This is a genomic window from Segatella copri (assembly GCF_019249795.2).
Taxonomy (GTDB): Bacteria; Bacteroidota; Bacteroidia; order Bacteroidales; family Bacteroidaceae; genus Prevotella; species Prevotella copri_B.
The window spans coordinates 2,933,015-2,990,685 of the sequence record NZ_CP156891.1 but is presented as its reverse complement, the minus strand read 5'-3'; the positions used below and the strand labels follow the sequence as shown (position 1 = coordinate 2,990,685).

General features: G+C 48.0%; 47 protein-coding genes and 1 tRNA gene (2 of these 48 running past the window's edge). 16 read left to right on the top strand and 32 right to left on the bottom strand.

Features of this window, described 5'->3' with window-relative positions; all coding sequences use genetic code 11:
• The 4 genes from KUA48_RS12375 to KUA48_RS12360 all read right to left on the bottom strand — a co-directional run.
• Positions 1–2,100 carry the 5' portion of a type IA DNA topoisomerase gene (locus KUA48_RS12375; protein ID WP_217755913.1) on the bottom strand. 57 nt of this gene lie to the left of the window's left edge, so 2,100 of the gene's 2,157 nt are visible here — the first part of the coding sequence; the start codon lies at positions 2,098–2,100; its stop codon lies beyond the left edge, outside the window.
• 98 nt (positions 2,101–2,198) lie between these two features.
• On the bottom strand, positions 2,199–3,722 hold the full coding sequence (locus KUA48_RS12370) for a DUF4099 domain-containing protein (protein WP_217755912.1): 1,524 nt from the start codon (positions 3,720–3,722) through the stop codon (positions 2,199–2,201).
• A gap of 31 nt (positions 3,723–3,753) precedes the next feature.
• Positions 3,754–4,107, bottom strand: a complete 354-nt coding sequence (locus KUA48_RS12365) for a helix-turn-helix domain-containing protein (RefSeq protein WP_371833698.1) — start codon at positions 4,105–4,107, stop codon at positions 3,754–3,756.
• A 2-nt stretch (positions 4,108–4,109) separates the two neighbouring features.
• Positions 4,110–4,409, bottom strand: coding sequence for a helix-turn-helix domain-containing protein (locus tag KUA48_RS12360; RefSeq protein WP_072542294.1), 300 nt, complete (start codon positions 4,407–4,409; stop codon positions 4,110–4,112).
• A 241-nt stretch (positions 4,410–4,650) separates the two neighbouring features.
• Here KUA48_RS12360 and KUA48_RS12355 point away from each other — a divergent pair, with 241 nt between their 5' ends.
• Both KUA48_RS12355 and KUA48_RS12350 read left to right on the top strand, forming a co-directional pair.
• The gene (locus KUA48_RS12355; protein WP_218432315.1) at positions 4,651–4,938 is read left to right on the top strand and encodes a helix-turn-helix domain-containing protein; all 288 of its coding nucleotides are present in this window, start codon (positions 4,651–4,653) and stop codon (positions 4,936–4,938) included.
• A gap of 162 nt (positions 4,939–5,100) precedes the next feature.
• A complete protein-coding gene (locus KUA48_RS12350; RefSeq protein ID WP_218432316.1) occupies positions 5,101–5,415 on the top strand; it encodes a helix-turn-helix domain-containing protein in 315 nt (104 codons plus the stop codon).
• A 720-nt stretch (positions 5,416–6,135) separates the two neighbouring features.
• On the opposite strand, the gene KUA48_RS12345 is transcribed toward KUA48_RS12350, so the two are convergent.
• The 5 genes from KUA48_RS12345 to KUA48_RS12325 all read right to left on the bottom strand — a co-directional run bounded on the left by KUA48_RS12345 (position 6,136) and on the right by KUA48_RS12325 (position 11,471).
• The gene (locus KUA48_RS12345; RefSeq protein ID WP_153072768.1) at positions 6,136–6,522 is read right to left on the bottom strand and encodes a hypothetical protein; all 387 of its coding nucleotides are present in this window, start codon (positions 6,520–6,522) and stop codon (positions 6,136–6,138) included.
• A complete protein-coding gene (locus tag KUA48_RS12340; RefSeq protein ID WP_153088252.1) occupies positions 6,519–7,805 on the bottom strand; it encodes a site-specific integrase in 1,287 nt (428 codons plus the stop codon). Before KUA48_RS12340 ends, KUA48_RS12345 begins: the two co-directional genes overlap by 4 nt.
• A 532-nt stretch (positions 7,806–8,337) precedes the next feature.
• Complete coding sequence (gene xseB / locus KUA48_RS12335; protein WP_006847759.1) at positions 8,338–8,532, bottom strand: exodeoxyribonuclease VII small subunit; 195 nt, start codon at positions 8,530–8,532, stop codon at positions 8,338–8,340.
• An 89-nt stretch (positions 8,533–8,621) separates the two neighbouring features.
• Positions 8,622–9,923, bottom strand: a complete 1,302-nt coding sequence (gene xseA, locus KUA48_RS12330) for an exodeoxyribonuclease VII large subunit (protein ID WP_218432317.1) — start codon at positions 9,921–9,923, stop codon at positions 8,622–8,624.
• Positions 9,924–10,016: 93 nt separating this feature from the next.
• The gene (locus KUA48_RS12325; RefSeq protein WP_228112646.1) at positions 10,017–11,471 is read right to left on the bottom strand and encodes a S8 family serine peptidase; all 1,455 of its coding nucleotides are present in this window, start codon (positions 11,469–11,471) and stop codon (positions 10,017–10,019) included.
• Between the two features lie 270 nt (positions 11,472–11,741).
• On the opposite strand from KUA48_RS12325, the gene KUA48_RS12320 reads away from it, so the two are divergent.
• From KUA48_RS12320 to KUA48_RS12300, 5 genes are all read left to right on the top strand, one after another.
• Positions 11,742–13,115, top strand: coding sequence for an MATE family efflux transporter (locus KUA48_RS12320; protein ID WP_215651724.1), 1,374 nt, complete (start codon positions 11,742–11,744; stop codon positions 13,113–13,115).
• A gap of 72 nt (positions 13,116–13,187) precedes the next feature.
• Positions 13,188–13,811 (top strand): AAA family ATPase, encoded by a 624-nt coding sequence (locus tag KUA48_RS12315; RefSeq protein WP_022121486.1) that lies wholly within the window; start codon positions 13,188–13,190, stop codon positions 13,809–13,811.
• A 54-nt stretch (positions 13,812–13,865) separates the two neighbouring features.
• Complete coding sequence (gene purT / locus KUA48_RS12310) at positions 13,866–15,047, top strand: formate-dependent phosphoribosylglycinamide formyltransferase (protein WP_006847765.1); 1,182 nt, start codon at positions 13,866–13,868, stop codon at positions 15,045–15,047.
• A gap of 2 nt (positions 15,048–15,049) precedes the next feature.
• Positions 15,050–15,490: an FdtA/QdtA family cupin domain-containing protein gene (locus KUA48_RS12305; protein ID WP_118254179.1), complete on the top strand. Its 441-nt coding sequence runs from the start codon at positions 15,050–15,052 to the stop codon at positions 15,488–15,490.
• An 11-nt stretch (positions 15,491–15,501) separates the two neighbouring features.
• Positions 15,502–16,443 carry a GNAT family N-acetyltransferase gene (locus tag KUA48_RS12300; RefSeq protein WP_119227056.1) on the top strand — a complete coding sequence of 314 codons (942 nt, stop codon included), beginning with the start codon at positions 15,502–15,504 and terminating at the stop codon, positions 16,441–16,443.
• Between the two features lie 49 nt (positions 16,444–16,492).
• Here KUA48_RS12300 and KUA48_RS12295 read toward each other — a convergent pair whose 3' ends face one another.
• The 3 genes from KUA48_RS12295 to KUA48_RS12285 are packed head-to-tail and all read right to left on the bottom strand — an operon-like array spanning position 16,493 to position 19,175.
• Positions 16,493–17,071: an LUD domain-containing protein gene (locus KUA48_RS12295; RefSeq protein WP_119227057.1), complete on the bottom strand. Its 579-nt coding sequence runs from the start codon at positions 17,069–17,071 to the stop codon at positions 16,493–16,495.
• A complete protein-coding gene (locus KUA48_RS12290; protein ID WP_218432319.1) occupies positions 17,068–18,441 on the bottom strand; it encodes a lactate utilization protein B in 1,374 nt (457 codons plus the stop codon). The genes KUA48_RS12295 and KUA48_RS12290 overlap by 4 nt, the downstream gene beginning before the upstream one ends.
• Positions 18,438–19,175: a (Fe-S)-binding protein gene (locus KUA48_RS12285; protein ID WP_118254250.1), complete on the bottom strand. Its 738-nt coding sequence runs from the start codon at positions 19,173–19,175 to the stop codon at positions 18,438–18,440. Before KUA48_RS12285 ends, KUA48_RS12290 begins: the two co-directional genes overlap by 4 nt.
• Before the next feature lie 295 nt (positions 19,176–19,470).
• Here KUA48_RS12285 and carB point away from each other — a divergent pair, with 295 nt between their 5' ends.
• From carB to KUA48_RS12270, 3 genes are all read left to right on the top strand, one after another.
• The gene (gene carB, locus KUA48_RS12280) at positions 19,471–22,701 is read left to right on the top strand and encodes a carbamoyl-phosphate synthase (glutamine-hydrolyzing) large subunit (RefSeq protein WP_153073270.1); all 3,231 of its coding nucleotides are present in this window, start codon (positions 19,471–19,473) and stop codon (positions 22,699–22,701) included.
• Between the two features lie 208 nt (positions 22,702–22,909).
• Positions 22,910–25,069: a DNA topoisomerase 3 gene (locus KUA48_RS12275; RefSeq protein ID WP_153094138.1), complete on the top strand. Its 2,160-nt coding sequence runs from the start codon at positions 22,910–22,912 to the stop codon at positions 25,067–25,069.
• A 6-nt stretch (positions 25,070–25,075) separates the two neighbouring features.
• Entirely contained in the window at positions 25,076–27,058 is a 1,983-nt protein-coding gene (locus KUA48_RS12270; protein WP_218432321.1) for an OmpA family protein, read from the top strand.
• 286 nt (positions 27,059–27,344) lie between these two features.
• On the opposite strand, the gene KUA48_RS12265 is transcribed toward KUA48_RS12270, so the two are convergent.
• From KUA48_RS12265 to KUA48_RS12255, 3 genes are read right to left on the bottom strand one after another with little or no spacing between them, the layout of a single operon-like run.
• Positions 27,345–27,797 (bottom strand): DUF5056 domain-containing protein, encoded by a 453-nt coding sequence (locus KUA48_RS12265; RefSeq protein ID WP_218432323.1) that lies wholly within the window; start codon positions 27,795–27,797, stop codon positions 27,345–27,347.
• Positions 27,787–28,326, bottom strand: coding sequence for an RNA polymerase sigma factor (locus tag KUA48_RS12260; protein ID WP_118081245.1), 540 nt, complete (start codon positions 28,324–28,326; stop codon positions 27,787–27,789). The genes KUA48_RS12265 and KUA48_RS12260 overlap by 11 nt, the downstream gene beginning before the upstream one ends.
• A gap of 31 nt (positions 28,327–28,357) precedes the next feature.
• The gene (locus KUA48_RS12255) at positions 28,358–29,092 is read right to left on the bottom strand and encodes a DUF6249 domain-containing protein (protein WP_147347501.1); all 735 of its coding nucleotides are present in this window, start codon (positions 29,090–29,092) and stop codon (positions 28,358–28,360) included.
• 132 nt (positions 29,093–29,224) lie between these two features.
• Here KUA48_RS12255 and KUA48_RS12250 point away from each other — a divergent pair, with 132 nt between their 5' ends.
• Both KUA48_RS12250 and KUA48_RS12245 read left to right on the top strand, forming a co-directional pair.
• Complete coding sequence (locus tag KUA48_RS12250; RefSeq protein ID WP_218432325.1) at positions 29,225–30,640, top strand: RsmB/NOP family class I SAM-dependent RNA methyltransferase; 1,416 nt, start codon at positions 29,225–29,227, stop codon at positions 30,638–30,640.
• Positions 30,641–30,643: 3 nt separating this feature from the next.
• Complete coding sequence (locus KUA48_RS12245) at positions 30,644–31,183, top strand: dihydrofolate reductase (protein ID WP_153080303.1); 540 nt, start codon at positions 30,644–30,646, stop codon at positions 31,181–31,183.
• Between the two features lie 37 nt (positions 31,184–31,220).
• Here the strand turns inward: KUA48_RS12245 and KUA48_RS12240 are convergent, their stop codons facing one another.
• From KUA48_RS12240 to KUA48_RS12195, 10 genes are all read right to left on the bottom strand, one after another.
• Positions 31,221–31,739 carry an Lrp/AsnC family transcriptional regulator gene (locus KUA48_RS12240; RefSeq protein WP_006847783.1) on the bottom strand — a complete coding sequence of 173 codons (519 nt, stop codon included), beginning with the start codon at positions 31,737–31,739 and terminating at the stop codon, positions 31,221–31,223.
• Between the two features lie 81 nt (positions 31,740–31,820).
• Positions 31,821–32,285 (bottom strand): biopolymer transporter ExbD, encoded by a 465-nt coding sequence (locus KUA48_RS12235; protein WP_006847784.1) that lies wholly within the window; start codon positions 32,283–32,285, stop codon positions 31,821–31,823.
• A complete protein-coding gene (locus KUA48_RS12230) occupies positions 32,282–32,896 on the bottom strand; it encodes a biopolymer transporter ExbD (RefSeq protein ID WP_218432333.1) in 615 nt (204 codons plus the stop codon). The genes KUA48_RS12235 and KUA48_RS12230 overlap by 4 nt, the downstream gene beginning before the upstream one ends.
• Before the next feature lie 43 nt (positions 32,897–32,939).
• Positions 32,940–33,452: a hypothetical protein gene (locus KUA48_RS12225; RefSeq protein ID WP_006847786.1), complete on the bottom strand. Its 513-nt coding sequence runs from the start codon at positions 33,450–33,452 to the stop codon at positions 32,940–32,942.
• A gap of 12 nt (positions 33,453–33,464) precedes the next feature.
• Positions 33,465–34,127: a MotA/TolQ/ExbB proton channel family protein gene (locus tag KUA48_RS12220; RefSeq protein WP_118085783.1), complete on the bottom strand. Its 663-nt coding sequence runs from the start codon at positions 34,125–34,127 to the stop codon at positions 33,465–33,467.
• A gap of 74 nt (positions 34,128–34,201) precedes the next feature.
• A tRNA-Ser gene (locus tag KUA48_RS12215) sits at positions 34,202–34,289 on the bottom strand.
• Between the two features lie 138 nt (positions 34,290–34,427).
• Positions 34,428–36,965, bottom strand: a complete 2,538-nt coding sequence (locus KUA48_RS12210; RefSeq protein ID WP_218432344.1) for a beta-N-acetylglucosaminidase domain-containing protein — start codon at positions 36,963–36,965, stop codon at positions 34,428–34,430.
• Positions 36,966–37,150: 185 nt separating this feature from the next.
• Complete coding sequence (locus tag KUA48_RS12205; protein WP_153087038.1) at positions 37,151–37,975, bottom strand: TatD family hydrolase; 825 nt, start codon at positions 37,973–37,975, stop codon at positions 37,151–37,153.
• 12 nt (positions 37,976–37,987) lie between these two features.
• On the bottom strand, positions 37,988–38,962 hold the full coding sequence (locus KUA48_RS12200; protein ID WP_218432346.1) for a polyprenyl synthetase family protein: 975 nt from the start codon (positions 38,960–38,962) through the stop codon (positions 37,988–37,990).
• A gap of 48 nt (positions 38,963–39,010) precedes the next feature.
• On the bottom strand, positions 39,011–39,736 hold the full coding sequence (locus KUA48_RS12195) for an energy transducer TonB (RefSeq protein WP_215651867.1): 726 nt from the start codon (positions 39,734–39,736) through the stop codon (positions 39,011–39,013).
• 102 nt (positions 39,737–39,838) lie between these two features.
• On the opposite strand from KUA48_RS12195, the gene porQ reads away from it, so the two are divergent.
• Together porQ and cmk are read left to right on the top strand one after the other, a co-directional pair.
• Positions 39,839–40,786, top strand: a complete 948-nt coding sequence (gene porQ, locus KUA48_RS12190) for a type IX secretion system protein PorQ (RefSeq protein ID WP_118254204.1) — start codon at positions 39,839–39,841, stop codon at positions 40,784–40,786.
• Positions 40,787–40,813: 27 nt separating this feature from the next.
• Positions 40,814–41,506, top strand: coding sequence for a (d)CMP kinase (cmk, locus tag KUA48_RS12185; RefSeq protein WP_153072842.1), 693 nt, complete (start codon positions 40,814–40,816; stop codon positions 41,504–41,506).
• 411 nt (positions 41,507–41,917) lie between these two features.
• On the opposite strand, the gene KUA48_RS12180 is transcribed toward cmk, so the two are convergent.
• From KUA48_RS12180 to KUA48_RS12170, 3 genes are read right to left on the bottom strand one after another with little or no spacing between them, the layout of a single operon-like run.
• Positions 41,918–42,805 (bottom strand): 4-hydroxy-3-methylbut-2-enyl diphosphate reductase, encoded by an 888-nt coding sequence (locus KUA48_RS12180; RefSeq protein ID WP_218432382.1) that lies wholly within the window; start codon positions 42,803–42,805, stop codon positions 41,918–41,920.
• Between the two features lie 13 nt (positions 42,806–42,818).
• Positions 42,819–43,883 carry a DUF1573 domain-containing protein gene (locus tag KUA48_RS12175; protein ID WP_153072840.1) on the bottom strand — a complete coding sequence of 355 codons (1,065 nt, stop codon included), beginning with the start codon at positions 43,881–43,883 and terminating at the stop codon, positions 42,819–42,821.
• A gap of 41 nt (positions 43,884–43,924) precedes the next feature.
• On the bottom strand, positions 43,925–49,468 hold the full coding sequence (locus KUA48_RS12170) for an alpha-2-macroglobulin (protein ID WP_218432348.1): 5,544 nt from the start codon (positions 49,466–49,468) through the stop codon (positions 43,925–43,927).
• A gap of 158 nt (positions 49,469–49,626) precedes the next feature.
• Between KUA48_RS12170 and KUA48_RS12165 the strand changes: the two genes are divergently transcribed.
• A complete protein-coding gene (locus KUA48_RS12165) occupies positions 49,627–52,122 on the top strand; it encodes a GH36-type glycosyl hydrolase domain-containing protein (RefSeq protein WP_218432349.1) in 2,496 nt (831 codons plus the stop codon).
• A gap of 615 nt (positions 52,123–52,737) precedes the next feature.
• Here the strand turns inward: KUA48_RS12165 and KUA48_RS12160 are convergent.
• A complete protein-coding gene (locus KUA48_RS12160; protein ID WP_218432350.1) occupies positions 52,738–52,893 on the bottom strand; it encodes a hypothetical protein in 156 nt (51 codons plus the stop codon).
• A gap of 125 nt (positions 52,894–53,018) precedes the next feature.
• On the opposite strand from KUA48_RS12160, the gene KUA48_RS12155 reads away from it, so the two are divergent.
• Positions 53,019–53,426 carry a hypothetical protein gene (locus KUA48_RS12155; protein ID WP_218432351.1) on the top strand — a complete coding sequence of 136 codons (408 nt, stop codon included), beginning with the start codon at positions 53,019–53,021 and terminating at the stop codon, positions 53,424–53,426.
• Between the two features lie 129 nt (positions 53,427–53,555).
• Here the strand turns inward: KUA48_RS12155 and uxuA are convergent, their stop codons facing one another.
• From uxuA to KUA48_RS12140, 3 genes are all read right to left on the bottom strand, one after another.
• Positions 53,556–54,827: a mannonate dehydratase gene (gene uxuA / locus KUA48_RS12150; protein ID WP_022121373.1), complete on the bottom strand. Its 1,272-nt coding sequence runs from the start codon at positions 54,825–54,827 to the stop codon at positions 53,556–53,558.
• A gap of 33 nt (positions 54,828–54,860) precedes the next feature.
• A complete protein-coding gene (locus KUA48_RS12145) occupies positions 54,861–56,450 on the bottom strand; it encodes a mannitol dehydrogenase family protein (RefSeq protein ID WP_218432352.1) in 1,590 nt (529 codons plus the stop codon).
• 245 nt (positions 56,451–56,695) lie between these two features.
• A protein-coding gene (locus tag KUA48_RS12140) for a DNA recombination protein RmuC (protein WP_218432353.1) crosses the window boundary here: on the bottom strand, positions 56,696–57,671 show its 3' portion. 341 nt of this gene lie beyond the right edge of the window; 976 of the gene's 1,317 nt are visible here — the last part of the coding sequence; its start codon lies off the right edge, out of view — the gene reads right to left on this strand; it ends in the stop codon at positions 56,696–56,698.

The window sequence follows — 57,671 nt, the reverse complement described above, 5'->3', positions numbered from 1 at the left end:
GACGAATTTCGTGTTGAAATTCTCGTCAAAGGCAATGGCTGCGGAGAACGATTTGCCTTGCTTGCTAGTGAAACCATTGAGCGTTCTGGTCTTGCCCTTGGTGAGCAAGTCGGTGATGTCGGCATCAGTGAGCAATTTTCCTGCTACCTGCTTGAACACTGGCATACCGCACTCCTTGTTGCTGCATCTTACTACCTTTCCGAAGAACTGCATGGTACCTTGCTTGCATTTAGGACACTGGCAGCCGGAATCCTTGTGGCTGAAAAGTCTGTCACAACCTAACAATTCCGCAGTGATTTCACGGGTATAGCCTTCGATACTATGGGTGAACCCGTCTGCACTTGCTTCACCTCGTTCAATCTTGGCAAGTTCCGCCTCCCATTTGCCCGTCATCTCCACATTGGCAATCGCCATGTTCTTCACCACGGAATGCAGGGCGAGTCCTTTTTCCGTCGGCACAAGTTTCTTCTGCTGGCGCACCATATACTCTCGTTTGAGCAGGGTTTCGATGATGGCGGCACGTGTGGCAGGTGTGCCAATACCGCAGTCCTTCATTGCCTGGCGCATCGTATCATCTTCTATCTCTTTGCCTGCGGTCTCCATTGCTGCAAGCAATGTGGATTCCGTATGCAATGGCTTTGGTTTGGTCTTGCCCTCCGTGATGGTGCAGCCAGAAAGAGTGATATGCTGTCCTTCTTGCCAGTTGGGAATGACTTGATCCTTGACCTCATTGTCTGTTGCGTCTGCATCCTTGTCCAGCCTGTTGTTCTTTTCCTTGAACAACAACGTTCGCCAACCAGTCTGTCGGATGATGGAGCCACTGATGCCAAACTCAACTTCATGATCCACTTGCGCCGATACTGATGTGATGTCCTTGATGCAGTCTGCCGAGAACGCTTCAATCATCCGGCACAATATCATGTCATAAACAGTTTTCTCGTCCTTGAAAAGACCAATGGCTGCATTTTCTGTGATGAGCAGGGCATGGTGATCGGTCACCTTGACGGCATTCACGCTGTTCTTGCTGTAGTCCTCACTGCCAGGCAAGAGTTTCACTTTCTCTCCATATTCCGAATGATTCTCCAGATTCTTGAAGAGTTTGGGAAGGGTGGCAAATACATCATCCGAGATATAGCGGCTTGATGTTCTTGGATAGGTGATGAACTTTGCCTCGTAGAGTTTCTGGGCGATGGAGAGTGTATGCTCTGCCGTGAAGCCATGCTGGGAGTTGGCTTCTTTCTGCAAGGTGGTAAGGTCGTAAAGGAGCGGTGCCTTCTCCACCTTTCGCTTGGTTACGACCTTTGTGATGATGGCAGAACCGGTATCTTTCACCTTATTATATATATCGGTTGCGGTGGCTTTGTCTGTCCATCGGTTGGCAGATGTGAACTTCAGTATATTGCCACTGTCTGCATCAACCACACCGAAGTGTACCTGCCAGAACGGTTTCGACTCGAAACGCTTGTGTTCCCAATAGCGTTCGCACACCATGCCAAGGGTCGGAGTCTGCACACGACCTACGGAATAGGTGCCACGTCCTGCGGCTATCGTCAGGGCTTGTGTGCCGTTGATGCCGACGAGCCAGTCAGCTTCGCTTCTTGCCTTGGCTGCATGATAGAGATTGTCATACTCCTTGCCGTCCCTGAGGTTCAGAAGTCCCTCACGGATGGCGGTGTCCGTAAGCGAACTGATCCAGAGACGGTCGAAAGGTTTCTGGCAACCGAGATACGCATAGAGGTATCGGAAAATCAACTCTCCCTCACGTCCGGCATCGGTTGCTACGATAATGCGCTCACTGCTGTCAAACAGCTTGCCGATAATTTTAATCTGGGCAAGCACACCTGCATCTGGTTTGTAGCCGTTCTCTGTCTTGACTTGTCGGGGAACAAGAACGAACGGGTCGGGAATCACAGGCAGATTCTCTGCATGGAATCCCTTCATGCCGTAGGTTTCCGGCATGGCAGGCTGCACTAAATGTCCGAATGCCCATGTCACATAATAGCCATTGCCCTGCATATAGCCTTCCTCACGCTTGTCAGCTCCTACAATGTGGGCGATTTCCTTGGCTACGCTTGGTTTCTCTGCGATGATTGTCTTCATTGTCTGTTGTTTTTGTGACATCCGCAACCGTGGGATAGACGGCCGCAGATGTCGGTTGTTATGATGGATGATTAACTCTGTGGATCAAGTGGCGGCAACTACATCTTCACGCTTCTTGCCTTTCTCTTTGGCTTCTGTTCCTCTGCGTTCTGTTCCTTCGCCTGTTTGAGGTCTGGATTGTTGCGGTAGGAACGTGGCTGCATCTTGTCGAAGTCGAACTTCACGTAGGCGGTATAGGTACCGCTGCCGTTCTTGTTCGGCACTTCCTTGATCTCGATGGTCTTGCCTGCCACGTAGTCGTCCTTCTGCTGCTCGGTCAGTTCCTTCTTGAAATAGGTGTTGAGTCGGCGGATGGTCCCATCCTCATTGAGCCAGTGGTTGGGATCTTGCTGCTTCTTCTGACCGCCCGCATCACCTTCTGCCTTCTGCTCCTGCTTGTCAGCGGTTTGCTTCTTGTCTCCATTCTGTTTCTGACCTTGCTCCTGTCTTGTGCTGCCAGGCACGAACTCCACGCCACGCTGTTCCACATTCACCTGCAGCAGCGGTGTAAACTTGCGCCCGTTGGCAAGCTCAATCTCCTTGCGAAGCGGAATACCTGAGTAGAGCACTCTCTTGTCGTCCTTGGTAATAGGTGTCTTGCCGATTGTATCGGGTATGCGCACCTTGTTGGTAGGGATGTCAACAATCTCATTGGTGAGACGGTCGATACTGATAAAATGAGGACGCAGCTCACCTGTATTCTTGTCGGGGAAATCCACAACCTTTCCGAGGTTACCGTTCTGCAACAGGTTCTTCTTGTCCTCTGGAGTGAAGGTATAGCCTTTGTAAGCGACATCGAGTTTAGGCTCGTTGCGCACGAAATGCGGCACGAGTTGCAACTGGTCGTTATCGTCCTTGCGGAATGACAGACGGGCCTGTATCTCTATCTGTTCACCACCGAAGGTCGGCTTCACAATCACAAGCCCCGTCTTGCCGTAGTTGAGCAGGGCTTTCATATCCTTCTCATTCATATTGTTGAAGTCTATGCCATATTTGGCACCAAGTTCCTGCAGGTTCACATCGTCATTACCGATGAGGTTCTGCTTGCTTCCCGCAGCGGTCTGTGCCTGCTGTTCGGTTGCGGTCTGTTCTGGTTTCTGTTCCATATCGTTCTTTTTTTCGTTGGTTTGTTCAGATGATACATTCTCTTTTTCTGTGTTAGCTTGCGTCTTGGACGCATCGTCCGATGATGCGGTTTCTTTCGCCTGACCTTCCGATTGCTTTGCCTCTTTCTCATAATTGGAGGTGTCAACCTTGTGGGCGGAAAGAATCTCCTTGTTAGCCTCCGGATCTTTCAGCAACTCCTTCATCACGCCAAGCAGGTTTTCCACCTGGTCTGCCGCTATGCGGTAGAATCCGAATCGGCTTGGTTCCTTGCACTGGCGGTAGAAGTTTCTGAAGAAACTGTCCATCAAGTCACTGTTGCGGTCAAAACGCAGGAAGTCGGGCGTGTTCTCCGCCTTGGCGGGCGCTCGCTTCGGGGTGCCGTCTCTGCTGAGTCCGGCGACGACGCTGATCTCGCCCGTCTTCTCGTCACGGACTACCAGCACGTCCTGTTCATCACTCTTTTTCTTTTGTACCATAATTGTAAATTTTTAATGGTGAATACTGTTGTTATTTGAATTTCTGATGAATGCGAGTCAAGTAATGCTCCACATTCTCCTGATTGAAATCCTTCACGTTGTTCTTGATAAATTGCTTCACGTCTTCCTCCGTGTAGTAGGTCTTCTGTCCCAGCCGCTTGTAGGGAAGCACTCCTAGACTGCGGTAGCGTTGCAGGGAACGGGGAGAGATTTGAAACAGAAGACAGAGATCCTGATTGTCGAGCAATTTCTCGTTGATGCCAGAGCATCCCTTGTCCTCTCCGCTTCGCTCATGTCTCAACATCAGCATGTCATAGATGCCGTCAATCTTCTTGTGCAGGTCATGCAGATATAATTCCAATCGTCTCAATGTTCCATCTTCCATACTCATGTCTCCTTGGCAATGGTTCGTTCCTCAATCAATTTCTGTACAGCGTTGATGCTGTATCTGCATTGTCCGCGCACCATGAAGTACTCGATACTGTTGGTAGAGCGCAAGCGCTGCAGGGTTCGCTTGCTTATCCCAAGTATTCTTGCAGCATCACTGCTTGTCAGCACAAGTTCCATGCTTCTTCTTTTGGTATTTTCTCGCGCATTGGAATATATGAGAGCTACCAACTTTGCCACGTCGGCAATCTGTTCTGTCAGCATCTTAAAGGCTGAACTTTCCATTGTTATTACTTCCATTTTGATTCCGTTTTAAATGTTACAAACTTTGCTGTTTTGATTTCTCGGTGGCAAAATTAATCATTTGCGAAATACCCGTTTAACAACTCATTAATGACCCACGTATAATTTTCTTGAATTACTTGCCTATCGGTCAGCAAACGACGGAAAAGCACTGCCACAAATCTCCATTTTCATTGTTTTTCCTAATTCGTGTCGTATCTTCGCAGCCGAAAATGTCAAACCCATAAAAATCAAGAACATGGAAGTAGTAACAATGGAAAAGAAGGCATTCGACTTGATGATGGCAAGATACGATGCCTTAGTACAAAAGGTAGAGTTGTTGAAGCACAAGGCAAACGGCAAGCGTCTCAACCAGTGGCTCACAGGATCTGAGGTCTGTCAGCAGCTGCGCATCAGCCCCCGCACATTACAGAAATTACGCGACCGCCGTTTCCTGGGACACACCCAAATCGGTCGCAAGTTCTATTACAATCCCGACGAAGTCAAGGCCATCGTTCCACTGATTGCCCGCATCAAATCGGTATAGCATAGAACGAAACAGCTCTGTTTGATATTAATTTTCCGATTGATATTGAGAATCAATTCGGGTTGGTATAGAACGAAATTCGCCCAAGGCGAAGTCGAAAACTTCACCTTGGGCGAGCAAACACTAGATATTTTATTCACCACTTAATCCAATTTGTAAGCAATGAACATGAACCAACTTTTGACGCATGAGAGCGAGTCGATAGACACCGCCATGCAGTCATTGAAGAAAGCCAACAACTGGCTGTCTTCCTTCATCGAGTCCTACAGCCCACCTTTGGACGGTGAGCGATACCTCACCGACAAAGAACTCTCCGAACACTTGAAGCTCAGTCGCCGCACCTTGCAAGAATATCGCAAGCAAGGCATCCTGCCTTACATCATCCTCTGTGGCAAGACCCTCTATCCCGAATCCGAGATCCAGTCCCTCCTCACCACCAACTATCGTAAACCCATAATTGACGGCACCGTCAAATGAGAATAAATGCTTCCAAACGCAATATAGAGCAATATCTCAATTGTAATGTGGGTATAAAAGGATTATTAAAAAATAAGAAAGGTATACACAATATATTCATTTGTATTCCGTTTCTTATAAAGAAAAAGCAACCGCCATAGTGTCAAACTGGCAGTTGCCTTTAAAAGACTCTTAACCTTGCTGCAACAAGGATTAAGTAAAAACATTTTAAATCTACATACGGATGCTATCAAAGGCATCCGTTTTTTTTACGGAGTTTAATCTCCTTTCTTGTGAATATGTGGTTTCAAAGAAGGGGTGTTTCCTGGAGTGTCTTTGTTGTCTCTTTGACGACGATCAGGCTTTCCCGTAGAAACCGCAATTCTCTTTGGTCCTGGTTTTATGCCCATAACTTTAAATTTTTGTTCAACATGTTTACTTCCCTTTTATATGGAGTTGAAGCTCCACCATTTTTTAAGAATTGGTAAACTTTTTCGCCTAACCCTCATACAGATTTTACAACAAGCGAGTGCCGTGACACTAATTTTTAATCTATACACAATATATGCCAAAGACATTTCTTCCCATATAGGGTCTTATCATAAGACAATTTGTCACATTTACATATATTTCTTGGAATACTTTATTATAGCATTTACAAAAAAAACAGTGTCAAACTATGTTAGAAATAGCTCAACACTGTTTTAAATTCGCATCATACAAAAGCTGTATTTTTCTTAACTAATACTTTTCATGCCCATTCATAACAACAATGACAGCCTGTCCATGCTGCCCTTGAAAGCAAGCATTCTGCTCTTTATGAACAATCTTCCCAACCAACCATTCTCTGAACAGCTTCGCTTGGAAAGTATCCATTTGAAAGGCGATCGCCATAACCATTTCCAGATTATACACATCAGCGGAGTTTCCATTTTCCAACTTGATATGGCGATATGTCTCAAATTCTTTCAAGACTCCCTGTTTGAAAATACGTTTAATCGTATTTCTCACTGTTATACCCGAAACATAGAACAGCTCCGCTATTTCCCACGCAGTCATCCACACCTCACCATGATGAGGTGCGTAGATGACCATGTCCTCCTGTATTGTTATCACCTGCCTTTTCATACTTCGTCTTGTTTAGAAATTTGATTACTCTTGTCATTTTCAACACTCTGTTCTACATGTCCCATATACTCCTCGATATGATTTAGTTGCAAAGATAACTTATCCATGTCCTTATTCAACTTTTCCTTAGTTATTTTTGCGTAAATTTGTGTTGTTTTAATATTCTTATGTCCCAATATCGAACTCACCGTTTCTATTGGCACACCATTGGTGAGACAAATCTCCGTAGCCATCGTATGGCGACTCATGTGCCAGGTCAGGTGCTTCGTAATGCCACATCTTTTCGCCACGCGAAGCAGAATGCCACGACAATCAGAATAGCATGGCACTGGAAAGATTCGTCCATCCGCACATAGTCCTCTGTATTTCTCCATGATGGATTTTGGATAATCCAACAATTTGATGGTAGATCTCACACCCGTCTTTTGTCTATCGATCATTATCCATTCACTGTCATCAAAGAATGTCTGTATATGTTCCTCTTTCAGATTTTTCAAATCTGCAAACGACAATCCCGTAAAGCAACAGAACAGATACAGGTCTCTTATCAATTGCATGGTCTTTCTTTTCAACTCAGCATTCATCAACAGATGAATCTCCTCTTTCGTCAGAAATCCACGAGTTGTCTCTACTTTCGGCACCTTATAGTCATGGAAAGGATCTCTCGTTAACCATCCATTATCTATCGCTCTGAACACCATTGTTCGCAATGGCAGCATATACACTGACAGAGAATTTTCGCACAAATGTTTATCTGTGCGCAGAAAAGCTTCAAAATCCGTAATAAAAGCAGGAGTCAGTTCTTTAAGAGATATGTCGTTGACATGATAACGACTCTGCAAGAACTCCTGTAGATGACGGTACACGCATCTATATCTTCTAAGGGAACCCCAAGAGCGCATACCCGCTTTATAGAGTTTCTCATAATCCTCATTGTACTGAGCATAAACCTTCAGCAAAGTCTGACAGCGATATTCCAATCCAAGAAAAGCATTCTTCACCTTCTCGGCTGTCACATAATTGTCTCTGTCAAGAATCTCTTGATAATGCTTGTTGATACTCACACGCATCTTGTCCAGCTTGCGGTTCACCTCCAATGCCAGCATACTTTTTCCTGTCATGCGTCCGCCCTTGGTGTCCCACAATTTTGGATTTGCCGTCACCTTACAACTGAACTGTGCCTGTGTTCCGTCCACTGTGATACGTCCCATGACTGGGACTGTACCGTCTTTCTTAACTACCTGTCTTTTGAGGTAGAAGATAATTGAAAATGTACTCTTCATAACTTCATTCTTTTTTTGCGTACAAAATTAATATCTGAAGAGTCTTTTCTTGCCACGCAAATCACCGCAGAACGCCACAATTTTCGTTTATCAACAAAAAACTTACGTTTCTCATTAGCAACTCACTATATATCAGAACATTCCCTTACTATATATAACCTACATCATTCTTCAAAACTCGAATCGTACCATTCAAAAGTATAGGTTACGAGTTGGTAACGTTCCTCTGTCTCATCTTGTCATATTTCCGTCTTCGTTTGTCGTCATCTCTTTTAATCAAAATGAGGAAAGTAACTGATAATCAGTAAACTTTCCTCATTCTTCTTTCAATCACTTTTTATAACTCGTTTTCGATGCCTAAGTATCATATTTACGGATGGTATTTAAGTCGCACACGGATCTTCTTCGTTGCAAGCGACGGTACTCACTAAGCCTCACAGCCAAAACTCCGAAGGAGCCAAAATCCGTGAGATCCGTGTGCGAAAATTCAACTTTCTTCTACAATTTCCAACAAGTTTCTGCTTATCGTAAATCAATCCTCGCTGAGGAGTTTCTTGATTTCCTCATCAGTCTTGGTGAGTTTGTCTTTACAGAGTTTCACCAAAGTTTTGGCACGTTTCAACTGCTCGGAGAGCTGATCAATATCGAGTTCATCATTCTCCATTCTTTCTACGATTTCTTCAAGCTCTCTTACGGCTTGTTCGTATTTCATTTCTTCTTTTTCCATAATCCTATTTTAGTTAAGAGTTAATAGTTTATAGCGGCTTCGCCGTTTAGCCAGATAGGTATAAACTATTAACTATAAATTATAAACTATTATTCAACTTTTACCTTCACGCTGCCCTCGGCAAACCTCGTTTCGATGATGTCGCCAGACTTCAGTTGCGAGGCAGAACGGATACTTTTGCCATCTTTCAGCGTGATGCTGTAGCCACGTTTCAGCAACAATTCGGGGTCTTGTGCCTGAATGCGCTGGGAAAGAAGCTGCAGACGATGACTCTCGTTGAGCATCTTCCTTTCCAATATCGGCTGAATATTCTGAGAAAGAATCTCGAAATGGCGCTGGGCCTCCGATAGTTTCGACTGGACATTTGTGCTTAAACGGCTCATCAAGCGGTCGAGATAAGCTCCCTGCTTCGTCTTCACCAGCGAAAACTGAACAGGAATCGTGTTGCTCAATCTGTCGAGCCTCATCTTCTCCACCTGCAGACGGTGCTTCACATTCTGCACGATAGCCTCTTGCGCATTCACCACACGGGCATAAACCTCAGTAAGATGATTAACGAGGAAGGCGGCAGCGGCTGTCGGTGTCTTTACACGCTGGAAAGAAATCATATCCAGCACACTCTCGTCCCTTTCATGTCCTATTCCCGTGATGATAGGCAGCGGGAAGTTTGCCACATTCTCGGCAAGCGCCAGGGTGTCGAAACCAGAGAGATCGCTCGTAGCGCCACCGCCTCGGATGATGACTACGCAGTCAAACTGTTCCCATTCGGCATTGATACTGTCGAGGGCAGCTATCACACTCTGCTCTACCCCCTCGCCCTGCATCGTAGCCGGAAAGAGGCGGGTTTGAAACTGCAGACCATAATCGTTATCGGCAAGCTGGTTGCAGAAATCACCATAACCTGCTGCCGTAGCGCTGGAAATGACGGCGATGCGCTGGCAGAACATCGGGAGCACCAACTCCTTCTGCAGTTCGAATACGCCCTCTGCTTTCAGCGTATTGATGATTTCCAGCCGCTTGCGCGCCATATCGCCCATCGTATAGTTAGGGTCAATATCATCTACTATCCAGGAGAAGCCATAGTTCTCATGAAACTGCGCGTGTACCTTGAGCAGTACTTTCATTCCGGCATGAATGCGCTGTCCGGTGATGCGCTCGAAATTCGGTTTGATGAACATCCATCGGTTTCGCCAGCAGGAGGCATGCGCCTTGGCAATGGGCGTATTAGACCGCTCATCCTTCTCGATGAGTTCCAGATAGCAGTGCCCTCCGTAGCCCTCGCGAGCCTCGGAGAGTTCCGCTTCCACCCAATAGCTGTCGGGCAAGGACATCGAAATGACCTCACGGACCATGGAGTTTAATTCAAAAAGTGATAATCGAAGTCGTTCCATGCTGTTTACTGTTTAAAGTTTACAGTTTATAGTTGAAAGTTTATAGCTAGCAGAGCAAGTTTGCCCTATTAACTATAAACTATCAACTATTAACTACTTGATCGCTTTTCCCGTCTGATAAGCCTTCCAGAAATCAGGCACACCATATCCGAATACATTATCGGGATGATGCTGATTATTACCAGCCAATCTCACGAGTTTCATAATCTGCTTAGCCGTCTTCTGAGGCAAAGCCTGCCAGAGACACGCTACCATTCCGGCGATGAGCGGAGAAGAGAAAGACGTTCCGTTATCATTGATGATATTTCCACGGCCCGTAATCACACAGGTAGGACTTCCGTAAGCCATCACATCAGGCTTGATTCTGCCGTCAGCAGTAGGTCCCACGGCACTGAAAGCCGCATTCTCGCCCATTTCGTTTACGCTGCCCACGGTAAGGATATTGCGTGCATCGGCAGGGAAATTGATTTTCTTCCAGCTTCCCATTCCGTCGTTTCCTGCAGAATTGACACAGATGATTCCCTTGTCAGCACACATCGAAGCGGTGCGGGAGATGAGGGTAGAATTACCGTCCTGCTCATAATAATGATGGTTGGTAGACGCATCATCGAAGCCATGATAGCCTAACGAAGAGTTGATGACATCCACGCCGCAACTATCAGCATATTCAGCCGCAAAAGCCCAGTAATCCTCTTCTGCCAGACTCTCTGTGCGCTCATCTTCACAGCGCACCAGCAGATATTGAGCCTCAGGTGCCACCCCCACGAATCTTTCGGGTTCGTTGGCAGCCATCGTAGAAAGCACCATCGTTCCATGCTCCATCTCGGCGAAAATATTCTTGGATTGAGGAACCACAAAGTCCCTAATGCCCGCCAATCTGATATTATGCAGCGCCGGAATCTTATCCACATTCATGAATCCGCCGTCGAAGACAGCAATCATCATTTCTTTGCCCAAATGTCCGGTTCTATGCAGCCGCTTGCCGTTGAGCGACTGGATCTGCGCATCGGCAGCACCATATTCGCCTACTCCACCAGTCCAATCGTTCAATCCCCTGCGAACGCTACTTCTGACGCGCTGACTGACAGAATCGGGAGCAGAGAAGACCTTCATCTTCCGGGTGATGAAATCGAGTTCATCCAGTTTCCGTAGTTCCTTCTCCTTATGAATGCGGACCAGCAGGGTATTGTTCCACTTGCTTTTGCCCACAATCTCGATGCCTGCCTCGCTTACAGCCTGCTCATAAGCAGGAGCCACAGGCAAATCGGTAACATCGATGGGCAGATTCTGTCTCTTTCTGCGCTCTATGGAACGGGGAGAGAGAAAATCTGCAGGGCGACTTACCGAAAAGGGAGTGTGACTAAGGTCTTTGTCTCTGAGATAAAGACGATACATCATACACTTGCCTCCCGGATACGACACCATATCGGTTTCGGCGATGCGGGGCAACCGCATCAGTTGCTCAAAATTGCTAACCCTGTCTTCGCGAGCAAACAAAGAAAGAGCGGTCATTAAAAATGCATAAAGCATCAAATATTTTTTCATCATTATATCGGTAGTCCGGTTTGTTATTGTTGTTGCTGCAATATTTTTGTATTGCATTTGTTAATGAGTTGAATTGTTTATTCTGAAGTGCAAAAGTACAGAAATTGTACGAAAACACCAAAGGAAAAGGGAAGTTTTTATCATGAAATGCAAGTTTTTCTCATATATATAATAAGGTATCAGATATTTTTTGTACTTTTGCAGACAAGTAGCCGCTGCAATTGCATTCTGAAAGAAGCAGGGCGAGCGGCTATGAGGAAAAAACAGATATAAATGGAAAATAAACAAGCGACATTAGAATTAGGTACGAAGCCGGTGGGCAAGCTGCTCGTTCAGTACGCCCTGCCAGCGATGATTGCGATGACCGCCGCCTCACTCTACAACATCGTTGACCGAGTATTCATCGGTCAGGGTGTGGGAGCCATGGCCATCTCAGGTCTCGCCATCACCTTCCCCTTCATGAACCTCACCGCCGCTTTCGGAGCCGGTGTGGGCGTAGGAGCGTCTACTGCCATCAGCGTGAAGTTGGGACAAAAAGACTATGCCACAGCGCAAAACATTCTGGGTAACACAATTTCTCTGAATCTCATCATCGGTATCGGATTGAGCATCATCTGTCTGCTCTTCCTCGACCCTATCCTGAGATTCTTCGGAGCCAGCGACCAGACGCTCATCTATGCCCATGAGTATATGGTCATCATCCTGCTGGGCAATGTGGTGAGCCACATGTATTTCGGTATGAATGCTCTGCTCCGAGCAGCGAGCAAGCCCAAGCAGGCGATGTTTGCCACCATCTTTACGGTGATGATGAACGTGATACTCGATGCGCTCTTCATCCTCGTCTTCAAATGGGGAATACAGGGAGCCGCCATCGCCACCATCCTTTCGCAGTTGATGGCGCTGATGTGGCAAATCAAGCTCTTCAGCAACAAGAATGAGCTGCTCCACTTCAAGAAAGGCATCTACAAACTGAAGAGGAAACTCGTGGATAATATCCTTGCCATCGGCATTTCGCCTTTCCTGATGAACGTGTGCGCCTGCATCATCGTCATCTTCATCAACAACCAGCTGGTGCGGTTCGGAGGCGACCTCTCCGTGGGAGCCTACGGAATAGCCAATGGTATTGCGATGGTGTTCGTGATGTTCGTGTTTGGCGTAAACCAGGGAATGCAGCCTATAGCCGGATACAACTATGGAGCCCAGAAACTGGACCGGCTGATTCGCGTACTGAACCTGAGCATCATTGCCGCCACCGCCATCATGGTAACGGGCTGGCTGATAGCGATGTTCCTGCCTTACTACTGCGCACGACTGTTTACAACCGATAAGCAACTGATAGACTTGGGCATTAAGGCGATCAGAGTAGTGATGTTCTGCTTCCCGGTCATCGGGTTCCAGATGGTTATCACCAACTTCTTCCAGTGCATCGGAAAGGTGAAGATCAGTATCTTCCTCTCCTTGTCGAGACAGTTGCTCATCCTTCTGCCGCTCCTGGCTTTCCTGCCGATGATATGGGACATTGATGGAGTATGGTACAGTATGCCTATCTCCGACTTCGCTGCCGCAGTCATCGCCGGAGTCGTAATGATGTGGTACATGAACAAGCTGAAAAGACAACACCAAGAACAGCTAAAAGTTAATAGTTAATAGGGCTTAGCCGTTTAGCAAGATTGCCATAGGCGGTTCATGCTATAAATTATAAACTACAAACTAAAGATTATGAATAAGATTATCATAAACGTAGGTCGCCAGATAGGTAGCGGCGGGCATATCATCGCCGAGAAGCTGGCGGAGGATTTCGGTTGCAAATGTTACGACCGTGAGCTGCTGAATCTTGCCGCCAAGGAGAGTGGATTCTCTGAGAAATTCTTCGAGCAGAACGATGAGCAGAAGGGATTCTTCAAGTCTCTCTTCCATACCCATCTGCCCTTCCTGAGCGATAACAATTTCTATCACAACGACTTCTCGCAGGAAGGTCTGTACAAGTTCCAGAGCGACGCTATCAGAAAGGCTGCCGATGAGGGCAACTGCGTGTTCGTGGGCAGAACCGCTGACTATGTGCTGCGTGATTACAAGAATGTGATTAATATCTTCATCACCGCCAATATCGACGACCGCATTAAGGCAGTGTGCAAGCGAAAGGACATCGACAGAGCCTCCGCCCGCAAGTTCATCGAAAGCCACGAGGAGCAGCGCGCCTCTTACTACGATTACTATACAGGCAAGAAGTGGGGACACAGCGAGAGCTACGACCTCTGCATCAACAGCAGCCATCTGGGAATCGAAGAAACAGAGAAGTTTATCGCAGAATTTATCAGAAAGAAGTTCGGACTTAGTGATTAATTATTAGTGATTAGTGATTTATTTTAGGGACATAAAATATTAAACATCATATAAATGAAGAAGATTATGCTTTTGGGCTCAGGCGAACTGGGCAAAGAATTTACCATCGCCGCAAAGCGAGCAGGACAGTACGTCATCGCTTGCGACAAGTATGACAATGCACCAGCCATGCAGGTAGCCGACGAGCGAGAAGTGTTCTCGATGCTCGATGGCGACGCATTGACCGCAGTGGTAGAGAAACATCACCCAGACATCATCGTGCCTGAGATTGAAGCTATCCGCACCGAGCGACTCTTCGACTTCGAGAAGGAGGGCATCCAGGTTGTGCCTTCTGCCCGTGCCGTGAACTACACCATGAACCGCCGTGCCATCCGCGACCTTGCCGCCAAGGAACTGGGTCTGCGCACCGCCAAGTATTTCTATGCCAAGACCTTCGAGGAGTTTAAGAACGCTGCCGATGAAATCGGTTTCCCATGCGTAGTGAAACCTCTGATGAGTTCAAGCGGCCATGGTCAGAGCTATGTTCACAACGATGATGAACTGAAGGAAGCTTACAAGGAGGCAATGGAAGAAGGTCGTGGCGACGTGAAGGAAGTAATCATCGAGGAATTTATCGACTTCGATTCTGAGTTCACCCTGCTCACCGTCACCCAGAAAGACGGTCCTACCCTCTTCTGTCCACCTATAGGCCACGTACAGAAGGGCGGCGACTACCGCGAGAGTTGGCAGCCATTCCAGATTCCTGAAGAGGCTTTGAAGAAGGCTGAGCACATTGCCGGCGAAGTAACCAAGGCATTGACAGGTGCCGGTCTCTGGGGCGTAGAGTTCTTCCTGAGCAAGCAGGGCGAGGTTATCTTCTCAGAGTTGAGTCCTCGTCCACACGATACAGGTATGGTAACCCTCGGTCACACCACCAACCTGAGCGAGTTTGAGCTCCACTTCCGTGCCGTGATGGGCTTGCCTATCGCCGGAATCCATCTGGAGCACATCGGCTGTTCTGCCGTCATCCTCTCGCCAGAGGAAAGCACCGAGCCATTAAACTACAATATGCTCGATGCCCTGAAGGAAGACCACACCCGCATCCGTATCTTCGGCAAGCCAGAGGCTCACGTAGGCCGTCGCATGGGCGTCGTACTCTGCTACGGCGAAAAGGGCGATGACCTCAACCAGCTCCGCGACAAGGCAAAGCGTCTGGCAAAGACTGTATTGGGAACCGACCCATACATGAAGAAATAGACATGAAAGAATTAGGAAGAATTATCACATTACCCAAGATATTCGACCCAAGAGGCAACCTGACAGTGGCAGAGGGAGAGACGCATATTCCCTTTGCCATTGCCCGTACCTACTGGACCTATGATGTTCCGGGCGGAGAAAGTCGCGGTGGCCATGCTCACAAGAAATGCCAGGAATTCATCATAGCAGCCAGCGGTTCCTTTTCGGTAACACTGGATAATGGAGAACAGAAGAAGACCTATCATCTTAACCACCCTTGGGAGGGACTGTTCGTAGATGTCAATATCTGGCGAACACTGGATGATTTCTCTTCCGGCTCATTGTGTCTGGTTCTGGCTTCCCACAAGTTTGAGGAAGAAGACTACATACGCGAATATGACGAATATCTCAGATTCATCAGTTCATCCCAAAGTCCTAATCTCTCAAAGACCGAGAATCAATAACGCTAAAAATCATGTTTGAGATCAGAAAATACAACGATGCAGACAAGGAAGTCTGGAATGCCTATGTAGAACATGCACGCAACGCCACCTTCCTTCTCAACCGCTCCTACATGGATTATCACAGCGACCGTTTCCATGACCATTCGCTCATGATTTTCCACAACAACAAGCTCTATGCCTTACTCCCTGCCAATGAGGACGGAGATGTTTTCTATTCTCATCAGGGACTCACCTATGCCGGACTGCTCACTACCGGACACGCCTCAGCAGAAAATATCTGTCAGGTTTTCGTTGCCATCAACACATACCTGAAGCAGGCAGGTTTCCGCAAGTGCATCTACAAACCGATACCCTGGATTTACCAGCAACTGCCAGCCGAAGAAGACCTCTATGCTCTCTTCAAGGAATGCCGGGCGCAAATCTGCGCCAGAAACATTGCGGCTGTCATCGACCTGAAGCATCCGCTGAAATGGTATAATATCAGAAAATCGGGCGCAAGGAAAGCCCTGGGAAAAGGAATCTTCATTGAAGAAAGTGAGGATTACGAAACGTTTTGGAGCATTTTAACCGAAAACCTGATGAACACCTATCAGGCTCATCCTGTTCATACCTTGCAAGAGATGAGCAGACTGAAAACATCTTTCCCTGACAATATCAAACTGTATGTTGCCCGAGAAGAATCTGGCAAGATGCTAGGCGGAACCGTTCTGTACATCAGCAGAAAAGTGGTTCACACGCAGTATATTTCCGCATCAGAAGAGGGAAAAAAGGCGCATGCACTCGATGCTTTGTTTCTGAATCTCATTAATATAAGGTATAAGGATTTTGATTATTTCGATTTCGGAACATCTAATGAAGAAGGAGGAAAGGTGCTCAACACCAGCCTCATCTACCAGAAAGAAGGTTTCGGAGGAAGAGGCGTGGTTTACGACACCTATGAATGGACAGTATAAAGAGAAATCCCGAAGTTCACACGATAGTGAGTTTCGGGATTTCTGCCTTTTACAAGAGTATAACTGTCACACCACGAGCAGCTTGCGCACCCATAACCAGAGCCTGCTCGATATCGGCTGTCTTGGAAGGACCACTGATGAAAGTACCGAAATTGTACTTCGGATCCATCTCAATACGGGCATAAGCCTCATGCATATTGTTCACAATCTTCTCTTTTTCGAGGAATATCACAAGGTATTCCGAGATGAAAAGCACCGCTTTCTCCTTCATGGTCTGAGGAATCCAGACGCAGCCATTCTCGGCAACACCCACTTCACCACGAACAATACCCACATCAGTACCATTCAGGTCATTAGCCTCAGTCACCGTATCAGGATTCTTCTGGGCAATCGTGATTTCTGGCAGATGAGAGGCAAAGACCTTGGCTTCCGGATAAGCCTTCTTCACCAGCTCATCCAGACTCTCACCCTCCTTCGCTTCTATCACATGGCCACCTACCGATTCCGTCATCTCAATAAACTGTTTCAGCGTATCCTCATACTGGATACCCTTCACATCTACGGCAGGCATATCGAATTGAACATGCGTATTCTTGCGCAACTTGTTCAGGAAATCTTCTTTCTTCATTTTACTTTTCCCTCCTTCCATAATTGATGAAAACTCTTCTTGGCAAACTCAGGCATGGCGTGACCGATGCCCCAGGCATTCCAATTGCTGAAGTGCGTACAGCATTCAGGAACCAGATTGACAAGCGGAGCAAACTTCAGGGCTGTGGTGTAGAGCGCAGGACGGTCGAAGAGATGCTTCATACCATTCGACATCGCCTTCTTCACAGGATCTGCCTTGCCCAACTTCTCCAGACTCTGGCGCCATACGTAAATCTGCGAACCTGGTCCTACCTTGGAAGGACAGACATTGTCGCAAGACAAGCACAAGGTGCAGGCAGAAACATTGTCGCTGTACTTCTGAGGATTCTTCAGCATACCCAGGTTCACACCAATAGGACCCGGTATAAAATAGGTGTAACTGTAACCGCCTGAACGACGATAAACCGGACAGGTATTCATGCAGGCTCCGCAACGCATACATTTCAAAGTCTGCCAGTGGTCCTTATCGGCGAGAATATCGCTTCTGCCATTATCCACCAGCACCACATGCATCTCGGCACCCGGACGAGCCTGGCGGAAATGAGAAGTGAAGGCGGTGGTAGGCTGACCGGTTCCGCAGCGGCAAAGCAGACGCTGGAATACAGCCAATGACTTATAATCAGGAACCAGTTTCTCAATACCCATCGCTACGATATGGAGCTTAGGCATGGAAGTAGTCATATCCGCATTACCCTCGTTGGTGCAAACCACGCAATCGCCGGTAGCAGCCACACCGAAGTTACATCCGGTCATACCTGCTCCAGCTTCCATAAACTGGTCGCGGAGATGATGACGGGCACAGCGGGTCAGGTAAGTAGGATCGTAGTTGCCGATTTCCTTGGAGATACCCTTCTCCTCGAACATCTTACCTACCTCCTCACGCTTCAGGTGGATGGCAGGCATCACGATATGGCTAGGCTTCTGACCCAGAAGCTGGATGATGCGCTCACCCAGGTCTGTCTCTACCACGTCAATGCCGTGCTGCTCCAGATAAGGATTCATCTCGCACTCCTCGGTGAGCATCGACTTCGACTTCACCATCTTCTTCACGTTATGGTCTTTCAGAATACCGAGCACAATCTCATTGAATTCCTGCGCATCCTTTGCCCAGTGAACCTTTACCCCGCGGCTCTCCAGATTCTTGGAAAACATATCGAGATAATCGGCAAGATGGGTAATCGTGTGCATCTTGATTTCAGACGCATGCTCGCGGAGATCTTCCCACTCAGGAAGTCCCTGCGCCATTCTATCTCTTTTCTGACGAACAGACCAGAAGGTAGCATCGTGCCAGGTGGTCTTCTCTACATTCTGCGTAAACTTCGCAGCTCTCTTGGAATGTTCTGTACTCATAGTCCTGCAGCTAATATTTGAACAACATGAATAAACTTGATCGGCATCTTCTCCTTCTTGGCGATTCCCGCCATGTGCATCAGGCAGGAAGAATCCGGACCCGTTACATACTCAGCACCTGTAGCCATGTGGCGCTTGATCTTGTCCTCGCCCATACGGGTAGAAACGGCAGGTTCCTCAATAGAGAACATACCGCCGAATCCGCAGCACTCATCCTTACGCTCCGGTTCGTGGATGGTAATACCTTCCACCATATTTAATAAGTCAATGATTTTGTTGAAAGGCTTGATGTGGCGCTCAGAAGGAGATGACAATCCCAGTTCGCGCACACCGTGGCAACTGTTGTGTACACTCACCACATGCGGGAACTTGCCCGGCACATGATCCACCTTCAGCACATCGTGAAGGAACTCCACAACATCCATGATTTTCTTTGAGGAAATACACTCGTGCTTACCCTCAAGGATTTTAGGATAATACACCTTTACGTAAGCAGCACATGAGGCAGAAGGAGCTACGATATAATCGTAATCCTTGAACAGCTCATCAAATGTCTCTATGACCTTCTCCGACTTGTCCTGAAAACCGGCATTAGCCATTGGCTGGCCGCAGCAAGTCTGTTTTTCGGGATAACCCACGTCTAGTCCGTAATGCTTAAGCAACTTGTATGTAGCCACACCCGCTTCAGGGTAAAGGGCATCCACATAACAAGGGACGAATAATCCGACTTTCATTGTTGTTATATTTATCTTGTTTGCTATTTGTTTATTCTTTTTATACATGACTAAAAGCCGCTGCAAAAGTAACAAAAAAATAGTAATAATAAAAGATTTTAGGGAAGAAATTATGAGATTTGATGTTATTTAACTGTAAAGAATTGCAGAAAATTTGGAATAATCAAATAAATAGCGTAACTTTGCATCTAGAAATAGTGTGTCTACCATTTGTGAACTAACGCAAATGCAGTTTAGTTGCTAAAAACATAAATACCAAGACATATAAAGAACAAACTTATAGTTATATTTAATGATGAAGAAACAGCTTAAGAAAGTCCTCGTTCTGGGTTCCGGTGCTTTGAAGATCGGCCAGGCAGGTGAGTTTGACTATTCCGGTTCGCAGGCTCTCAAGGCTTTGCGCGAGGAGGGTATTAGTTCCGTCCTCATTAATCCAAACGTTGCTACAATTCAGACAAGTGAAGGTATTGCTGACAAGGTTTATTTCTTGCCGGTGACACCTTTTTTTGTAACTGAAATTATCAAGAAGGAGCGCCCAGATGGCATCATGCTGGCTTGGGGTGGACAGACGGGTTTGAACGTTGGTACAGAACTTTACCTCAACGGTGTGCTCAAGGAGTATGGTGTGGATGTGTTGGGTACTTCGGTAGAGGCTATCATGAACACGGAAGACCGCGACCTCTTCGTAAAGGAGCTTAACAAGGTTGACCTCAAGGTTCCAGTAAGCCACGCTTGCGAGAACATGGAGGAGGCTGTGGCTGCGGCACGCAACATCGGCTACCCTATCATGATCCGTTCTGCCTACGCGCTGGGTGGTCTCGGTTCTGGTGTCTGCAAGACCGAAGAGGAGTTTAAGGAGATTGCTGAATCTGCCTTCACTTTCGCACCTCAGGTGCTTGTTGAGGAGAGCCTGAAGGGATGGAAGGAGATTGAGTTCGAGTGCATCCGTGATGCTAACGACCGTTGCTTCACCGTTGCCTCTATGGAAAACTTCGACCCACTGGGTATTCACACAGGTGAGTCTATCGTGGTGGCTCCAACCTGTTCTCTTACCGACGAGCAGGTGAAGATGTTGCAGGACATCGCCGTGAAGTGCGTCCGTCACCTCAACATCGTGGGTGAGTGCAACATCCAGTATGCTTTCAATGCTGAGACCAACGACTACCGTATCATCGAGATCAATGCTCGCTTGAGCCGTTCTTCTGCCCTCGCATCTAAGGCTACCGGTTATCCGCTCGCCTTCGTTGCTGCCAAGATTGCCCTCGGTTATACGCTCGACCAGATTGGTGAGATGGGTACTCCTAACTCAGCTTATGTGGCTCCATCACTCGACTATATGATCTGTAAGATTCCTCGTTGGGACCTTACCAAATTTGCCGGTGTAAGCCGCAAGATTGGTTCTTCCATGAAGTCTGTAGGCGAAATCATGTCTATCGGCCGTTCATTCGAGGAGATGCTCCAGAAGGGTCTCCGTATGATTGGTCAGGGAATGCACGGTTTCGTAGGCAACGACCACACCAAGTTTAATAACTTGGATGAGGAACTTTCTAACCCTACCGACCTCCGTATCTTCGCCATCGCCCAGGCTTTGGAGGAAGGTTACACCATCGAGCGCATCGAGGAGTTGACCAAGATTGATCCTTGGTTCATCGAGCGCATGAAGAATATCGTAGATTACAAGCACAAGCTTTCTGAATATAATACTCTGGAGGAGATTCCTGCCGAGGTATTGCGCGAGGCTAAGGTATTGGGCTTCTCTGACTTCCAGATTGGCCGCTTCGTATTGAAGACCAAAGATACCAACATGGAGAAGGAGGTGCTGGCTGTTCGTGCCCTGCGCAAGAAGCTGAACATTCTTCCTGCCGTAAAGCGCATCCCTACTGTGGCAAGCGAGCATCCTGACCTCACCAACTATCTCTACATGACATACGCTGTAGAGGGGTACGACATCAACTACTACAAGAACGAGAAGTCTGTCATCGTTCTCGGTTCGGGTGCTTACCGCATCGGTTCTTCCGTAGAGTTCGACTGGTGTTCAGTAAACGCCATCAATACAGCCCGCAAGTTGGGTTACAAGTCAATCATGATCAACTACAACCCGGAGACCGTATCTACCGACTACGATATGTGCGACCGTCTCTACTTCGATGAGCTTTCATTCGAGCGTGTACTCGATGTCATCGACCTGGAGTCACCACGTGGCGTGATTGTTTCTGTGGGTGGTCAGATTCCAAACAACCTGGCTATGAAGCTTCATCGCCAGTCTGTGCCAATTCTGGGTACATCTCCAGTCAACATCGACCGTGCCGAGAACCGCGGTAAGTTCTCTGCCATGCTCGATAAGTTGGGTATCGACCAGCCTAAGTGGAGCGCCCTCACATCAATGGAGGATGTCCAGAAGTTCATCGACGAGGTAGGCTATCCTGTTCTCGTTCGTCCTTCCTACGTTCTTTCCGGTGCAGCCATGAACGTTTGCCACGATGATGATGAGTTGCGTCGCTTCCTGGAGGCAGCTTCTGAGGTTTCTAAGGAATACCCAGTAGTTATCTCTCAGTTTATGACAGAGACCAACGAGATTGAGTTCGATGGTGTTGCCCAGAACGGTGAGATTGTAGAGTATGGTATTTCAGAGCACGTAGAGTATGCTGGTGTTCACTCTGGTGACGCAACCATGACCTTCCCAGCCCAGCAGATTTCCTTCGCTACAGCCCGTCAGATCAAGAAGATTTCACGTGCCATCGCCAAGGAGCTCAACATCTCTGGTCCTTTCAATATCCAGTACCTGGCTAAGGGTCGTGATGTAAAGGTAATCGAGTGTAACCTCCGTGCATCCCGTTCGTTCCCATTTGTAAGCAAGGTATTGAAGCGCAACTTCATCGAAACGGCTACCCGCATCATGCTCGATGCTCCATATCAGAAACCGGATAAGTCTGCTTTCGATATCGACCGTATGGGTGTGAAGGCATCCCAGTTCTCATTCGCCCGCTTGCAGAACGCCGACCCAGTTTTGGGTGTGGATATGAGCTCTACCGGTGAGGTAGGCTGTATGGGTGATACTTTCGAAGAGGCATTGCTCAACTCATTGATTGCTACCGGCTACAAGATTCCTTCTAAGGACAAGGGCATCATGCTTTCAAGCGGTGGTGCCAAGGAGAAGGCTTCTCTGCTCGATGCTGCACAGGCGCTGGTGAAGAACGGTTACACCATCTATGCTACAGCCGGTACAGCGAAGTTCCTCAACGAGAACAACGTGAAGGCTACAGCCGTAGGATGGCCTGATGAGGACCAAAAGGATCTTCCTAACGTGATGCAGATGATTGCCGACCACAAGTTCGACCTCATCGTCAACATCCCTAAGAATCACACCAAGCGTGAGTTGACCAATGGTTACAGAATCCGTCGTGGCGCCATCGACCACAACATTCCTCTGTTCACCAATGCCCGTCTGGCTTCAGCCTTCATCGAGGCATTCTGCACAATGAGCCAGGACCAGTTGCAGATTAAGAGCTGGCAGGAGTACGAGTAATCGCACGCGGGAATAATTTTTATCTCACGCAGATTGCGAAGATTACGCAGATATTTATAAAATACGCCCTGTAAGGCAAGGCACAAGTTCTAGATTGTGCCCAAGCCTTACAGGGCTTTTTTTATTCCCGGCAATGAGAAAAAGGAGGCGAAATGATGGCTATCTCATTATTTTATTGTACCTTTGCAAACAGAAATAAGAATAAAACATGATAGTTTGTATAGCAGAGAAACCGAGTGTGGCTAAGGATATCGCCCGAATCATCGGGGCTACCACGGCACGCGACGGTTATATGGAAGGTAATGGTTACCAAGTAACATGGACCTTCGGCCACCTTTGTGAGCTGAAGGAACCGGATGATTATACTCCGATGTGGAAACATTGGAGCCTTTCGGCGTTGCCGATGATTCCACAGCGATTCGGTATCAAGCTCATCAACGATGAAGGCATCAAGAAGCAGTTTGCTACCATCGAGAAACTGATGCAGGCTGCCGACAGCATCATCAACTGCGGTGACGCCGGACAGGAAGGAGAGCTTATCCAGAGATGGGTGATGCAGAAAGCGCAGGCGAAATGCCCCGTCAAGAGACTGTGGATTTCGTCCATGACCGATGAAGCCATCAAGCAGGGCTTCCAGGAACTGAAAGACCAGACCGAATACCAGTCACTCTATCTTGCCGGACTTTCCCGTGCCATCGGCGACTGGATTCTCGGTATGAACGCCACCCGACTTTATACATTGAAATATGGACAGAATCGACAGGTGCTCAGCATCGGTCGGGTGCAGACCCCTACCCTTGCCCTCATCGTAAACCGCCAGAAGGAAATCGACAACTTCGTTTCCGAACCTTACTGGGTACTCGCCACCATCTATCGCGACACCCAGTTTACGGCAACCAGCGGCAAGTTTACCAGCAAGGAGGAAGGCGAGAAGGCTTTCAGCACCATCGCCGGCAAACCCTTCACCGTTACCGATGTAAGCAAGAAGAAGGGAAACGAGGCGCCACCTCATCTCTACGACCTCACCTCGCTACAGGTGGATTGCAACAAGAAGTTTGCCTACTCTGCCGATATTACGCTGAAGCTCATCCAGAGTCTCTACGAGAAGAAGTACACCACTTATCCTCGTGTAGATACCCAGTTCCTGACCGACGATATCTATCCGAAATGTCCGCAGATTCTGAACGGTGTGAGCCAGGCAAAGATAGCCAGTCAGCAGAAATACCTCCCACTCATCCAGCAACTCGCAGCCACCGGCAAGAAGTTGCCGAAGAGCAAGAAGGTATTCGATAACAGCAAGGTAACCGATCACCACGCCATCATCCCAACCGGAGTTCCGCCAACCGGACTCACCGATATGGAGGCGAATGTCTATGATCTCATCGCCAAGCGATTCATCAGCGTGTTCTATCCGGACTGTAAATTCTCCACCACCACCGTTTTGGGCGAAGTCATCAACGAAGATGGACCGAAACCGGAGAAGATAGAGTTCAAGGTGAGCGGTAAGGAGATTCTCGAACCGGGCTGGCGAGTAGTCTATGCCAAGGATGTAAAGAATGCAGATGACGATGATGCTTCAGATAACGCCAACGGAAACGCAGACTCAGGAAACGGCGCCAAGAAGGAAGTGGTAGAAGAAAGAACCCTCCCATCCTTCACAAAAGGCGAATCGGGAGAACATCAGCCTACCCTGACGGAGAAATGGACCACGCCACCTAAGTATTATACCGAGGCAACCCTGCTGCGTGCGATGGAGACAGCCGGTAAATTCGTAGAAGACGAAGAACTTCGTGCAGCATTGAAGGAGAACGGAATCGGCAGACCTTCCTCCCGTGCCGGCATCATCGAGACCCTCTTCAAGCGCCACTACATCCGTCGCCAGCGCAAGAATCTGATGGCAACCCCGACAGGCATCGAACTCATTGACACCATCCATGAGGAACTGCTGAAGAGTTGCGAACTGACCGGTATCTGGGAGAAGAAACTCCGCGACATCGAGCACAAGACCTACGATCCTGCCGACTTCATCAACGGACTGAAAGAACAGATCAACAAGATTGTCATCGATGTGTTGTCAGACAACAGCAACCGGAGAGTGACCATCATGACAGAGGAAGACCTCAAGAAGAAACCGGCTGCCAAGAAACCGGCTGCCCGAAAGGCTCCAGCCAAGAAAGCCGATAAGGCAGCAGCACAGAATACAGATTCTCAGAATGCTCCTGCTCAGCCGGCTCCAGCTGCCGACCCAATGGTTGGCAAACCATGTCCGCTCTGCGGCAAGGGCGTCATCATCAAGGGCAAGACCGCCTATGGCTGCAGCAACTGGAAGGCAGGCTGCCAATATCGTCAGCCATTCTCGCAGATGTAAATCAATATGAAACAAATAAGATTTTATCAAATCATAACAGCAATCAGCTGCCTCTTTCTGATAAGTTGCGGCATTGAACAGAACCTGAAGAAAGCAGACAAGCATCTTTCTTTAGGCGAATACTACGATGCGGCAACCCAATATAAAAAGGTGTACACCAAGACACCTACCAAAGAGCGGGCTGCCCGGGGCAAGGTGGCTCTGAAGATGGCACGCTGCTATGATAAAATCAACAGTACGCCGAAGGCACTGGCAGCCTACAGCAATGCCATCCGATACAAGCAGGCAGACCTCAACGACCGCCTGGCTTACGCACGGCTTCTCCTGAAGAACGGAAGTTACAGACAGGCTGCCAAGGAATTCGAATTCCTGCTCGATTCCATGCCCGACAACGTGCTGGTAAAGAACGGACTCGAATCGGCACAGAAAGCCCCAGTCTGGAAGAAGGAAGGAAGCCGGTACAAGGTAAAGCGGATGGATGTTTTCAACTCCCGAAGAGACGACTATTCGCCGATGTTCCTCAGCGATGACTACAGTCAGCTCTATTTCACCTCAACCCGCAACGAAGCCCAGGGCAGCGACCTGAACGGAGTGACAGGAACGAAATCTGCCGACATTTTCTTCTCTGAAAAGAACGACAAAGGCAAATGGAGCAAGCCGGAAGCCATCGGAACCGGTCTCAACACCGACTACGAAGAGGGCGCATGCTGCTTTACCCCAGACGGCAAGCAGATGTACCTCACCCAGTGTGCCACCGATCCCACTTCGCCCCGCTTAGCCCAGATAGTAACCTCCAACCGCTCAGATGCAGCCTGGAGCAAGCCTACGAATCTGGAAATCAGCAAAGATACACTCAGCTGTTTTGCCCATCCAGCCATCTCCCCTGATGGCGAATGGCTCTATTTCGTATCAGACATGCCGGGCGGAAAAGGCGGACTCGACATCTGGCGAGTGCGCATCACTCCTGCCGGACTGGGCGGCGTAGAGAACCTGGGCGAACCTATCAACACACCAGGCGATGAGATGTTCCCTACCTTCCGCCCTAACGGCGACTTTTACTTCAGCAGCAACGGTCATGTGGGAATGGGCGGACTCGACATCTATATCGCCAAAGTAAATTCCATCACCCGGAAATATGAACTCACCCACCCCGGCTATCCGCTGAATACAGAAGCCGATGACTTCGGAATGACTTTCGAAGGTCTCCACAATCAGGGTTTCTTCTGCTCTAACAGAAAAGACGGAAGAGGCTACGATCATATCTACTCCTTCGAGAATCCGGAGATTGTTACCACAATGAAGGGATGGGTTTACGAGAAAGACGGTTATGAACTGCCTGCCGCAGAGGTCAGAATCGTAGGCAACGACGGAACGAACAGGAAACTATCCGTCAAGGGCGACGGTTCGTTTGTCCTCCCTATCAATCCGCATGTCGACTACCTGGTGATGGCATCCTGCAAAGGCTACCTCAACCACAAGGAAGAACTTCGGGTTGATTCAGCTAAAGAGAGTAAGGAATACGTGCTCCAGTTCCCGCTGGCTTCCATCACAGCCCCTGTACTCATCGACAACATCTTCTACGATTTCGACAAGGCAACCCTTACCGAAGCCAGTACAACAGCCCTCGACCAGCTGGTAACGCTGCTGAAAGAGAACCCGCACGTTACCATCGAACTCAGCGCCCATTGCGACTACAAGGGAAACAGCGAATATAACAAGCATCTGTCTCAGCGCCGCGCCCAATCGGTAGTAGACTATCTGATAAAACACGGCATAGAGAAAGAGCGCCTCACCCCTGTGGGCTACGGCAAGGAGAAGCCGAAGAATGTGCGCAAGAAACTTACCGTGAAGTATCCTTGGCTCAAGGAAGGCGATGTGCTCAACGAAGAATTTATCCTGAAGCAGAGCAAGGAGCATCAGGAAATCTGCAACCAGCTGAACCGCCGAACCGAGTTCAAAGTGCTCCGCACTACCTATAAATTGTTTTAGAAACCGATATCATAAGCATAGGTGCTCTACTGAAAAAGTAGCAGCACCTATTTGTTTTTCTATATTCAGCAATATTAAATCTTCGTTCATCGACGCTGAATGTCCGTTCAGCGACGTTGAATATCCGTTCAGCGACGTTGAATGTCCGTTCAGCGTCGATGAACGGAGATTTCAAGAGCATAAAGATGATATTTATAGTAATAAAAAACTCTTTCTATTAGCACTAAAAACTATTCTGCTAATAGAAAGAGTTGATCATTCATACAATTGATATCAGGGAAGAAGCCTACTGACGTGCATCAGCCAGTTCATTATATCCCCAAACCATGATGAGGACAACGAAGCCAGCCAGCACCATCAGGAGATTCTGAGAGTGGGCGATGGAATCTGCCACATGCGTAAGGGCACGCGAACCGGAGAGGAGGAAATCTATCTTCATAGAGAAAAGCCACCCCTGAATCTGTTCCCATCCCTGACAGACTACTGCTATGATGATGCCTGCTGCCACACAGGCTGCCGTCCATAAATGTTCCAGACGCTGGCGCTTAACCAGCGACATCGCTGTACCAGTTTCGGGTAAAGCCGGCAAGGCCTGCATCACCCTGTCGGAGAATCCGTCATCAGGAATCTCTGACATCTGGCAATCGGAAAAGAACATCTGTAAGAGTTCTTCATCCTGAGGGGCCAACGGTTCCCCTTTCATGCTCTCCAACTTCTTATCATTTATCTTATCGGTCATAACCATTCTTTTTTAAATAACTTGCAAGTTTCTGTTTTCCACGAGAGAGATGCGACTTAATGGTGCCTTGCGCCATTCCCGTCACCTCTGCAATCTTATCTATAGAGAGACCATCCATCAGCTGCAGCGTGATGCATGTACGTTCGTTCTCGCTCAATATCCGCAGGGCATTGAGTAAATCCATCTTCAGTCCGGTATTCACTCCCTGCGCATTCTGTCGGGCAACCGCCGGCGTATCGATATCCTGCGTTTCCTTATAACTGCGGGTATAATCATACCACACATTATAGGCGATACGATAAAGCCAAGTGGAAAAGCTGGCTGTACCCCTGAAACCCGACAGATGGGTATAAGCCTTCACAAAGGTATCCTGCGCCAAGTCGTCACTCAGCTGCGCATCCCCCAGCGTCTGCCGTAGGAAGAACCCACGAATGGGTGACTGATACTTCCTGACCAGCAAGTCGAACGACTTGCGGTCATGAAGCATCACCACCTTCGTGACGAGAGAAATATCGGATAACTTTTCCACTATATATTAACTAATAATTGTTGTTTGATTTTTATACCGGAGTTCCATTATAACCTGTGCCCTGATCGCCATGGCGGTTTCTCCACCAATCCTTGATGGCTGGAAGCGAACCTATGAGGGTCTGTCCCAATCCATAGAAGAAGACCAGGGCTCCGATGCCAGCCAGGAAATCAGCATCCCACCAGGCAAACATGGCGCACAAACCGGCTCCCAGGAAGGCATTTCTCAATCCACGCTTTACCAGATACTCATCGCTCTGCTTGTCTATCGGCCGGTCGCTTTCCGGAACATTGATGCCCTTCTCCATCGCCATTTCCGCCAGTTTCATCCGGTCGTTGTGGCGGCGAATCAGATATCTGATAACCAGAAATACGATGATCAGCGGAGCAAAGACAAATAGCAGACCGAAGATGATACAGAAGATGATCATAACAGCCAGCGCTCCGCCACCAAATACCGAACCGATGAAATCGAACGGATCATCATAGTTGTCTAAACTGTATCTAGAATGAACAGACTTATTATCATTCTCATCATAATCATCATAGTTGGCCGAATCTGTACTGGTTGTATCAGAATAAGCCTCCAACGCCTCGTCGTCTTTATCCTTCGAAGCAGATGGCTGTGCGGCAGATGCAGGAGCAGCCTTTGAATCTACCTGTTGGGTAGTTGGATGATAACGATGTTTTGGAGCAGAAGACGCCAAAGACACTTGGGTGGCTCCGATGCTCATAACGAGCGCTAATGCCAATATTGCTTTCTTCATATCATTATTTTTTACTGTTTTACCTTGTTATTTGAAAAATTTCTGCTTCTTAGACGCATCTCTTCGCGATTTAGTTGCAAAGAAACGAAAAATTTCTTATTTTTGCAAACAAATTAAAGAAAAAGAAACAGAATGAAGACATTACCTGAAGATTTCAGAACATATACGCAGGCACTGATGGGCGAAAAGCTGTATCAGCGTCTGGAGCATGCTATCCTTGAAGAGGAGGCACCAACCAGTATCCGCATCAATCCTTTTAAATGCAAGGATGCTGATGGCGAACCGGTTCCCTGGTGTCCGGAAACCGGACGTTATCTCTCTACGCGTCCCGGATTCACCTTCGATCCGCTGCTGCATGCCGGCTTATATTATGTACAGGAAGCCTCATCTATGTTTGTAGATATGGCTATCCGACAGTACGTAAAAGAACCGGTGATGATGCTGGATCTCTGTGCTGCCCCTGGCGGAAAGTCGACAGCCGTAAGGGCTGCCTTGCCGGAAGGGAGTCTGCTCTTCAGCAACGAACCGATGCGCACCCGCTCACAGATTCTTGCCGAAAACGTACAGAAGTTCGGTCATCCGGATATGATTGTTACCAACAACTATCCCCGCGATTACAAGAAATCTAAGTTGCAGTTTGATGTGATTCTTACCGATGTTCCCTGCTCCGGCGAAGGAATGTTCCGCAAAGATGAAGGGGCTATCGGCGAATGGAGTACCCAGAATGTGAACAACTGCTGGCAGCTGCAGCGCGAAATCGTATCGGATATCTGGAACTGTCTGAAGCCAGGCGGTATCCTGATTTACTCTACCTGCACCTTCAATGCGCACGAAGATGAGGAGAACGTGGACTGGATATGCGAAGAACTTGGCGCTGAAGTGATGGCACTGGAGGGTGTAGAAGATACATGGAACATCACCCGCAACCTCACGGGCACCGACTTCCCGGTTTACCGGTTCATTCCTGGCGTTTCGCGAGGCGAAGGTCTGTTTATGGCGATTCTGAAGAAAGAGGGCGAATGGGAAGCCGGCTCACCAGCCAAGGAGAACAGGAAGGATAAGAAGAAGAAAGACAAGAAGGTGGCTAAAGGAAAGGGACCGGAGATTCCTGACGGCTGGCTGAAGGCTGATACGGAATGGATGCCTGCAGAAAGCAACGAGACGGTTTACGCCATCCCGGGCAGATGGAAAGACATCTACAACCAGGCTGAAAAGAACCTGAAGGTGCTGCATGCAGGTGTGAAACTGGGAACAGACAAGGGAAAGGGTCTCATTCCCGACCAGGCTCTCGCTCTCTCTACGATGCTCAACAAAGATCACTTCCCACAGGTGGAGTTATCCTACGATGATGCCATCCGCTACCTTCGCAAGGAGACTGTGAATCTGCCTGCCGATACGCCTAAGGGGTATGTTCTGATAACCTACAGACAGGTTCCGATAGGCTGGGAAAAGAACATTGGCAACCGTGCCAACAACCTCTATCCGCAGGAGTGGAAGATCAAGAGTAGCCATATTCCGGAAGAACAGTTTACAGTTAACAGTTTATAGTTTATGCTTAGCATCATCGCCTGTATATCCAAAGTGCATAGAGCTATCGGGTACAAGAACCGGTTGCTCTACGCCATCCCATCGGACATGACCCGATTTCGTATGCTCACAACCGGACATACGATCATCATGGGCAGGAAGACATTTGAGTCGCTGCCTAACGGAGCCTTGCCCAACCGCCGTAATATTGTTATCTCGAAGACAAGAGAGCAGATAACAGGGTGCGAAGTATACACCTCTCTGGAAGAAGCGCTGGCAGCAAGGAAAGAAGAGGCAGCAAGGAAAGAAGAGGTTGGAAACAAAGAAACGGTTGGAAGCAAAGAAGCTTCAGATGAATGTTTCATCATCGGAGGAGCCAGCATATATGAACAGGCTTTGCCTTTTGCAGACAAGCTTTATCTCACAATCGTAGAAAAGGAACCTGAACATGCCGATACCTTCTTTCCGGAAATCAATCCGGCAGAATGGGAAGTGACAGAAAAAGAAATGAGGAATGAAAACGGCTTACCGTTCACATTCCTCACCCTTTATAGAAGGCAGTAATCCCGCAGGGAGCTACTGCTTTTTTTCTTTTTATATCTTATTTCTCTGCTGCAGCCTCCTCATCAGTTTCCTCTTCATCATCGTTGAAACTCTTGAGATCCTGCATAGAAAGCTGACGGTTGATAGATGCATTGAAAGAGATGATGGTCTCGCTGCGAGACAATCCCAATGGCTGCAACTTATCATGGATGATTTCCAGGAGATGGTGGTTGTTCAGCGCGTAAATCTTGATAAACATATCAAAACCACCTGTAGTATAGTGACACTCTACAACCTCAGGAATCTTCTTCAACTCCTCTACAACCTGGTCAAACTTCTCAGGCTCCTTCAGATAGAGTCCCATATAAGCACAAGTTTCGTAACCTATCTTTTCTGGGTCAATGATGAATTGTGAACCCTTGATGATACCAAGATTTGTAAGTTTAGCAACACGCTGATGAATGGCAGCACCGCTCACGTTGCAAGCGCGTGCCACTTCCAAAAATGGAATACGGGCATCCTGAGAAATCAGCTTCAGAATCTGCCTATCTAATGAATCTAAAATTTGTTTTGACATAATACTAATAATTTGCTTGCAAAGATAATACAAAAAATTAATAAAAGCAATTTTTTAAGAGAAAAACATGATAAATTAATATTATTTTCCTTTTTCTGTGGCAGAATAACTGATTTTTAGTGCTTTTGCCTGGCGCAAAGCCTGCTTTACGTCGGTTATCACACCCATCTTGGTTTCCTGATCTGCTTTGATTGATACAGTCATCAGCTTTTGGTCTTCCGGCGACATACGCTTCTTTTCTGCCGAAATGTAATCCATCACTTCGGGAGCCGAAGCAAACTTATCATTCAACTGAATCTGGGTACCGGTACCATACTTTGCCTGCATCTCTTTGGTTGGCTTACCTATATAAATATGGCTCACCGCCGATTTCTTGGTCAGGCGGGTGAGTTCCTTGCCTTGTGGCAAACGGCAGTCTACCTTCAAGGTAACCTGGCGCATGTGGGTAACAATCATAAAGAAGAACAGTACGGAGAAAATGAGGTCTGGCAGAGAAGATGTATTCAACCCTGGCACTTCATGCGATTTCTTATGAAAATTCATCATTGTTTACCTCCTTTCTGCTGTTCAGTAGCTGTTTCTGCCGAATTTTCTTCCCCTTGCTTTTCTTCAGCATTGGCATCAACACGCTGGTCGGTTTGAGTCATTGCGTTGGCATACGACTCTGTGATGCGCTGCGGACAGATGTTGCGCACCTGTTCTTTCTGGTCATTGTTCAAGAGGGCATAATCCCTGTGATATTTCTTCTGGGCTGTTTCGTTGCGTAGCTGGCTATATGCTTCCATCAGCTGATTCTGCATCTGGAAATAGAGATTATAGTCGGCATCGCGGTCACTCTCAATAGAGATGAGATGTTTCTTGCCCAGGCGGTGTACAAAGCGGATGGTTTCTTCCTTGAGCTGGCTCACCTGCATCGGCTTACCGTTGACCAAAAGCGTATCGCCAGCCGTCAGGCGCAGCGCCATGAGGTTAGCCTTGTCTACCACCGACTGCTGTTCCTTCTTCTGCGGTTCAGGTGAAGGGAGTTGGCGCAACAGTCCCTTATCCACATCCATTGATGTGGTGACAAGGAAGAATATCAACAGCATGAACGAGATGTCGGCTGTAGATGTGGTATTCAGTCCCGGGGTTTCGTGTTGCTTCCTTCTAATCAGCATATTTAATCCTTATTTATAGAATAGAGAGCCCAAAGCACTCACTTTAGTTTTTCTTCCGAATATAACGTGTGGCACCGAAACAGACGGCACCGATTCCTGCCACCAGCATCAGGAGCGATGTGATGACAAACATATCTGAAAGCTTGAGCCAGAGCCAGTCGGCATAATTCTCGCCATTGATGAGCATCGGAGCAGAACCGCCCAAAAAGAAGGTAAGCAGCAAAACTGCCAAAGTTCCGATCCATGTGATGCGGAAGATGCGACGCACGGGAATGCCATTCACTACAGCCTCCGACTTGCTGCTGCGATAATCTCTGATCATCGAAAAGACTGCCAGACCTGTACCTCCTATCAGGAAGAGCCACATCAGCAGGATGAGCACATCGGTAAAGAGAGGCGCATTAAAGTCGGGGTTCTCTTCGAAAGGCAAATCGTAGCCTACCAAAAAGAACAGACCGAAAACCAGCACCGCCAGTCCTATCATGATATAGAACACCTGCTGCGATATCTTTTCGGCCGACTTCGTCTTCTGCTTTGAAAATTGAAATTTAACCATTTCGCTCTTCGTTTATTTATTCTTGGCAATAATATCCATTAAAGTAACCGCCGACTCCTCCATCTGGCTTGTCAGGTGCTCCACCTTAGAAAGGATGTAGTTATAGAAAACCTGAAGGATAAGGGCTACGATGATACCGAAGATGGTAGTGATGAGCGCCACTTTCATACCCGAAGCCACGATAGTAGGACTGATATCGCCCGCCTGCTGAATCTGGTCGAACGACATGACCATACCGATCACGGTTCCGAGGAATCCGAGCGATGGCGCCATAGCGATAAAGAGTTTGATCCAGGAACAGCCCTTCTCCAGGTTAGCCGCCTGAACGGTACCATATCCGCTTACCGAGCGCTCGATGTCATCAAGACTCTCGCTGATATGCATCAAACCCTGGTAGCAGATAGAAGCCACCGGCCCGCGGGTATTCCGGCAGAGCGTCTTAGCCCCTTCCACATCTCCCGCCGCCACCTTCTGGTCGATATCCTGCATCAACTTCTTGGCGTTGATTTCAGAGAGACTCAGATAGATGATGCGCTCGATACAGAAAGCCATACCCACGATGAGGGCGATGGCAACGAGAGACATAAATCCCGCATTACCCTCTATAAACTTTGTCTTAAGAGCTTGATGAAATCCCATGTTCTCTTCTTGAGCCATCATAGGCAGAGAACACATCCATGTGAAAACCAATATTGCAAAACGTGCAATAGCTGTATTTTTCTTCATATACTTTATTATATATATAAAAGCGGAAAGAGGGGGATTCGAACCCCCGATTCCCTTTAGGGGAATACACGCTTTCCAGGCGTGCCTCTTCAGCCACTCGAGCACCTTTCCAGTTTCGGAGTACAAAATTATCACTTTTTATTCGAAAAGCCACATATTCGTTTGCTTTTTACATTTCTTTAACGAAAATACAAGAGCGTAAACCCGCTAGGCGTCTAGCGGTAGACGCCTAGCGGTATAGTGTAAATTCTATTTTTCAGGAATGATCTCGAAGATTTCGGCTGAACCATCCAGCTGAAGCTTGGCAGCCTTCTTCACCAATTCTATCTTGCAGAATGACTGGTCGATGTTGATGGTTGCCAAAACCTTGCCCTTGGCATTCAGCTGGCGACATACCAATGATTTGCCTGGAGCCAACTTCAACAGCAGGGTGTAACCCTTTACATCCTTCTCTACACCCATGGTAAGGGTGCCCTCGTTGGTGAATGAGGTGCAAGGGTTCTCATCGAAACCATACATCGCTGCCTGCAGATTGCCTGCCTCAACAGGGAAGCTCAAATGCTCTGGAGTAGTTGGGTTCACCTCGAAGGTACGAACTGCAGCCCAGTTGCGCTTGTCAGACTTCAACTTCTTGATGCGGATATAACGAGCCTCAACAGGAGAATCGGTCTTCCAGTTGATGATATACTGCTTCTTCAACTCACCGGTCAGCGCCTTCCACTCCTTCTTGTCAAGAGAATACTCCAAAACGGTGTTGTCGAAGTAATCCACATCATCTACAGAGTTACGACCCTGAAGGATTCTTACCTCAGAAACAGAACGAACACAACCTAAGTCTGCACCAATCCAGTCGCCAGTGTTCTGACCATTACCTGATGTATAATAGGTAGTAGAATCATTGTCAAACATCGCCTTGCTCTGGGTAGTTCTCAAGGTGGCGTAAGTACCGATACCCTTATAGAAGGCAGGCACCTTGCCAGTCAACTTCTTGAAGAAACCAGAAGCCATATCATCCATAGACTGCTCATAGAATGGCTGCAATACCATGGTTCCAGACTTATGCTTCTCGTAAGCAGCCACATCTTCCTTGCTCATACGGTTGTTGACATAGCCATCCCAGAATGCCTGGTCATTACCAGCCTTGTATTCCTTGATGAGCTGCATGGTCTTCAAGCCACGGTCGCCCAACTTGCCAAACTCTGTGAGCCATGGGCGGAGTTCCTTCATCAGCAGGGCATTCTTGCAGTTTGCCTCCATCTGAGCAGGTGCATTCTTCACTCTTACAAACTCGCTCTGCAGGGCATTGAACTCAGCATCTGTAAAGTTGTCGATGCGGAAGCTCTTGGTTTCCCAGGATTCGATACGGCGATAACCGGTTTCTGTATCGCATGAGTGCATGGCGAAGGTGCGATAAGCCTCGTGTGCCTCTGGAGTAAGATCTACCAGACCACGCTCCCAGTTGTCGAGCGGATTATAGTTGGCGATATTCCAGGTATAATCGGCTACACCATAGAGAGCCAGCTTGGAAGCCTCTCCATGCTCCATCGGGTTGCTCACGAAACCGCAGAGATCCTTGTTGGTCAGGTCGGTCTGTAAACCATAGGTAGGACCCTGCATGATGATATGGCGTGCATAATCGGTTACAGGGAAGTTCCACCAGTAGTAAGCAGGACGCTTGATACGGGAGTTCACCCAGTCGAGCGTCTCGCGGGTCAAGTCGCTACATACCACATCACCTGTCCAGAATACATTGATAGATGGATCGAGGGTATTACCGAAGATAGCCAGAGAACCGGTTGGTTTTGGATTCGCCCAGAGACGGGTATAATCGGTAGGACACATCACAAGCGGAGTCACATCACCCTTAGCCTTCACAAACTCCTTAGTCAGGCGGTTCAAGAGTTCAGACTGCTTGACTGGGTTGGCACCCTCGCCGGAAATATCATCAAAGAAGATGGCGAAAGAACGCACACCGAGGTCGTACATCAAGTCGAGCTTGTGAACCAGGTTCTGATAGTCTTCCTCGTTCCACTTGATATCCTGTCCTGGATGGATAGCCCATACGAAATCTACACGGTTGCGACGGCAAGCCTGTACGAGTTCGCTGATGTTCTTAGCCTCTTTCTCTGGATAAGGCAAGCGCCAGTTAGGGCAGCTGTGATAAGGATCATCCTTTGGACCATAGAGATAGGTGTTCATCTTGTTCTTTCCATAATAGTCGATGAGGGAAAGACGCACCTGATGAGACCAAGGCTCACCATAGAAGCCCTCTACCACACCACGGTTTGGAAGATCAGGGTAGTCGTTGCAAGTGGTATAAGGCATCTGGCCCTTAGCCATCTCGCTGTTTACAATCTGGCGCAAGGTCTGCAAGCCATAGAATGCACCACGCTCGTCGTATCCCACAATCTGGATACCCTTGGCATCAGCCTTCAGGCTGTAAGCACCCGATACCGGCTTCACACCAGCCTTAGCTGCAAGTTTTTCACCGAAATCGATGGTCAGGCGAATGCCCTTGGCGTTAGCGGTCAGGAACTTCACATCATCCGCAAACTTACCTTTCTTGTCGATTACCTTGACACCCTTCTGCAGGTCGAGTCGGTTAGCAGCATCCACATTCAGGAGATGTGGTGTAGGGCTCACGATGAGTCCGTGATGATCCAGTTTCTTACCCGGAATCATGTTTACGTCCTGCTTTTCAGAACGCTGGCCGCTCAGGTCTTGTGCCTGAGTGCCCTGTGCAAATGCAGCCATCAGGAGGGCTGCCATCAACATTTTTCTAGTCATAATGAATAGTTGGTTTAGGATTTATTTTTATTAAATTTTATATATTTACAAAAGCTTTTGCCCTTACAGGGCGCTTTGCTGATTGCCATTATAACCCAGGGTGTTGCCCTGGGCTAGGAGCTTCTGCCCTTTCAGGGCGTGCTGCTTCTAGAGCTTTGAGTCTTCAGGGCGTGTGGGGCATTTCCCTAGAAGTGAAAGACACTTTCTACATTTTTATTCGTCTGTTCTGCAAACTTTTCTTCGCTCACGTTGTAGGCTTTTGCCAAGGTTTTAAGTACTTCTACCACGAAGGCGCTCTCATTGCGCTTTCCGCGATATGGAACGGGAGCCATGTATGGAGAGTCGGTTTCCAAAACAATGCGGTTCATCGGAACCACGGCAGGGAGGTCTTCACGCAGATGACTGCTCTTGAAGGTAGAAACTCCACCGATGCCCAGCACGAAGTTATCGAACGAGAGGAGTTCCTCTGCCTCCTTCTGATTGCCGGTAAAGCAATGGAACACGCCGCCCGGCAGGTCTTTCTGATACTGTCTGAGCAGATGCACCATCTCGTTCTGTGCCTTGCGGCAATGAATCATCAATGGCAAGCGGGTCTCTATCGCCCACTTCACCTGTTCCTCAAAAGCCTCCAGCTGCTCATGCTCGAACTCACGGCTCCAGTAATAATCCAGTCCTACCTCGCCCACAGCGATAAAGTCAGAAATCAGTGGAGAATCAGCCGTCTGCCCAGCATTTCCCGTCATGCGATGCTCCTCCAGTATCTTCCGGAGTTCAGCCAGCTGCTCCTTCCAGTCTTCCTTCACCTCTTCAGGATGCAAGCCAATCATAGGATAGGCGTAGCCCGGATATTCCCGGCTCAGAGCCAGCACAGCGTGCGTAGTCTTCACATCGATGGCAGGCAGGAACACCTTACCTACCCCCGCTTCTTTAGCTCGGGCGAAAGCCTCCGCCCTATCCTCATCAAATTCTTCCGCATCAAAATGCGTATGTGTATCTATTACTTTGAACATTGAACTTTGAAATTAGTACTGTCGCTTCATCATTTTCTGAGCATACTTTGCCAATTCCTCCTTACGCTCAGCAGGCACATTCACGGCATCCAGATACTTCTTGCTCTGCTCGAAATAATAAGCTATCTTATCCTGCGCCATTTTGTCGATACCAATCTCGTTGTATAGACGGGTAACGGCAGCCACCTTCTCCTTGCGGTCGAACTCCTCGGCATCCACCCATTTCTGGAGTTCTGCACGCTGAGCGTCGTTGGCATGGTTGAAGGCATTGATGAGCATGTAAGTCTTCTTGTTAGATGTGATATCGCCACCAATCTCCTTACCGAACACCTTGGTATCGCCGTAAACATCGAGGTAATCATCCTGCAACTGGAACGCCAATCCGATCTGCTCGCCAAACTTATACAGGTTCTCTGCATCCTCATCAGAAGCATCGGCAAGGATTGCACCCATCTTCAAGGCACAAGCCAGGAGTATGCTGGTCTTGAGGCGGATCATCTCGATATATTCCTCCTCCTTCACATCATTACGGTTTTCAAACTCCATATCAAACTGCTGACCTTCACCAATTTCCAGGGCAGTGGAAGTAAAGAGTTTCAACACCTTGGCAAGATGCTTTTCATCACATTGAGCCATACGCTCATAAGCCAGAACGAGCATGCTGTCGCCCGAAAGGATTGCCGTATTGGCATCCCATTTCTTATGAACCGTTTCATGACCGCGACGCAAATCAGCATTGTCCATCAGGTCATCATGCAGCAAAGTATAGTTATGATAAGTTTCCAGGGCAACGGCATTCATCAGAATCTTCTCAGGATTGTCCTTGAAAAGATTGTAGCCCAGAAGCATGAGCGTAGGACGAATACGCTTGCCACCCATAGAAAGAACGTATCTGATAGGCTCATAAAGAGACTTTGGCTTTCTTTCGTAAGGCAAATTAGCCAGAAACTCATTTACCATGCTTAAAATTTCATCTGCTGTCTTCATAATAATGTATAATTTATAATGTATAATTTACAATGAACAATTTATAATTTATAGCTGGAACACTACCGGGATGGCAATCATCGTGCGACAGACCTTGCCTTTATCGATGCCCGGTTTCCACTTCGGCATCATCTTCATCACCCTCAAAGCCTCGTTGTCGAGCAATGGATCTACCGAAGTGCTTACCTTGATATTGGCAACACTTCCATCCTTGTTTACGATAAAGGATACCACTACGGTTCCCTGAATCTTACTCTTCTGAGCAGCTACAGGGTACTTCAGGTTCTTGGTAAGCCACTGCATGAAGGCAGACCAGCCACCAGGAAACTGCGGTATCTTCTGCACGACGGTCAGTTTGATAGGAGCCTCAGCTCCCGGATTCTCAATGGGAGTTTCAGGAACCGCTTCCTTCACCTCAGATCCATCCACTACACCCGAGCCGTCGCCGATAACCAGTTCGCTGGTTGTAGAACTGATTTTCTGCGGTGCCTTCTGAGTCTGTTGCTCGGCAGCCTTCACTTCCTGGGTAATTGACTTAGAAGCAGGAGCCGAAACAGCCTCTGCACTCACCATATCTTTCTGGTCGGGACGAGCCGACATTTCCAGATCCTGTGAGAGATCTTCCATCGATTCCGACAAGTCATCATCTCCCTGCTGACCTCTCTGATATTGGAGTCCTACGAAGATGAAAGTAAAAGCCAGCAGCAACCCCAGCAGAAAAAATGTAACCCGCTTATCTTCCAGTTGTGCGCTATTTGATTTCTTAATTTCCACAATAAAAACCGTTTAAAATCGTTATTTCCTACGAAAACATTGCAAAATTACTTCTTATTATTGAAAAAAGCAGTATCTTTGCCAAAGAATTAGAAAATTTAAATGAAAAAATATGTAATTTCCGCAATATTGACGCTTTTTGCGACAATTATTGATGCTCAAGAGAGCCAAACGGGGTATAATTTCCTTCGCTTGCCGGTGAGTGCCCATGCAGCTGCTCTGGGTGGCGACAACATCACCTTGATAGAAGATGATGAGGCACTCATATTCCATAATCCGGCTCTCCTGTCATCAGTAAACGACAAGACGGTCAATCTCAATTATATGAACTATATGTCGGGGGTGAACACTGCCTCGGCTAGTTTCAACCGTATTGTCAACGACAAGGCTTCGTGGGCTGTTTCGGCTCAGCTTGTTGACTACGGCAAGATGAAAGAGACGGATGAGAACAACATCCAGATGGGTGAGTTCTCGGCAAAGGACATTGCCGTTGCGGGTTACTTCTCTTATATGCTCGGTGAAAAGTTTGCGGGTGGTATTGCCGCCAAATTCATCACTTCGTATATTGGCGATTACAATTCTATCGCTGTGGGAGTGGATCTGGGCATCAACTATTACGACCCGGAAACGGAATGGTCGGTTTCATGTGCGGCAAAGAATCTGGGTGGACAGCTGAAAGCTTACGACAATGAATATGAGAAGATGCCGATCGACCTGCAGTTGGGTGTGACGAAACGCTTCGCCAACGCACCGTTCAGGGTATCAGCCACACTGGTCAACCTGAACCATTGGGACAGCAGTCTTCGTGATCATGCCGTAGTAGGTGCCGACATTCTGCTTTCGGAGAGCCTGTGGATAGGTGCCGGCTACAACTTCCGGAGAGCCAACGAGATGAAAATCAGCACCTCAGAAGATGAGGAAAGCAGTCATGGAGCCGGTTTCTCTGTGGGTGGCGGTATTAACCTGGAGCGCTTCCATCTGAACGTTGCCTACGGCAAATATCACGTCAGTAGCAACAGTCTCATGCTGAACGTAAGTTACAGATTATAAATTATACATTAAAGTTAGTTCGAAATTATGAAGAAAATAACAATAGCAATAGACGGATACTCTTCTTGCGGTAAGAGTACGATGGCAAAGGATCTTGCCAAGGAAATAGGTTATGTTTATGTAGATACGGGCGCCATGTACCGCTCGGTAACCCTCTATGCGCTGCGTCATCAGCTCTTCGAAGCAGATGGAGCCGTAAAGACTGAAGAACTGCAGAAGGAGATGAAGAACATCAGCATCTCATTCAAGTTTAATGCAACAACCGGTCGCCCAGACTGCTATCTGAACGGCGAACTGGTAGAAAAGGAAATCCGTTCGTTAGAGGTTTCCAACCACGTTAGTCCGATTGCCGCCGTTCCTTTCGTCAGAGAGGCGCTGGTAGAACTGCAGCAGAAGATGGGCGAAGACAAGGGTATCGTGATGGATGGTCGCGATATAGGTACCACCGTGTTCCCTAATGCCGAACTGAAGATTTTCGTAACAGCCAGTTCACAGGTGAGAGCACAGCGCCGTTTCGATGAACTGAAGGAGAAAGGAATGCCAGCCGACTTCGATGCGATTCTGAAGAATGTAGAGGAGCGCGACTATATCGATAGCCACCGCGAGACTTCCCCACTCAGAAAAGCAGATGATGCCATCACGCTCGACAACAGCAACATGACCATTTCTGAACAGAAGGCATGGCTGATGGAACAATATCAAAAAGCAATAGCAGAATAAGCTACAGAGAAGAGACTGCCGGGTTATTAATGCAAAAATACGTTAAATATGCTACTTTTGCCGATAAATTTATTTTATTCGATGAAAAGATTTGGAAAAAAAAACTCCAATTTAGTATCTTTGCAACCATATTAACAAGGTAGTAATGATATAGATTATAAATTTTGAGTTAATTACTGTTTTTTGAAGGTGATAGGTCTTCGGGAGAAGATTTATCACCTGTTTTATTTTCAGACAGTTTATAAAAGATAAACCCACTTGACGTCGTGAAACACGACACCAAATGGATTAACTGATTAATAACCAATATATTAAGTTTTTCAACCAACGATAAAACTATCCTCTACCCATATACGGTGAAACACCGTACCAAGTATATCAAGTAGCTGATAATCAATATTTTAACTCTTATTACAAAAGAGCAGAGTTTTCCTTGATAATCTTATCCTTGCACTCTTCCATCAGCCACTTCGGCGTACTGGTAGCACCACAGATACCTACCGTTTCCACATCCTTGAACCAGTTCATATCTATTTCGTCAGCACTTTCTATCTGGTAGCTGTTGGCATTCACGCTCTTGCATTCCTTGAAAAGCACCTTGCCGTTCGAACTCTTTCTGCCACTCACAAAGAGGATGACATCATGCTTGCTGGCAAAGGCAGCGATGTTAGGCATGCGGTTAGCCACCTGACGGCAGATGGTATCGAAACTCTTGAAGACAGCGCCCTCAACAATATGCTCCTGGCAATATTCGATGATGCGGTGGAACTCATCGAGACTCTTGGTAGTCTGGGAGTAAAGATAGATATCTTTAGAGAAATCCAGCTGACCGGTTTCCTTCAGCAGCTTCACATCCTCAAACTTCTCTACCACGATGGCATGACTCTCCGTCTGCCCCACCAGTCCGAGCACCTCAGCATGCCCGTTCTTGCCGAAAATCACGATCTGTGCCTCCGGATTGTTGACATACTGCTTCTTGATGCGGCGCTGCAACTGGAGCACCACAGGACAGGTAGCATCGATGATTTCAATGTTGTTTCGCTCAGCAAGGGCATAAGTTTCAGGCGGTTCACCATGAGCACGGAGCAAGACCTTTACGCCCTGCAGTTCCTCCATCTGCTCATGGTCTATCGTGATGAGTCCCGCTTCATGCAGGCGCTCCACTTCCATACCGTTATGCACAATATCGCCCAGGCAGTAAAGTTTACCGCCCTTAGCCAACTCCTCTTCAGCTTTCTTGATGGCAGTGGTTACGCCAAAGCAGAACCCACTGCCGTTATCTATTTCTATCTGCACGATATTCATTTTTAAATCATTGTACATAAATCTTCACCACCACCTTAGCATGGTCAGGGTCATTCGTAATTATGAGGATACGAGGGTGTCTGACACGCGATTTCTTCAAGTCGGCAGCCACAGCCGTCACCTTCATCTTAACGGTCTCTCCTGGCTGAATCTTACTCTTCTTCAGTTTCACCTGCAAGCCCATCGTAAACATCTGCATGCTGCGGATATCCAGTTCCGACTTACCCTTATTGGTAATCAGAATCTCACCCTTCAGCTTCTTCTTTCCATTGAAACTACCCAGATTGAGATCGGTGGCAGACATCTCTATCTTCGGAGCCAGTGCCTTCTTGGCTGGAGTCATGTTTTCGAAACCAGGAAGAAGAACGGCTGATACCACGATTTCCTTCTCAGGCGCAATCTTATCGCCAGGACGCTCACCGAGATAAACCGATGTCTGGTTCAAGCCCAGGTCGCGCAGTTTCTTGGAATCCAGCACGAAACTGATTTCGGCAGAATGACGCGGAGCCACCTTGGAAGGCGATACGAAAGCATGAAGATAGGATGGCAGATGCATCACTACCGGCTCCAGCACTTCGTCGGTAGGATTGAAGATATGAATGCGCTGAACCGGACGGTCGCCACGGTTCACGTCATCAAACTCCACCTCCTGGGCATCACTCTTGATGACACCCAGCATCTCATCGTAAGAACCAGCGAAATCTACTACGCTGCCCACTACCCTTCCCCTCATAGAGAGGATGAACGGCTCTTCATCCGCATTGGTATAGAGGCAAACCTGCTTGGTGAAAGTACCCATCTGCTTGGCATCGTATACCGCCTTGATGACGAAACTTTCGCCGGCAGCTATGCTCGTCTTCGGATAATCTACCTCCGTACATCCGCAGCTTTTCAATACATTGTTGATAACCAACGGCTTGTGCCCGTCATTCTTCAGCACGAATTCGGCAGTAACAGGCTTGTGGAACACCACCTGTCCGCAGTCTACCACCTCGTGCTGGGTTGTAATCTTCTGTGCTGATGCAGGCAGCGCCAACAGCGCTGAGAGCATCCATATATTCATCCGTTTCATACTATTCTATTTTAAATTATCAATCTATAAACTTTTAACTATCAATTATTAACTTTCAATTCATAGGTCTCTGTGCGGCCACTAAATTCCGGACTGTAGGTACACTCAGCGATGCAAGTTCCGCTCTGATAGTCGCCCTTTCTATCCACGTAATACTCCATTTCTACGATGTGCTTACCTTTAGATAAACGATCGAAATAGAAATTTGTTGCATGGTCTCTTGGAGAAACATAGCAGCCTATGCTCCACTGATAACCGCTCAACTGGTTAACCGGCTCCAGGCATGCCGCACGCTTATCCGTAATCTGCACAAAGTCGTAGTCGCGGTCGGCGGTGATGATGAGCGTTACCTTCACCTTCTCGCCTACCTGCGCATTGCCCTTGCTCTCAGATTCGGCTGGAACGATGACACGGCGCACCTTGATGCCCGACTCCATGGAACCGATTTCGCTGATAGGCTGCTTAAACTCTGCATAGACAGCTCCCCAGCTGGTATAATCGCTCTTTTTGTCGATGCTCAGCTTAGATGCCTTGCCCGGTCTTTCGGTCTTCACATAGCCCAAAGTAGTGGAATCCTGCGGCATCGGCAGCAGCTTGCCGTCCAGTTTCAGCACGGCATTCTCAGCCTTCCGGCTCCAGTTGTTCTCATTGCCCTTCATAAAGGCGTAGACGGCATCCACGGTGTTCACCGGCGTATCCCAAACCTGGGTGCGTTTCGACATCAGGAGCCAGCGCTGCAGTTCCTCGATGGTCTGCTTGTCGTTCGGCTTCAGCATCTGCATCGCCTCTATCACGGATACCTGGGTAGGAATCTTATAGTTTCTCCAGCTGTAGAGTGCCTTGCGGGTATCGTAGTAGCGGCCCATCTCCTCGCGGTAAACGGCATATTCGTTCACGCTCTGCAGATATTCGCCAGCCTTCTCGCGATAGGCAGCATTCTGCTGGCTGTTTCTGGCGAGTACCACGGCAGCACGCGCCTTGCCATAGATGGAGAAATCACCGGTCATCTTCGACATCTTGTCCAAGAGATAAGCCTTATCCTGCTCCAGATTCTGCTTCATCTTTCTGCCATCCACCGAAAGGATGTAGAGATAATGCAGCGCCTGTTCGCTAGGATTCACCTTCTGCTTTTTCTCCTCCTGCTTCTTCATTTCTCTTACTTCCTGTGCTGTCTGCCAGGAGAGATAATCGATGGCGGAAGTCAGCATCCGGGCGGTTGATTTCTGCACACCTGCGATGTCATTCAATCGAACCATCATTTCGGCTACCGATGTAGTCATATACCGGCTGCCCTTCATTCCTTTCCACCAGGAAAAGGAACCGTTAGGGTTCTGCAACTTCTTCAGCTTCTCCACCTGATTCTGCAGGCGGATGCTCTCCTGAGTAAGATTTTCCAGCGAGAGATGCTTCTGTACATGGTTTGTGATAGTATTGGCATAGATGGCAGACATCAGCGAGATGGCGTCCTCCTCATCCGGATTACTGATGGCTGGCAGCGCCTTCACCATCAGCCAACTTGGGTTATTGGTGTACTCGATGGTTACCTTTGCCTCTTCAGCGCCCTTCGCCTGCTTGCCCTCCTTGTTCAGGAAGAGTTTGCTCAGGTCGAAGTTCTGCTCACCCTTCTGATGCAGGGTGATAGGCAGGGTGTTCACCACGAGTTCACGGTTGCTCAAAACCGGCAGATAGTGCTGTTCACCATCGCTGTAGCCATTACCGGCAGCCACCACCTTATTAATATATACGCCTTCTTTCAGTCCCTGGACATCAAAGGAGATGGTAGCAGAGCCCTCGGCATCGATGCAGTAGTTCTGCGTCTTCTGCCAAACCACCTTGTTGGTCTCCGGGTCGAGAATCTGCATACGGGCGTTGCCGCTCACCTTCTTGTCGGAAGTATTGAAGAGTTTCACCACGATGGTGCTCTTATCGCCCTCACGCAGGAAGCGAGGCATGTTAGGCTGCACCATCACGGTCTTCTGAGCCACAGCCTCATCCACCAGCAAACCGTTGCGCATCTCCTTGTCATGAGCCAAGCCCATGAACTTCCAGGTAGTCACGCTCTCCGGCAGGGTAAACCTGATGGCTACGTTGCCATTGTTGTCGCTCTCCAAGGCAGGATAGAAGAAGGCGGTTTCGTTCATATTCTCACGCACCTGCACTTTGTCAAGGTACTGTCCTGCATCTGAGCCAGAACCGCCGACAAACTGCGGCATCTCCTCTACTACATCAAAAACCTTGTTAGCAGATGGAGCAGCCGCTGCAACACGGGTCATATTACTCCCACGAGTTTTCATGACTCTCCCTTCTTCCTGAACCAGCTCGTCTTTCTTTATACGAACAGACTCTACGGTTCCGCCAAGAGAACGTTCCAACTTGCTCAGCTCCACCGCTTGCATATAAGCATAATAGCTAAAGAATTTGCCATCAAACTTATCTACATCCAGTCCCTTCTCGTCATAATACTTGGTAGGATAAACGCCATTCAAGTAAGATGAACGGAAAGTGAGGTTGTGCTTCCAGTAGCAGTTTGGCAGACTCTGATAGAAGCCCAGGGAGAGATTCCAGGAATGCGGGGCTATCTGGTCGAGCGACTTGTCATAGAGTACGCTCATCAGCTGCGCCTTGGCTGGTTTGCCATCAGGGGTGGTAATCTTCAGCGTCCACTCCTCCTTCTGTCCAGGGGTCAGACGGTTGCGGAAGGTCTTCCAGGCGATATTCAGTTTCTTCTCAGGCAAAGGACGGGCGATGCTCATCATTCGGGTATAGCACTTGCCTTGCTTCACGAAACTATAGTTCAGTACGATGCCCGACGCATATTCCTCCTTGTAGGTGAAAGGCAGAGTCACGATGCTGTCGCCCAACTCCCAGGCGCCCTTCTCCAGCAGTTTGTTGCCGGCGATGATGGAATATACGATGTGTGCTCCGTTCTCCGAAGAGCCTACCTGGATATAGACAGGCTTGCCATCACGAGGGAAGGTCTTCGCCGTCTGATAATACCATTCGGTAGTTGGCTCCACCGGATGGGTATCCTTCATGCTGAAAAGGGTGAATTTCTGCTGCAGGGTGTCCTGTCCGCAGATTGCCTCCAACTGATGAACGCCAGATTTCCAAACGAGGGAAGAAGAGGCAGATGATGCAGAAGAAGCATATTCCTTGATAGAAACCGGTACATTCGCCTCGGCATCCTTCCATTCGCCCTTATCAATTCGATATTTCAACCTACTAGAAATCGGCATACCACTGGCATTGCGGTAAGCGAAGGTCACCGTCTTCAGACTGTCTGTTTCGATACGCTTAGGAAGATTCACCGTGAGGATGGTTGGCTTGGTGCCCAGAGGCAGACTCATCACGCCCTCGTGGCTCTCGCCGCTGATGTCGGTAACGATGGCTGAGACCTCGAAGTTGAAGAAACGGGCGATGCGCATGAACTCGCTCATATCAGCCTCGTCTTTTCCTGACAAGGAAGCCTCCAGCGGAATCTCTACGTCGAAGGTTCCGTCCTCACGAGTCACGCAACTGTCTGTCTTTACCAACTGTCCGGCAGAGCCTGCGCCCCACCACCAAAGCTGGTTTCTGCGGGTCACCTGATACTCCACCTTGGCACCCTGCACAGGCACACCAGCATAGGTCTTGGCTGTAGCCTTCACCACTACAGTATCGCCCCAGTTATATTTCTCGTTCACCTTCGGGAAGGTAATCTCGAAGGTTGGACGCTTGTATTCCTCCACTCTTACATATTTTGTTGCCGTTCCATTCACGGAGATGGAATACAGTCCCGTCTGTCCCTCCTTCGGCAATTCGAAATCTACCGAAGCCGTACCATATTCATCGGTCGTAACCTTCTGTTCTGCCACCTGCTTCCAGTTGGCATCACTCAGGACAAACTTCAGTTCCATGCTCTTGCCAGGCACGCTGGCATCCAACCCCTTCTTGACAGTATAGGAAATGGCTGAGGCATGTACCTTCTGCCCCGGGCGATAGATGGCACGATCGGTATAAACCTGATATTTAGTCTCATTATCCTTCTTCTCATAATAGCGGGTACGGCTAAGATAGATGTCCCTGGCTGGCGTAAACTTGTCATTGTTGGTAGAAATCAACACCATTCCATCCACATTTTTGAAGTAAGCCTCTCCGTTCTCATCTGTTGTCAAGCGGGCATGAACTATTCGCTTGTCCTTCTTCGTCTTGAAATCATACCGCTGGTCGTAGAGTTCTATCTTCGCCCCGGCGATAGGCTGTCCGTCGGTAGCATTCACCACCACATAGCGATGCTTATCATCAGGCAACTGCTGGATCATCACCGCCAGATTGCTGACATAGAAGAGTTCTCGCTGCGGAGCGATGCCGGTATTATCCGAAGTCACCTCCATCAGATATGCACCCAGTGGCAGATTGCCACCGATTTCGATGGAATCCTTCACCTCTTCGTAATCCGGACGACCATAGTAGTTGCGGCTGAAATCCTTCTGATGCAGCTTCGTAGTCTTCTTCAGGAGCATCTTATAGGTAGCCTCATCCTGGGCATTATAATCGTTATCTGCCGTAATATTGAGGCGGGAGATACTGATTTTCAGGTTCTGGAGATTACGCACATCCAGCTGCACCCAAACCTTCTCCCCAGGTCGCAATACCTGCGGCATATCCTTCACCCGGAACATCGGTTCGGTAAGTCGCTTCTGCGCATTTCTCAGTTCGTTCATTCTCGACCATTCACCCCAGCGGCTCAGCGCATAGTTGATATAGTTGAGCTTATCCTGCGGTTTGGCATCGGTAGCACCTTCCATGAAGCGGAAATGCTCCACGGCAAGTTCGCCTGCCTCCGGAATATCCTGATAAATCTGGATGAGCGAGTCGATGGTCTGCAGATACTTCGATTTCTTCACCTCTCTCACGTCGTCCTGGCGGTATTTCTCGATGAGCTTATAGGCACAGAGACAAGCCGCCCCCCGATTGCCCACCTTATTATAATAGGTGTACAGCTGCAGATACGCCTCCTTGCTGTCTGCCTCGAATCCGATGAGATGCAGCAAATCATTCTTGAAGGAACTTCCGTCCACCCCTTTTAGAGTCAGCGGCACATACTCAGTAGAAGCATGCTTGGCAAGAAGCTCTGGGTGCGCCATCGCTTTTTTGAAGAAATCCTGGCTCTTCTTCAGGTTTACCTTTCGCTGACTTTGATAATAAGAAGCATCCTCCCTTTGTTCCAAAGAAGCCTCATCCACTTCTATTCCATACGGATTATCATGATATACCTTGCCGAGCACAGCATATCTCACCGCTTTCAGCATCGGGTCATTTGTCTTCAAAGCTTCAGCCTCCATCCGCTTCACATTCGGCGTCAGTGAGTCTGCAGAAATCTCTTTCCAGAGCATCACCTGCCTCATCTCAGCCGCCAGCAGCTGACCGTAGTCTTTAGCCGCAGAAGCCTTGGCGATGATTTTCTTCATCACCGCGATTTCGCTCTTAGGCTGGGCCTTCTGAGCATTGATTTCAGCTTGCTTCCACAAGTTGTCGTATGTCTGAGCCGCTACCTGCATCGTAGCAAAGAGGGCTATCAGAAGTGATAAAATGTTTCTTTTCATAAGCCAACTATATAAAATGTTTATAGAATGATGATAATCATCAAACTTTTCATTGCAAAAATACAAAAAAAAACTGTTTTCGAACCCCGAAACTTAAACTTTTTACTATCTTTGCACCAAAATAGTATATTTTACCAAGAAATAACATTAAAAAAACAATGGCAGAAAAAAAGTATGGTCATTTTGATGACGCCAATCGCGAATACGTGATTACTGACCCAAAGACCCCATGGCCTTGGATCAATTATTTGGGTAACGAGGATTTCTTCTCGCTCATCTCAAACACAGCAGGTGGTTATTCCTTCTACAAGGATGCCAAGTTCCGTCGCATCACCCGTTATCGCTACAATGGTGTGCCGATGGATAACGGCGGTCGCTATTTCTATATCAAAGATGGCGATACCGTATGGAACCCGGGATGGAAACCTTGCAAGACACCACTCGACAGCTACGAGTGCCGCCACGGCATGAACTATACCCGCATCACGGGCAGCAAGAACGGCGTGGAGGCGAGTGTGCTCTTCTTCGTACCCCTCCATACATGGGCTGAGGTGCAGAAGATGACGCTGAAGAACCAGACTGAGGAGGTGAAGACCCTCAAAGTGTTCTCCTTTGCAGAGTGGTGCCTCTGGAATGCTGCTACCGACATGGAGAACTTCCAGCGCAACTTCTCTACGGGCGAAGTAGAGGTAGAAGGTTCTACCATCTATCACAAGACCGAATACCGTGAGCGCCGCAACCACTATGCTTTCTACACAGTGAATACCGAGATTCAGGGCTACGATACCGACCGCGAGAGCTTCATCGGACTCTATAACGAGTTTGCCGAGCCTGAGGCTGTGCTGGAAGGCAAGCCACGCAACAGCTTTGCCCACGGCTGGAGCCCTATCGCATCTCATTATATCGAGGTTACCCTGCAGCCAGGCGAGAGCCGCGACCTCATCTTCCTGCTGGGCTATGTGGAGAACGAGCAGGACAAGAAGTTCAGCGCCAAGAAGGTAATCAACAAGGAGAAAGCTCATCAGCTTATCGCCAAGTTTGATACCACAGAAAAGGTGGATGCTGCCTTCGCAGAACTCAACCAGTACTGGGATAACCTGCTGAACATCTTCACCGTGAAGAGCGGCAACGACAAGTTAGACCGTATGGTGAACATCTGGAACCAGTATCAGTGCATGATCACCTTCTGTATGTCGCGTTCGGCAAGTTTCTTCGAGAGCGGCATCGGTCGAGGCATGGGCTTCCGCGATTCCAACCAGGACCTCGTAGGTTTCGTTCATCAGATACCTACCCGTGCACGCCAGCGCATCATCGATATCGCCAGCACCCAGTTCCCAGACGGTGGCTGCTATCACCAGTATCAGCCGCTCACCAAGCGCGGCAACAACGATATCGGTGGCGGTTTCAACGACGACCCTTGCTGGCTCATCTTCGGTACCGTAGCCTATATCAAGGAGACGGGCGACTTCTCTATCCTCGCTGAGCAGGTGCCTTTCGACAACCAGCCAGGCACAGAAGTAAGCCTCTTCGAGCACCTCAAGATTTCGATGAACCATGTTATCAACAACCTGGGTCCGCACAAGTTGCCACTCATCGGCAGAGCCGACTGGAACGACTGTCTGAACCTGAACTGCTTCTCCTGGGACCCTAACGAGAGTTTCCAGACCACCGAAAACAAGGGCGAAGGAAGCAAGGCAGAGAGTCTGATGATAGCCGGTCTGTTCGTGGTTACCGGCAAGGATTATGTGGCTCTGTGCAAGCAGCTTGCCAAGGAAGCTTTGGAAAGCAAGGAGGGCGAAATAGCCGGTCTTGCAGAGGAAGATTATTTGACAGAAGCCGAGCGCATGCAGCAGGCTGTAGATGAGATGAACGAGGCTGTGAAGCAGCATGGATGGGACGGCGAATGGTTCCTCCGCGCTTACGATTTCTTCGGCAACAAGATTGGTAGTGATGAGAACGAGGAAGGCAAAATCTTCATCGAGAGCCAGGGCTGGTGTACGATGGCTGGTATCGGTCTGGAAGAAGGACTCTGCGATAAAGCACTGGACAGCAGCAAGAAACGACTGGAATGCGAGCACGGACTGGTGCTGAACAACCCAGCTTACGCCACCTATCATGTAGAAATGGGTGAGATTTCTTCTTATCCTGAAGGTTACAAGGAGAACGCCGGTATCTTCTGCCACAACAATCCTTGGGTCATCATCGGAGAGACTGTAGCCGGTCGAGGCAACGATGCCTGGAGCCATTATACCAAGATTCTGCCTAGCTATGTAGAGGAAAAATATCAGACACTTCACAAGGTAGAGCCTTACGTAAACTGCCAGATGGTAGCCGGTAAGGATGCAGCCAAACCGGGCGAAGGAAAGAACTCCTGGCTCACCGGTACAGCGGCATGGATGTGGTATACAGTATCAGAATTCATCCTCGGCATCAAGCCAGATTATGAAGGTTTGCTCATCGATCCTTGTCTCCCAAGCACCGCTAAGGAGTATGAGGTAACCCGCAAGTTCCGTGGTGGCGAATACCATATCACAGTAAAGAATCCTAGCGGAAACCAGAAGGGCGTGAAGCAGATTACAGTGGATGGCACTCCTATCTCAGGCACCATCATTCCTTGCTCTGAAGGCAAGCATGAAGTAGTGGTTGAGATGTAAATCAGCCAGATTTTATCAAGTTACGATTTGAAAGTTCAATGTAACGAAATTCTTTTCATACCCATGCCCCCTGTTTTAGGGGGTATGGGTATCACAATAAACACTTGACGCCCTATTTTAGGGCGTCAAGTGTTTTATTTATCTGATAATCTGATACTTAGCTTTTAATATAAGCACATATTCAACAGTATCAAGAGTAAGATTCTAAGTCTCTATCATTGACTCAGTTCCTCAATAACTCAGTTCCTCAGTTTTTTTCTAGGGGGTATATAGTCCTTATAGTTCAAAGTTGTTTTAAATTGTTATATATTATATATTATTATATATATTAATATATATATAATAAACTTCTAAATAAAGACAAAAGTGAAGGGTCAGAGAAAAACTGAGGAACTGAGTTATTGAGGAACTGAGTCATTGCAGTAAAAACATCATAATCCTCATAAACACCTGATTTACTGCTTAACTCTATACTTTAAGAGAACAAAGCTATGAGTTGCTACCCGTAAAACTATGAGTTGTCGCCCACAAAACTATGAGTAAGGAAGTTTAACTACTTTCAATCTGAAAGCATAGTTTAAACATTTCCTTATCACACCCCCAAATTTGGCAGTATCAGAGAAAATTCGTATCTTTGCACGGAATTCCATCCATTCCATCCATTCCATCCATTCCATCCATATCTACCATACCTTCCAACTCCTTCCATTCCGCTCCTTCCATGCCATCCCCACAACTCCTTCCGCCCAGCTTCAGCACGCGTCTCTCCATCCGAAGTATTAAAAGGAAAAAGATAAAAAAGGTATGGCTTTTCGAGTTATTTTTTGTACTTTTGCAGCCGATAACGCATTTTGCGAACAAAACAGGATTCTTTAAAGAAAAGAAAGGAAATAACAATGAAGAAAATATTATACTTTGTGGCAGCCCTGGCTGCTGCATCCTTTATCACTACGATGGGTACCAGCTGCAAGTTTGCACCCGACCAGCATGACGGCGACACGGTAGCTGCCAGCGAGTTTTACCCGATAGATACCTCTGCGGCTCATGCCAAGAAGATGGCGAAGATTGCTGCCATCAAGAACGGAAAAGACAGTGTAGGCATCTATTATGTGGGCAGCAATTCTACCAAAGACCTCATCGAGCTCGTATCCTATCCTTCACGCCGCGACACGATGATGTACAGCAAAACCCGACACATAAAGGTGAAGGGCAATGCCGACATCAACCACGTGATTCGTGTAGACTTCTATCTGCATAACGGCAAGGATTCGCTGGTGAAGTATGTTGAGGAGGTGGTACTTTAGCCAATAACCCAAAAAAATCAGCACAAAAAGGCTAGCATACAAAAACGCACGCTAGCCTTTTTCGTATTTTATCTAACCTGAATTTCAAATCACTTAATAGCCTATAAACTATCAACTATAAACTATCAACTAATCATAGAATCCCGGCTGCTTATACTCAATGCCCAGTTCATCATCTACTGTTGCGATGACACCCTGAATCTGACCCATGGCAAACATACGGCCGAGGAGAGTGTAACCGGCATTGTGACCATGATTGCTCTCATCGAATACGCCACCAGGCTCATCAGTGAAGGTCATACCGTGGTCTACTCGCATTGGCAGACGACGGCCGGAATTGCACTTGCCTTCCTGCTCAGCCTTCTCGAAGATGCGGCAAAGTTCAATGAGATGGCCGCGACCACCCAAGTGAGAAGCCTCTGTAAAGTTGCCGTTAGGGAAGATGTAGCAGGAACGAAGGTGAACGAAGTGGGTGCGGTCGGCAAACTGCTTCGCCATCGCCACACAGTCGTTGTGCTCGCCGGCAGAGAATGAACCTGCACAGAAAGTCAAACCATTGTGCTTGTTTGGCACAGCATCCAACATCCACTGGATATCCTCGGCACGACCGATGATTCTTGGCAAACCGAATACAGGATAAGGAGGATCGTCTGGGTGAACACACATATTGATATCGTACTCATCGCAGATAGGCATGATAGCCTCCAGCCAGTACTTCATGTTCTCCTGCAACTTCTTCTTGTCGATACCATCATAAAGCTTCAACAGGTCGCGGAACTTCTGGACAGGAGCTGAATCGCCCTCGCTGAAGTTACCCGATACGAAACCCTGGGTCTTGATGATGATGTTCTCTACCAAGGCATGATCCTGCTCTGGTGTAGAAGTCTTCTTGATTTCATCAGCCTCAGCCACGAGGTCTCTGCCCCACTTGTGCTCCTTAGAGAACTCAGCCCAATCCTCACGAGCGCCTTCACGCTGCAGGATATAGATATCAAAGTAGGCAAACTCACCCCAGTTCATATAGAGGTTGTTGGCTCCGTTAGGATTCTCGTGTGCCAAATCGGTACGAGCCCAGTCCAAAACAGGCATAAAGTTGTAGCAGATGCATTTGATGCCTTCCTCGCCCAGGTTGCGGAGACTTTCCTTGTAAACCTCAATCTGATGATCACGGTCAGGACCGCCATATTTCAGGGTTTCAACCACAGGCAAAGACTCTACCACGCTCCATTTCATACCGTAAGACTCGATGTACTCCTTGAGTTCATGAATCTTCTCGCGTGTCCAAACCTCGCCCAGAGGAACATCGTGCAATGCGGTAACAATGCCCTCAACACCAATCTGCTTCAACTGTGCAAGTGTAATCTTATCTTTCTTGCCAAACCAGCGCCATGTTCTTTCCATATATATATTATAATGTATAAGTTTAAAAATGAATTATCTTGCAGAAACATATTTATGCAATGTCTGTCTTACGGCACCCTTACCGGCGAAGAGTTCCTTCACCATGCCCTCAATCTGCTCACCGAAGCCAGCCTCATAGAGATTGAGTCCGAATACATCCTTGCGGGAATAGAGATTCTTCAGGCAAGAGTAGTCCTGATCAGCCTTGCCTACTTCAAGAGGAGCTACGATGGCCTGCAGTTCTGCCAACAATGGGTCGGAAGATGGCTCGAATGGCTTCAGGTTATCATCCAATGCCTTGAGATAACGGGCATAACCTGCTAATACCAAAGGAATCAACACGAGATTGCTCTTGTCGAGACCACGGTCGATATACTTCTTGATAGTCTCACCGAAACGGATAGAGAGCTTCTGACTGGTATCAGTAGCGATACGCTGAGGAGCATCCGGCATGAAAGGATTAGGCAGACGCTTGTTGATTACGGTGCCGATAAACTCGTATGGGTTCAATACGCCTGGGTCGGTAACCACCGGCATCGCCTCGATATAACCAATTTTCTGGATGAAGGCACGCAGGTCCTCATCCGCCATCTCGGCAGAAATCAAGGTATAGTCGAGCATGCAGCCATAGATAGACATCGCTGTATGGAGAGGGTTCAGACAGGTGGTTACCTTCATGGTCTCAACCTCATCTACAGTCTTGCGGGTGGTATAGAGCGCACCGCCCAACTCCAATGGCGGACGACCGTTAGTATAAGTATCCTCGCAAACGAGATACTGCACTTCCTCGGCATTTACGAAAGGAGCGGTGAAAGTATGCTTCTCGGTGATAATCGTATTATTATCCTCGAAACCATCCTCAGCGAGCATCGCCTGTACCTTCTCGTGTGGACGAGGAGTAATCTTATCAATCATAGACCAAGGATAGGTAATCTTGCTGCTGTCATTGATATAATCTACGAAACCAGCCTCTACGATGCCATCCTGTGCCCAACGCTCAGCATAAGCCTTTACGCCAGCCTTAACATGGTCGCCGTTGTGAGAACAGTTGTCGGTAGACTGAAGAGTAAGTGGCAACTTGCCTGCCTTATAACGCTCATAGAGAAGAGCGGTAAGCTTACCCATAGCAAATACTGCATCGAGACCACGTGCCAGATCGGCATCATTGAAAGAATATCCCTTCTCGGTGATGGTGAAAGTTACCATCTGCAGACTTGGTGCCTGGAAAATCTGGACCAATCGTGCCCAGTCCTCACCAAACTGCTTATCCGCCTTGAGGCTTTCTGTGATAGAAGCGATGACCTTCTTCTCGATGGTTCCGTTGCTCTGGAGGCTGACGAGAAGAGAGAGATTATTGTAAGGGCGATAAGCCTTGTCGATAATTTCGTAGTCGAAGCTTTCAGCAACAATAACACCACGGTCGTACTTGCCGGTGTTTAGTGCATCGTTAAGGATGGCTGCAGGGAACGCACGGAAGATGTTACCTGCACCAAAGTGAACCCAAGTAGGCTCGTCGTGAGTCTTCTTGGCTACGGCTGCGATGTCATACTTAGGAAGCTCATAACCCTTAGCTTCCCATTCTGCAGCATTAAAGCTGTCTGAAAGAATTTCGTTCAGTTTCATGATTAATAATTATTGATGTTGTTTTATGTAAATTTTAACCTTTTTATAAGCAATACAATGATTCCTTTTCTGTTGAGTCAGGGCAAAATTACGAATTTAATCTGAAATACCGCTCCTTTTTAGAGATTATTTTAAAATATTGAACAATAAGAAACTTAAATTGAACAATTAGAAATGTTTCGGTAACAAAAAATACTTTTCGCCCTGTTTCCCTATTTACCGGTAGTAGACTATTTATATACACTTTACAGATTATCCAGTTCCTTGATCTGCTTTTTCGGTGTCACTCCAAGTCCCTTCAGGCTCTCTACCCTTCTCATCACATTGCCGGTGCCGTCATAGAGTTGCTTCTTTGCCTTATCAAAAGTACCCGAAAGACGGGTTATCAGATCACCCACACTCATAAAGGTATCTTCGAAGCCAGCCACCTTATCATACAGATCAGCAGCCGTCTTCACGATTTTCTCCACATTCTTGTTTTGCCGGTCATACTGCCAGAGATTATAGGCAAGCTGGAGTGCCATGAGCAGATTGCTTGGTGAGATGATAATAATCTTCTTCTGATAAGCATAACGGCTGAGATCCGGCTGCTGCTTCATCGCTGCGATATAGCTGGTCTCGTTAGGGATGAACATCAGTACGAAGCCGATGGCATCATCCACCAGTTTGGAATAGTCTTTGGCTGCCAGTTCATCGATGTGCTTTCGTACGCTCAGCGCATGTGCCTTCATCAGGCGTTCCTGTTCAGCCTCATCTTCAGCTGCCAGAGCATCGGAATAGGCGGTAAGCGAAACCTTGGAATCGATGACCACACTTCTGCCTTCCGGGAATCGGACGATGACATCCGGACGATAGTTCTTTCCCTCTTCATCTTTCGTATTCTCCTGAATGAAGAATTCCTCATCTTTACGAAGTCCGCTGTTCTCCAGGATGGTTTCCAGCACCATCTCGCCCCAGTCGCCCTGCATCTTGCTGTCGCCCTTCAATGCCTTGGTCAGGTTGGCAGCATCGGAGCCAATCTTCTCGGTCTGCTCCTTCAGGTTCAGTACAGCCTGCTGCTGTTCCTGCTGGAAGAGTTTCATCGTTGCCTCGAAGGTGTTCTGCAGTTCCTTCTTGTTCACCTCGTTCTGGGTTTTGCTCTCCTCTACCGATTTCTTGAAATCAGCAAACTGTTCCTTGATAGGTTTCAGGAGTTCATCCATCTGCAGACGGTTGGTTTCC

Coding starts and splice junctions, on each gene's coding strand:
- KUA48_RS12370 (WP_217755912.1), bottom strand. CDS start 3,722: ATGGTACAAAAGAAAAAGAGTGATGAACAGGACGTGCTGGTAGTCCGT.
- KUA48_RS12365 (WP_371833698.1), bottom strand. CDS start 4,107: ATGGAAGATGGAACATTGAGACGATTGGAATTATATCTGCATGACCTG.
- KUA48_RS12360 (WP_072542294.1), bottom strand. CDS start 4,409: ATGGAAGTAATAACAATGGAAAGTTCAGCCTTTAAGATGCTGACAGAA.
- KUA48_RS12355 (WP_218432315.1), top strand. CDS start 4,651: ATGGAAGTAGTAACAATGGAAAAGAAGGCATTCGACTTGATGATGGCA.
- KUA48_RS12350 (WP_218432316.1), top strand. CDS start 5,101: ATGAACATGAACCAACTTTTGACGCATGAGAGCGAGTCGATAGACACC.
- KUA48_RS12345 (WP_153072768.1), bottom strand. CDS start 6,522: ATGAAAAGGCAGGTGATAACAATACAGGAGGACATGGTCATCTACGCA.
- KUA48_RS12340 (WP_153088252.1), bottom strand. CDS start 7,805: ATGAAGAGTACATTTTCAATTATCTTCTACCTCAAAAGACAGGTAGTT.
- xseB (WP_006847759.1), bottom strand. CDS start 8,532: ATGGAAAAAGAAGAAATGAAATACGAACAAGCCGTAAGAGAGCTTGAA.
- xseA (WP_218432317.1), bottom strand. CDS start 9,923: ATGGAACGACTTCGATTATCACTTTTTGAATTAAACTCCATGGTCCGT.
- KUA48_RS12325 (WP_228112646.1), bottom strand. CDS start 11,471: ATGATGAAAAAATATTTGATGCTTTATGCATTTTTAATGACCGCTCTT.
- KUA48_RS12320 (WP_215651724.1), top strand. CDS start 11,742: ATGGAAAATAAACAAGCGACATTAGAATTAGGTACGAAGCCGGTGGGC.
- KUA48_RS12315 (WP_022121486.1), top strand. CDS start 13,188: ATGAATAAGATTATCATAAACGTAGGTCGCCAGATAGGTAGCGGCGGG.
- purT (WP_006847765.1), top strand. CDS start 13,866: ATGAAGAAGATTATGCTTTTGGGCTCAGGCGAACTGGGCAAAGAATTT.
- KUA48_RS12305 (WP_118254179.1), top strand. CDS start 15,050: ATGAAAGAATTAGGAAGAATTATCACATTACCCAAGATATTCGACCCA.
- KUA48_RS12300 (WP_119227056.1), top strand. CDS start 15,502: ATGTTTGAGATCAGAAAATACAACGATGCAGACAAGGAAGTCTGGAAT.
- KUA48_RS12295 (WP_119227057.1), bottom strand. CDS start 17,071: ATGAAGAAAGAAGATTTCCTGAACAAGTTGCGCAAGAATACGCATGTT.
- KUA48_RS12290 (WP_218432319.1), bottom strand. CDS start 18,441: ATGAGTACAGAACATTCCAAGAGAGCTGCGAAGTTTACGCAGAATGTA.
- KUA48_RS12285 (WP_118254250.1), bottom strand. CDS start 19,175: ATGAAAGTCGGATTATTCGTCCCTTGTTATGTGGATGCCCTTTACCCT.
- carB (WP_153073270.1), top strand. CDS start 19,471: ATGAAGAAACAGCTTAAGAAAGTCCTCGTTCTGGGTTCCGGTGCTTTG.
- KUA48_RS12275 (WP_153094138.1), top strand. CDS start 22,910: ATGATAGTTTGTATAGCAGAGAAACCGAGTGTGGCTAAGGATATCGCC.
- KUA48_RS12270 (WP_218432321.1), top strand. CDS start 25,076: ATGAAACAAATAAGATTTTATCAAATCATAACAGCAATCAGCTGCCTC.
- KUA48_RS12265 (WP_218432323.1), bottom strand. CDS start 27,797: ATGACCGATAAGATAAATGATAAGAAGTTGGAGAGCATGAAAGGGGAA.
- KUA48_RS12255 (WP_147347501.1), bottom strand. CDS start 29,092: ATGAAGAAAGCAATATTGGCATTAGCGCTCGTTATGAGCATCGGAGCC.
- KUA48_RS12250 (WP_218432325.1), top strand. CDS start 29,225: ATGAAGACATTACCTGAAGATTTCAGAACATATACGCAGGCACTGATG.
- KUA48_RS12245 (WP_153080303.1), top strand. CDS start 30,644: ATGCTTAGCATCATCGCCTGTATATCCAAAGTGCATAGAGCTATCGGG.
- KUA48_RS12240 (WP_006847783.1), bottom strand. CDS start 31,739: ATGTCAAAACAAATTTTAGATTCATTAGATAGGCAGATTCTGAAGCTG.
- KUA48_RS12235 (WP_006847784.1), bottom strand. CDS start 32,285: ATGATGAATTTTCATAAGAAATCGCATGAAGTGCCAGGGTTGAATACA.
- KUA48_RS12230 (WP_218432333.1), bottom strand. CDS start 32,896: ATGCTGATTAGAAGGAAGCAACACGAAACCCCGGGACTGAATACCACA.
- KUA48_RS12225 (WP_006847786.1), bottom strand. CDS start 33,452: ATGGTTAAATTTCAATTTTCAAAGCAGAAGACGAAGTCGGCCGAAAAG.
- KUA48_RS12220 (WP_118085783.1), bottom strand. CDS start 34,127: ATGTGTTCTCTGCCTATGATGGCTCAAGAAGAGAACATGGGATTTCAT.
- KUA48_RS12210 (WP_218432344.1), bottom strand. CDS start 36,965: ATGACTAGAAAAATGTTGATGGCAGCCCTCCTGATGGCTGCATTTGCA.
- KUA48_RS12205 (WP_153087038.1), bottom strand. CDS start 37,975: ATGTTCAAAGTAATAGATACACATACGCATTTTGATGCGGAAGAATTT.
- KUA48_RS12200 (WP_218432346.1), bottom strand. CDS start 38,962: ATGAAGACAGCAGATGAAATTTTAAGCATGGTAAATGAGTTTCTGGCT.
- porQ (WP_118254204.1), top strand. CDS start 39,839: ATGAAAAAATATGTAATTTCCGCAATATTGACGCTTTTTGCGACAATT.
- cmk (WP_153072842.1), top strand. CDS start 40,814: ATGAAGAAAATAACAATAGCAATAGACGGATACTCTTCTTGCGGTAAG.
- KUA48_RS12175 (WP_153072840.1), bottom strand. CDS start 43,883: ATGAAACGGATGAATATATGGATGCTCTCAGCGCTGTTGGCGCTGCCT.
- KUA48_RS12170 (WP_218432348.1), bottom strand. CDS start 49,468: ATGAAAAGAAACATTTTATCACTTCTGATAGCCCTCTTTGCTACGATG.
- KUA48_RS12165 (WP_218432349.1), top strand. CDS start 49,627: ATGGCAGAAAAAAAGTATGGTCATTTTGATGACGCCAATCGCGAATAC.
- KUA48_RS12160 (WP_218432350.1), bottom strand. CDS start 52,893: ATGGAGAGACGCGTGCTGAAGCTGGGCGGAAGGAGTTGTGGGGATGGC.
- KUA48_RS12155 (WP_218432351.1), top strand. CDS start 53,019: ATGAAGAAAATATTATACTTTGTGGCAGCCCTGGCTGCTGCATCCTTT.
- uxuA (WP_022121373.1), bottom strand. CDS start 54,827: ATGGAAAGAACATGGCGCTGGTTTGGCAAGAAAGATAAGATTACACTT.
- KUA48_RS12145 (WP_218432352.1), bottom strand. CDS start 56,450: ATGAAACTGAACGAAATTCTTTCAGACAGCTTTAATGCTGCAGAATGG.